44 protein-coding genes, 3 tRNA genes and 3 pseudogenes (1 of these 50 running past the window's edge) are annotated in these 57,671 nt (G+C 72.8%); 34 read left to right on the forward strand and 16 right to left on the reverse strand.

The window, feature by feature from the left end; translation table 11 throughout:
- From ACIBIW_RS30285 to ACIBIW_RS30300, 4 genes and pseudogenes are all read right to left on the reverse strand, one after another.
- Positions 1-131, reverse strand: a pseudogene (locus ACIBIW_RS30285) (ATP-binding protein); the annotation flags it as partial.
- A complete protein-coding gene (locus ACIBIW_RS30290; RefSeq protein WP_399340624.1) occupies positions 112-522 on the reverse strand; it encodes a DUF742 domain-containing protein in 411 nt (136 codons plus the stop codon). The gene ACIBIW_RS30290 and the pseudogene ACIBIW_RS30285, both read right to left, overlap by 20 nt.
- A 144-nt stretch (positions 523-666) precedes the next feature.
- On the reverse strand, positions 667-1,080 hold the full coding sequence (locus ACIBIW_RS30295) for a roadblock/LC7 domain-containing protein (RefSeq protein ID WP_399340850.1): 414 nt from the start codon (positions 1,078-1,080) through the stop codon (positions 667-669).
- A gap of 9 nt (positions 1,081-1,089) precedes the next feature.
- Complete coding sequence (locus ACIBIW_RS30300) at positions 1,090-5,154, reverse strand: nitrate- and nitrite sensing domain-containing protein (protein ID WP_399340626.1); 4,065 nt, start codon at positions 5,152-5,154, stop codon at positions 1,090-1,092.
- Positions 5,155-5,722: 568 nt separating this feature from the next.
- On the opposite strand from ACIBIW_RS30300, the gene ACIBIW_RS30305 reads away from it, so the two are divergent.
- The 6 genes from ACIBIW_RS30305 (at position 5,723) to ACIBIW_RS30330 (ending at position 8,981) form a co-directional block, all read left to right on the forward strand.
- On the forward strand, positions 5,723-5,941 hold the full coding sequence (locus tag ACIBIW_RS30305; protein ID WP_399340628.1) for a hypothetical protein: 219 nt from the start codon (positions 5,723-5,725) through the stop codon (positions 5,939-5,941).
- A 240-nt stretch (positions 5,942-6,181) separates the two neighbouring features.
- On the forward strand, positions 6,182-6,967 hold the full coding sequence (locus tag ACIBIW_RS30310) for a fumarylacetoacetate hydrolase family protein (RefSeq protein WP_399340630.1): 786 nt from the start codon (positions 6,182-6,184) through the stop codon (positions 6,965-6,967).
- Positions 6,960-8,441: a glutamate--tRNA ligase gene (gene gltX / locus ACIBIW_RS30315; protein ID WP_399340632.1), complete on the forward strand. Its 1,482-nt coding sequence runs from the start codon at positions 6,960-6,962 to the stop codon at positions 8,439-8,441. The genes ACIBIW_RS30310 and gltX overlap by 8 nt, the downstream gene beginning before the upstream one ends.
- A gap of 217 nt (positions 8,442-8,658) precedes the next feature.
- Positions 8,659-8,730 (forward strand) — tRNA-Gln (locus ACIBIW_RS30320).
- 21 nt (positions 8,731-8,751) lie between these two features.
- A tRNA-Glu gene (locus tag ACIBIW_RS30325) sits at positions 8,752-8,824 on the forward strand.
- A gap of 81 nt (positions 8,825-8,905) precedes the next feature.
- Positions 8,906-8,981 (forward strand) — tRNA-Glu (locus ACIBIW_RS30330).
- A gap of 92 nt (positions 8,982-9,073) precedes the next feature.
- Here ACIBIW_RS30330 and ndgR read toward each other — a convergent pair.
- A complete protein-coding gene (gene ndgR / locus ACIBIW_RS30335; RefSeq protein WP_399340634.1) occupies positions 9,074-9,790 on the reverse strand; it encodes an IclR family transcriptional regulator NdgR in 717 nt (238 codons plus the stop codon).
- A 193-nt stretch (positions 9,791-9,983) separates the two neighbouring features.
- Here ndgR and leuC point away from each other — a divergent pair, with 193 nt between their 5' ends.
- From leuC to ACIBIW_RS30355, 4 genes are all read left to right on the forward strand, one after another.
- On the forward strand, positions 9,984-11,414 hold the full coding sequence (gene leuC / locus ACIBIW_RS30340; protein ID WP_399340636.1) for a 3-isopropylmalate dehydratase large subunit: 1,431 nt from the start codon (positions 9,984-9,986) through the stop codon (positions 11,412-11,414).
- A gap of 7 nt (positions 11,415-11,421) precedes the next feature.
- Positions 11,422-12,015: a 3-isopropylmalate dehydratase small subunit gene (gene leuD / locus ACIBIW_RS30345; RefSeq protein ID WP_399340639.1), complete on the forward strand. Its 594-nt coding sequence runs from the start codon at positions 11,422-11,424 to the stop codon at positions 12,013-12,015.
- A gap of 270 nt (positions 12,016-12,285) precedes the next feature.
- A complete protein-coding gene (locus tag ACIBIW_RS30350) occupies positions 12,286-12,513 on the forward strand; it encodes a hypothetical protein (RefSeq protein ID WP_399340641.1) in 228 nt (75 codons plus the stop codon).
- Between the two features lie 162 nt (positions 12,514-12,675).
- Positions 12,676-13,302 (forward strand): HU family DNA-binding protein, encoded by a 627-nt coding sequence (locus ACIBIW_RS30355; RefSeq protein ID WP_399340643.1) that lies wholly within the window; start codon positions 12,676-12,678, stop codon positions 13,300-13,302.
- A 175-nt stretch (positions 13,303-13,477) separates the two neighbouring features.
- Here ACIBIW_RS30355 and ACIBIW_RS30360 read toward each other — a convergent pair whose 3' ends face one another.
- Both ACIBIW_RS30360 and cofC read right to left on the reverse strand, forming a co-directional pair.
- Entirely contained in the window at positions 13,478-13,750 is a 273-nt protein-coding gene (locus ACIBIW_RS30360) for a hypothetical protein (RefSeq protein ID WP_399340644.1), read from the reverse strand.
- A 291-nt stretch (positions 13,751-14,041) separates the two neighbouring features.
- Entirely contained in the window at positions 14,042-14,677 is a 636-nt protein-coding gene (gene cofC / locus ACIBIW_RS30365) for a 2-phospho-L-lactate guanylyltransferase (RefSeq protein ID WP_399340851.1), read from the reverse strand.
- A gap of 199 nt (positions 14,678-14,876) precedes the next feature.
- On the opposite strand from cofC, the pseudogene ACIBIW_RS30370 reads away from it, so the two are divergent.
- From ACIBIW_RS30370 to ACIBIW_RS30380, 3 genes and pseudogenes are all read left to right on the forward strand, one after another.
- Positions 14,877-15,570, forward strand: a pseudogene (locus ACIBIW_RS30370) (lysophospholipid acyltransferase family protein); the annotation flags it as partial.
- Positions 15,571-16,222: 652 nt separating this feature from the next.
- Positions 16,223-17,215, forward strand: coding sequence for an NAD(P)H-dependent glycerol-3-phosphate dehydrogenase (locus ACIBIW_RS30375; protein WP_399340853.1), 993 nt, complete (start codon positions 16,223-16,225; stop codon positions 17,213-17,215).
- Between the two features lie 111 nt (positions 17,216-17,326).
- On the forward strand, positions 17,327-18,475 hold the full coding sequence (locus ACIBIW_RS30380) for a D-alanine--D-alanine ligase family protein (protein ID WP_399340645.1): 1,149 nt from the start codon (positions 17,327-17,329) through the stop codon (positions 18,473-18,475).
- Positions 18,476-18,742: 267 nt separating this feature from the next.
- Here ACIBIW_RS30380 and ACIBIW_RS30385 read toward each other — a convergent pair whose 3' ends face one another.
- Positions 18,743-19,252 (reverse strand): DUF3515 domain-containing protein, encoded by a 510-nt coding sequence (locus tag ACIBIW_RS30385; protein WP_399340855.1) that lies wholly within the window; start codon positions 19,250-19,252, stop codon positions 18,743-18,745.
- A gap of 22 nt (positions 19,253-19,274) precedes the next feature.
- Positions 19,275-19,508 (reverse strand): Lrp/AsnC family transcriptional regulator, encoded by a 234-nt coding sequence (locus ACIBIW_RS30390; RefSeq protein WP_399340648.1) that lies wholly within the window; start codon positions 19,506-19,508, stop codon positions 19,275-19,277.
- A gap of 149 nt (positions 19,509-19,657) precedes the next feature.
- On the opposite strand from ACIBIW_RS30390, the gene ACIBIW_RS30395 reads away from it, so the two are divergent.
- The gene (locus tag ACIBIW_RS30395; RefSeq protein WP_399340650.1) at positions 19,658-20,623 is read left to right on the forward strand and encodes a thiamine-phosphate kinase; all 966 of its coding nucleotides are present in this window, start codon (positions 19,658-19,660) and stop codon (positions 20,621-20,623) included.
- Between the two features lie 27 nt (positions 20,624-20,650).
- A complete protein-coding gene (gene thiD / locus ACIBIW_RS30400; protein WP_399340857.1) occupies positions 20,651-21,499 on the forward strand; it encodes a bifunctional hydroxymethylpyrimidine kinase/phosphomethylpyrimidine kinase in 849 nt (282 codons plus the stop codon).
- 181 nt (positions 21,500-21,680) lie between these two features.
- Here thiD and rpmB read toward each other — a convergent pair whose 3' ends face one another.
- The gene (rpmB, locus tag ACIBIW_RS30405) at positions 21,681-21,866 is read right to left on the reverse strand and encodes a 50S ribosomal protein L28 (protein ID WP_399340652.1); all 186 of its coding nucleotides are present in this window, start codon (positions 21,864-21,866) and stop codon (positions 21,681-21,683) included.
- Between the two features lie 318 nt (positions 21,867-22,184).
- Here rpmB and ACIBIW_RS30410 point away from each other — a divergent pair, with 318 nt between their 5' ends.
- Positions 22,185-23,909 (forward strand): DAK2 domain-containing protein, encoded by a 1,725-nt coding sequence (locus tag ACIBIW_RS30410; protein WP_399340859.1) that lies wholly within the window; start codon positions 22,185-22,187, stop codon positions 23,907-23,909.
- A gap of 279 nt (positions 23,910-24,188) precedes the next feature.
- Here the strand turns inward: ACIBIW_RS30410 and ACIBIW_RS30415 are convergent, their stop codons facing one another.
- A complete protein-coding gene (locus tag ACIBIW_RS30415; RefSeq protein WP_399340861.1) occupies positions 24,189-27,323 on the reverse strand; it encodes a tetratricopeptide repeat protein in 3,135 nt (1,044 codons plus the stop codon).
- A 5-nt stretch (positions 27,324-27,328) separates the two neighbouring features.
- Positions 27,329-29,251, reverse strand: coding sequence for an HSP90 family protein (locus ACIBIW_RS30420; protein ID WP_399340654.1), 1,923 nt, complete (start codon positions 29,249-29,251; stop codon positions 27,329-27,331).
- Between the two features lie 270 nt (positions 29,252-29,521).
- Between ACIBIW_RS30420 and recG the strand changes: the two genes are divergently transcribed.
- The 8 genes from recG to mutM all read left to right on the forward strand — a co-directional run bounded on the left by recG (position 29,522) and on the right by mutM (position 37,398).
- A complete protein-coding gene (recG, locus tag ACIBIW_RS30425; protein ID WP_399340863.1) occupies positions 29,522-31,675 on the forward strand; it encodes an ATP-dependent DNA helicase RecG in 2,154 nt (717 codons plus the stop codon).
- A gap of 295 nt (positions 31,676-31,970) precedes the next feature.
- Complete coding sequence (gene rsmD, locus ACIBIW_RS30430; protein ID WP_399340656.1) at positions 31,971-32,555, forward strand: 16S rRNA (guanine(966)-N(2))-methyltransferase RsmD; 585 nt, start codon at positions 31,971-31,973, stop codon at positions 32,553-32,555.
- 26 nt (positions 32,556-32,581) lie between these two features.
- Complete coding sequence (gene coaD, locus ACIBIW_RS30435; protein WP_399340866.1) at positions 32,582-33,061, forward strand: pantetheine-phosphate adenylyltransferase; 480 nt, start codon at positions 32,582-32,584, stop codon at positions 33,059-33,061.
- Between the two features lie 240 nt (positions 33,062-33,301).
- Positions 33,302-34,543 (forward strand): cell division initiation protein, encoded by a 1,242-nt coding sequence (locus tag ACIBIW_RS30440; protein ID WP_399340658.1) that lies wholly within the window; start codon positions 33,302-33,304, stop codon positions 34,541-34,543.
- Positions 34,544-34,752: 209 nt separating this feature from the next.
- Positions 34,753-35,406 (forward strand): YceD family protein, encoded by a 654-nt coding sequence (locus ACIBIW_RS30445; protein ID WP_399340868.1) that lies wholly within the window; start codon positions 34,753-34,755, stop codon positions 35,404-35,406.
- Positions 35,407-35,408: 2 nt separating this feature from the next.
- Positions 35,409-35,582, forward strand: coding sequence for a 50S ribosomal protein L32 (gene rpmF / locus ACIBIW_RS30450; protein WP_399340659.1), 174 nt, complete (start codon positions 35,409-35,411; stop codon positions 35,580-35,582).
- 19 nt (positions 35,583-35,601) lie between these two features.
- Positions 35,602-36,405: a ribonuclease III gene (rnc, locus tag ACIBIW_RS30455; protein WP_399340661.1), complete on the forward strand. Its 804-nt coding sequence runs from the start codon at positions 35,602-35,604 to the stop codon at positions 36,403-36,405.
- Positions 36,406-36,531: 126 nt separating this feature from the next.
- A complete protein-coding gene (gene mutM / locus ACIBIW_RS30460; protein WP_399340663.1) occupies positions 36,532-37,398 on the forward strand; it encodes a bifunctional DNA-formamidopyrimidine glycosylase/DNA-(apurinic or apyrimidinic site) lyase in 867 nt (288 codons plus the stop codon).
- On the opposite strand, the gene ACIBIW_RS30465 is transcribed toward mutM, so the two are convergent.
- Together ACIBIW_RS30465 and ACIBIW_RS30470 are read right to left on the reverse strand one after the other, a co-directional pair.
- On the reverse strand, positions 37,365-37,802 hold the full coding sequence (locus ACIBIW_RS30465) for a winged helix-turn-helix transcriptional regulator (protein ID WP_399340665.1): 438 nt from the start codon (positions 37,800-37,802) through the stop codon (positions 37,365-37,367). The genes mutM and ACIBIW_RS30465 overlap by 34 nt on opposite strands.
- Before the next feature lie 211 nt (positions 37,803-38,013).
- Positions 38,014-39,117 carry a CAP domain-containing protein gene (locus ACIBIW_RS30470; protein WP_399340870.1) on the reverse strand — a complete coding sequence of 368 codons (1,104 nt, stop codon included), beginning with the start codon at positions 39,115-39,117 and terminating at the stop codon, positions 38,014-38,016.
- 580 nt (positions 39,118-39,697) lie between these two features.
- Here ACIBIW_RS30470 and ACIBIW_RS30475 point away from each other — a divergent pair.
- The 5 genes and pseudogenes from ACIBIW_RS30475 (at position 39,698) to ftsY (ending at position 47,629) form a co-directional block, all read left to right on the forward strand.
- Positions 39,698-39,979, forward strand: coding sequence for an acylphosphatase (locus ACIBIW_RS30475; protein WP_399340668.1), 282 nt, complete (start codon positions 39,698-39,700; stop codon positions 39,977-39,979).
- 397 nt (positions 39,980-40,376) lie between these two features.
- Entirely contained in the window at positions 40,377-40,586 is a 210-nt protein-coding gene (locus tag ACIBIW_RS30480; protein WP_399340670.1) for a hypothetical protein, read from the forward strand.
- Between the two features lie 307 nt (positions 40,587-40,893).
- The gene (gene smc / locus ACIBIW_RS30485; RefSeq protein WP_399340672.1) at positions 40,894-44,457 is read left to right on the forward strand and encodes a chromosome segregation protein SMC; all 3,564 of its coding nucleotides are present in this window, start codon (positions 40,894-40,896) and stop codon (positions 44,455-44,457) included.
- A gap of 141 nt (positions 44,458-44,598) precedes the next feature.
- Positions 44,599-45,932: pseudogene (locus tag ACIBIW_RS30490) on the forward strand (sugar porter family MFS transporter).
- Positions 45,933-46,414: 482 nt separating this feature from the next.
- Positions 46,415-47,629, forward strand: coding sequence for a signal recognition particle-docking protein FtsY (ftsY, locus tag ACIBIW_RS30495; protein ID WP_399340674.1), 1,215 nt, complete (start codon positions 46,415-46,417; stop codon positions 47,627-47,629).
- A 100-nt stretch (positions 47,630-47,729) separates the two neighbouring features.
- Here ftsY and ACIBIW_RS30500 read toward each other — a convergent pair whose 3' ends face one another.
- Positions 47,730-48,413: a bifunctional DNA primase/polymerase gene (locus ACIBIW_RS30500; protein ID WP_399340675.1), complete on the reverse strand. Its 684-nt coding sequence runs from the start codon at positions 48,411-48,413 to the stop codon at positions 47,730-47,732.
- Positions 48,414-49,168: 755 nt separating this feature from the next.
- Here ACIBIW_RS30500 and ACIBIW_RS30505 point away from each other — a divergent pair.
- The 5 genes from ACIBIW_RS30505 to ffh all read left to right on the forward strand — a co-directional run bounded on the left by ACIBIW_RS30505 (position 49,169) and on the right by ffh (position 57,185).
- On the forward strand, positions 49,169-50,563 hold the full coding sequence (locus ACIBIW_RS30505) for a hypothetical protein (protein ID WP_399340677.1): 1,395 nt from the start codon (positions 49,169-49,171) through the stop codon (positions 50,561-50,563).
- Positions 50,564-50,908: 345 nt separating this feature from the next.
- The gene (locus ACIBIW_RS30510; protein ID WP_399340679.1) at positions 50,909-52,249 is read left to right on the forward strand and encodes an ammonium transporter; all 1,341 of its coding nucleotides are present in this window, start codon (positions 50,909-50,911) and stop codon (positions 52,247-52,249) included.
- Positions 52,246-52,584 (forward strand): P-II family nitrogen regulator, encoded by a 339-nt coding sequence (locus ACIBIW_RS30515; RefSeq protein WP_399340680.1) that lies wholly within the window; start codon positions 52,246-52,248, stop codon positions 52,582-52,584. Before ACIBIW_RS30510 ends, ACIBIW_RS30515 begins: the two co-directional genes overlap by 4 nt.
- Before the next feature lie 37 nt (positions 52,585-52,621).
- The gene (locus tag ACIBIW_RS30520; protein WP_399340682.1) at positions 52,622-55,333 is read left to right on the forward strand and encodes a [protein-PII] uridylyltransferase; all 2,712 of its coding nucleotides are present in this window, start codon (positions 52,622-52,624) and stop codon (positions 55,331-55,333) included.
- A gap of 301 nt (positions 55,334-55,634) precedes the next feature.
- Positions 55,635-57,185, forward strand: a complete 1,551-nt coding sequence (ffh, locus tag ACIBIW_RS30525) for a signal recognition particle protein (protein WP_399340684.1) — start codon at positions 55,635-55,637, stop codon at positions 57,183-57,185.
- 423 nt (positions 57,186-57,608) lie between these two features.
- Here ffh and ACIBIW_RS30530 read toward each other — a convergent pair whose 3' ends face one another.
- Positions 57,609-57,671, reverse strand: partial view of a class I SAM-dependent methyltransferase gene (locus ACIBIW_RS30530; protein ID WP_399340686.1) — the final stretch only. It continues 795 nt past the right edge of the window; the window shows 63 of its 858 coding nt (coding positions 796-858); the start codon falls outside the window, past its right edge — the gene reads right to left on this strand; it ends in the stop codon at positions 57,609-57,611.

The following is a 57,671-nucleotide window of genomic DNA, read 5'->3' on the forward strand; positions in this document are numbered from 1 at the left end:
GCTTCGGTGCGTAGCGGGTTGATCTCCGAGACCGCGCCGACGAACGTGGTCTTGCCCACGCCGAACCCGCCGGCCACCACGATCTTCGCCGAGGTCGTCGAGCGCGCCCCCTCAGAGCTTGCGTAGTCCACTGAGCACCCTTTCCAGCAGTGTCACATCCGGCTGACCGCCGGCGTTCTCGTCGCCGCCGGGCTGATGGATGGCGACGAGCCCGGCCTCCGCCAGGTCGGCGACGAGAATCCGCGCCACGCCCAGCGGCATCGACAGCAGCGCGGAGACCTCCGCCACCGACTTGACCTCGCGGCACAGGTGGCAGATCCGCTGGTGCTCGGGGAGCAGCCCCATGAGCTGTGCGGGGTCGGCGGTCGTGCTCACCAGCGCCTCTATGGCGAGCTGGTACCGCGGCCGGGTCCGGCCGCCGGTCATCGCGTACGGACGGACCAGCGGCTGGTCGCCCTCCGGCCCGTACGGGGCATGGTGGGACGCTCCGTACGGATCGTGAGAGGCGGTGGGCGGGGTCATGAATCCTCCGGGCGGGACAGCAGGTGGTCTGCGTGCCGTCTGACAGAGCCGGTGGGGGAACTGTGTGTGGCGGCCGGACGGTTGGGTGGTTCGTACGGTCGGTGATCGGGACGGTGGCGGTGGGGGCGGTGGTTCACGGTCGCCCTAGTGGAGCAGGCTGCCCTGGAGTTCTGCGCGTAGATCGGGGGTGAGTACCGCCCCCGCGCGGTCGACGAGCAGGGCCATCTCGTAGCCGACCAGGCCGATGTCGCACTCGGGGTGGGCGAGCACGGCCAGCGAGGAGCCGTCGGAGATGGACATGATGAACAGGAATCCCCGCTCCATCTCCACGACGGTCTGTGTGACCGTGCCGCCTTCGAAGATGCGGGACGCGCCCGCGGTCAGTGAGGTCAGTCCCGAGGCGACGGCGGCGAGTTGGTCGGCGCGGTCTCGGGGGAAGCCTTCGGACATCGCCAGAAGGAGTCCGTCGGCGGAGACCACCACGGTGTGGGACACCCCGGGGGTGTTGTCCACGAAGTTGGTGATCAACCAGTTCAGGTTCTGGGCCGCCTGGCTCATCGGGCTCAACTAACGCTCCTGCTGGTGAGTGGGGCTCGGGAAGCTGCCGGTAGCCGAGCCGGTACCGGCCTGGCGTCCCTGCTGGATGCCCCGACGAAGATTGGTCAGCCGACCGCGCACGTCATCAGGCGCACGCGACACCTGCGGACCGGCCTGGTGCTGTTGCTGCTGCGCCGTACCCGCGACGAGATTGGCGCGCGGTACACGGCGCGGCAGTCCCGAGGTGGTGACGCCGCCCGCCGTGGGCTGGCGGACCCGCTCGGCCTGGCGGCCGAGCTCGTCATTGGGCGAACTGCGCCAGGGGGAGGAGCTGTTCGCACCGTTCTGCCCCTGGGAGCCGTTCGCGCCGTTCAGACCGCCGGTACCGACGCCCGCGCCGTCGGGGCGTCCTTCGCCGCCCCCGCCGCGCTGCCCTGGCACCTGCTCGGGGCCCTGGGAGCCGCCGCCGCGGAACCAGTTGGTCTCCAGCGTGTCGTACAGCGGTGTGCGCCCGTCGCCCTGGCCGTTCGACGGCGGCAGCGAACCGCCGCCCGTGGGACGCGTGGGGCGCCGCTGGATGCCGCCCGCGTCGGGCCGCCCGGGAAGCGGCGGCCTGGCCGCGTCGAACATCCCGCGCTGCTGCTGCGGACGCTGCGGCGGCCCGTCGGAGAACCCGGGACGCTCGAACGAGCCGGTGCTCTCCCCGCGCGCGGGCGGCCGCTCCCCGTAGCCAGGGGCCTGGTACTGCCCCGACGGCGACTCGTCGTAGCCCTGCGCCGCGAACTGTCCGGTGGCGGCAGGATCACCGGCCCCCGGACGGCCGTCGTAGCCGCCGGGCATGGGGTACGAGCCGGTGTTCTCGGGTGCTGCGCCGCGTTCGTCGTAGGCGGGCGTGGGGTATTGGCCGCTGGTGCTGGGGTCTTGGGGGTTGTCGTAGCCGGGGGTCTGGTACTGGCCGGAGGGGGTTTCCTCGTAGCCGGGGGTGGCGTACTGGCCCGTTCCCTGGGTGTCGTAGCCGCCGGGCATGGGGTACGAGCCCGTGTTCTCCGGCGCACCGCCGCGCTCGTCGTAACCGGGCGACGCGAACGCGCCCGTGTCCTGCCCGCCGGAGCGGCGCGCGTCGAAGCCCGGCCCCGGGCGCTGCGCCGCGGAGCGCGGCGGCCCGAACACGTCGGGGCGCACGTACTGCCCGCCGGTGCCCGCGCCGGGCGGCGGCGCGTCGTAGTCGGGCACCGGGAACTGCGAGGTGGACCCGGGGCCCTGCTGCTCGTCCGTGATCCGCGGGATCTCCGACGTGGAGCCAGGACCGAACCGCGGCTCCTCGGCGGCGCCACCCGCACCGGGGCGCTCGCCGCCGATCCGCGGCAGCTCCGACGTCGAGCCGGGGCCGCCGCGCTCGCCGCGCCTGGCGAACACCGAGGGCCCTTCCGGCTCCTCGTGGCCGCGCGGCGCGTCGTCGCGCCCGGGACGCGGCATCTGCTGCTGCGCGCCCTCGCCGCCCCAGCTCGTCACCCGGGGAGGCCCGGACTGCTGCGGCTGCGGGTTGCCACCGGGCAGCTCCGCGCGCGGACCGCCGCGCGGCGGAAGCTGCGGCCTGCCCGCGTCGCCCGGCCGCCCACGGCCCTGGCGCTGCGGCGGCGCCTCGCTCCTGTTGCCCGTGGGCACACCGCGGTCGTCGAAAGCCCCCGCGCTCGCGGGCACCGGCCTTCCCGCCGGGAAGCCGCCGGGCTCCTGCGGGCCGCCGTCGCCGCCCCGCGAGGGCAGCGCGGGCCGCGGCGGCGTACCGGCGCCGACCTGGCCGCGCGGCGGCGCTCCCGCGCCGAGCCGTCCCGCCCGCTCCGGGCCCTGCGCGCCCACGCCTCCCGGGCGCCTGGCGGCAGCGGCGCCGACGGCGGCCTGCGCCGCGGCGGGACCGCCTGCCGCCGGTGCGCCGGGCTTGCCGGCCGGGGCCTTCCTGCCGCCCTGCGCGACGTCCACGGGCAGCATGACGAGCGCCGTCGTACCGCCGGAGTCGGAGGGGCGCAGTTGGATACGGATGCCGTGCCGCTGGGAGAGGCGGCCGACCACGAAGAGGCCCATGCGGCGGGAGACCGAGACGTCCACGGTCGGCGGCGACGCCAGCCGCTCGTTGATCGCGGCGAGGTCCTCGGGGGAGAGGCCGATGCCGGTGTCGTGGATCTCGATCAGCACCCGGCCGTCCGGCAGCGCGTGTCCTGTGACCTTCACCTTGGTCTGCGGCGAGGAGAACGACGTGGCGTTCTCCAGCAGCTCGGCGAGCAGGTGCACGAGGTCGTTGACGACGCGTCCCGCGACCTCGGTCGCCGGGATCGCCGCCAGCTCGATCCGCTCGTACTGCTCCACCTCGGACGCCGCGGCGCGCAGCACGTCGACGAGGGGGACGGGGCGCGTCCAGCGCCGTCCCGGCTCCTCGCCCGCGAGGACCAGGAGGTTCTCGCCGTTGCGTCGCATACGGGTCGCGAGGTGGTCCAGCTTGAACAGCGAGGAGAGCTGGTCCGGGTCGGCCTCGCGGGACTCCAGTTCGGAGATCAGCGAGAGCTGGCGCTGGATGAGGCCCTGGCTGCGGCGCGAGAGGTTGGTGAACATCGCGTTGACGTTGCCCCGCAGCAGGGCCTGCTCGGCGGCGAGCCGCACCGCCTCGCGGTGGACGTCGTCGAACGCCGCGGCCACCCGGCCGATCTCGTCACGGGAGTGGACACCGACGGACTCGACGGAGCTGTCGATGTCCTGCGGGTCGGACTCGGAGAGCTGCTTGACCAGCTCGGGCAGCCGGTCCTGGGCGACCTTGGTCGCCGTCTCCTGGAGGCGGCGCAGCGAGCGGATCATGGACCGGGCGACGACGAACGCGCCGACGAGCGAGACACCGAGGACGATCAGGATGAGCGCGCCGGAGATGATCGCGCTCTGCTTGGACTCGTCGCGCAGGTCGCGCGCCTTCTGCTCCATCTCGCTGAGCAGCGTCAGCTCGATCTTGTCCATGGCCTCCAGCTTGGTGGAGTCCGCGTCGAGCCAGTCCTTGTAGGAGCGCTTCTCCTGGCGCTTGATCCCGTCGGGCTGGGTGAGCACCTGCTGGATGTAGTTGCTTGCTTCCTTGACGGTGGGGTTGCCGTCGTCGAGCGGCTGGAGCAGCGTGTCCGAGTTGCCGGTGTAGATGCCGCTGAAGATGGCCAGCTCGGAGCGCTCCTTGTCGGAGGCGGCGAGGGCGTAGCGGCGGTCGGTCTCCGAGAGGTCGCCCGCCTGGGTGCTGTTGCCCGGCAGCGCGGCGGCGATGACGGCGCGCTGTACGGAGGCGTATTCCTTCGCGGAGGAGAACGCGGCGAGCGCGCGGGTGCGCTGGACCATCTCCGGGTTGGACGTGGCCTGGGCCATGTCCTCCGTGAGGGCCAGGAGCTGCTGCACCAACTGGCTGTAGGCGTCGACGGTCTGCGAGGACGACTGCTGGTCGTAGAACGCCTCTTTGCGGATGACCTTGATGTTGTTCAGCTGGCCCGTGATCTGGACGATGCTGGACCTGACGCCTTCGAGACCCTCGCGGCCGTCGGCCTTGTCGATCTCCTCGGTCTCTTCGATGAACGCCTTCTGCGCCCGGTCGGTCGCGGCACGCGGACCCTTGATGTCGAAGTCGGTCTGCTTGGTGCCGTGCGCGAGCGGACCGGCCGACGAGTCGCGCTCCTCCTGGAGCGCGCTGGCGAGCTGGGTCGCCTGCTTCGTCATGTCGGTCAGCAGCTTCATGTTGTCGAGCTGCCTGATGTCGTCCAGCGAGTCGTTGATGCGCAGACCACCCAGGGTGGACGCGGCGACCACGGGAAGCGCGAGCAGGGAGACCACACGGGTGGAAATGCGCCAGTTGCGCATCGCTATTCGCGGTCCCGGACCCAGTTGCTGCTTGGGCGCCGGGGCCGGCTTGGGGGGCTGTGCGCCACCGGGGGCCGACGCGCGGTCGGTGGAATCACCACCGTCGCCGGACGGCTGCGGCCCCGTGTTCTGGGCGTGCTGGGCCTGGGCACCACGCTCGGGCCCGCCCTGCGGCTCCGGCCCGGCCGAAGCGCTGCCATCCCTCTTGAAACGTCCCTGCACTAGCGTCGCAACCTCTGGACCAGGCGTCCCCCCGCGTTACCGGATGGGACGGTGTCGGCGTCATGGGGCACTGAGCACCCCGTTGTGGTCTGAGCGACCGGCGCTGGCCCCCTTCCGTCGCCACCCGGGGCTTGGGTCTCGCCCCTGTGCGCCGGCCCCGTTTCCCGCGGCGGTCCCGGGAATTCCAGCACAGTGCGGGATCTCCAACAAGGGCCGTGTACCAGCCTGTGACCCGCGTGACAGCCCGTGAGGACTACGTCACGTGACGTAGGAAGTGATCTCCTACATAACGGACTTTTGGTAGTGACCCGCCGCTGACCACGGATGATCGGAAGTGTTCGACCCACGGAACCATCCGGGGTGGAATGGTGGGCTCGGGTGGAGAATGTCCGATTCGAAATGATCATTCGCCGCCCTGGTTTGCCCCTTTATGGGATGGGATTCGTGAGCAAACTCACACGCAGATCATGGCCGCTTTCGGCCAACTGCCGGGAATTCGATGTTTAATCTGGCGCTTTACAGAAGCGTGCCAAGTGAAAAGTCCCGACGAAAGGCAGCCAGGACCGCCATGAAGACGACGGTGACGACAGCGACGTCAGCGATGTTCCGCACCATAGCCAACCCCCGGCGCACCACCCTGGCCCACCTCGCCGACGCCGCGGAGCTGACCCCGCAGCCCAGCCACCAGAACACCGAGCGGCTGCCCCTCAGGACCGCCAACCCCCGCCGCACCGTCCTCGTCGACGACCCCGCGGCCGCCGGAATCCCCGAGCAGCCCCTCGCCTAACGCGCGCAACGGGCGCCGCGCCCGCACCGCCCCGCCGTCCCGCGGACTCCGCGTCGCCCCGCACACGCGCCCGCGCGGGGCGGCCGACCGGCCCCGGGAACACCGGCGGAAACGGACGGCCCCGGGAACACCCACTGAACAGGCCCCGCGCGAGCCCTTCGCCGTGCGGGCCCCCACGGCCTTCGCGTTAGCCTGAGGCGTCAGATTCCGGCCGGTTCAGTGAGGGGCACAGGCAATCCCGTGCGCATCGCCAGATTCTCCATCGACGGCAATGTCGCCTTTGGCGCGGTAGAGGGCACCGACCCCGGTGACCTCGTCCTCGACATCATCAAAGGCATCCCGTACACGGACTTCGAACTGTCCGGTACGAAGGTCCCGCTCGGCAAGGTACGGCTGCTGCCGCCCGTGCTCCCCAGCAAGGTCGTCGCCTACGGGCGCAACTACCGCGAGCACGCCGCCGAGCTGGGCAACGAGGTCCCGCCCGTCCCGTTCGCCTTCCTCAAGCCGTCGACCTCCGTGATCGGCACCGGCGACGACATCGTCTACCCGGCAGTCTCCGAGGACGTCCACCACGAGGCCGAACTGGCCGTCGTCATCGGCAGGCTCTGCCGCGAGGTGCCCCACGAGCGCGTCGCCGACGTCGTCTTCGGCTACACCTGCGCCAACGACCTCACCGCCCGCGACCTCCAGCGCAGCGAGAAGCAGTGGGCGCGCGCCAAGGGCTTCGACACCGCCTGCCCCCTCGGCCCCTGGGTGGAGACCGACATCGCGCTCGCCGCGGCGAACGACCTCACCGTGCAGTGCACGGTCAACGGCGACCAGCGCCAGCTCGGCCGCACCAGCGAGATGATCCACCCGATCGAGGACCTGATCGTCAACATCACGGAGGCCATGACCCTCCTGCCGGGTGACGTCGTCCTCACCGGCACCCCCGCGGGGGTCGGCCCCCTGCGCCCCGGCGACGAGGTCGCCGTCTCCATCGAAGGCATCGGCACTCTCACCAACAAGGTGATCAAGCGTGGCTAACGGCACCGTCCGCGTACGTTTCTGTCCCTCCCCGACCGGCAACCCCCATGTGGGCCTGGTCCGCACCGCCCTGTTCAACTGGGCGTACGCGCGCCACCACGGCGGGGCCTTCGTCTTCCGCATCGAGGACACCGACGCGGCAAGGGACTCCGAGGAGTCGTACGAGCAGCTCCTCGACGCCATGCGCTGGCTCGGCTTCGACTGGGACGAGGGCCCCGAGACCGGCGGCCCCCACGCCCCGTACCGCCAGTCGCAGCGCATGGACCGCTACCGCGAGGTCGCCGAGCGCCTGCTGGAGGCCGGCCGCGCCTACCGCTGCTACTGCACCACCGAGGAGCTGGACGCCCGCAGGGAGGCCGCCAGGGCCGCCGGACGCCCCTCCGGCTACGACGGCCACTGCCGCAGCCTCACGCCCGAGCAGGCGGCCGCCTACGAGGCCGAGGGCCGCACCCCCATCGTCCGCTTCCGCATGCCCGACGAGACGATCACCTTCACCGACCTCGTCCGCGGCGAGCTGAGCTTCGCGCCCGAGCACGTCACCGACTACGGCATCGTCCGCGCCAACGGCGCCCCGCTCTACACCCTCGTCAACCCCGTCGACGACGCCGAGATGCGGATCACGCACGTACTGCGCGGCGAGGACCTGCTCTCCTCCACCCCGCGCCAGATCGCCCTCTACCAGGCCCTCATCGACCTCGGCATCGCCGAGCGTGTCCCCGAGTTCGGCCACCTGCCCTACGTCATGGGCGAGGGCAACAAGAAGCTCTCCAAGCGCGACCCGCAGTCCTCGCTCAACCTCTACCGCGAGCGCGGCTTCCTGCCCGCCGGGCTCCTCAACTACCTCTCCCTGCTCGGCTGGTCGCTCTCCGCCGACCGCGACGTCTTCTCCATGGACGAGATGGTCGCGGCCTTCGACATCGCCGACGTGAACGCCAACCCGGCGCGCTTCGACCTCAAGAAGGCAGAGGCGATCAACGCCGACCACATCCGTCTCCTCGACGAGAAGACCTTCGCCGGGCTCTGCGAGCCCTGGCTGCGCGCGCCCCACGCCCCCTGGGCGCCCGAGGACTTCGACCAGGCCGCGTTCGACGCCGTCGCCCCGCTCGCCCAGACCCGCGTCACGGTCCTCTCCGACATCACCCGCAACGTCGACTTCCTCTTCCTGACCGAGCCCGTACGCGACGACGCCTCCTGGGCCAAGGCCATGAAGGAGGGCTCCGACGCCCTGCTGAGGACCGCGCGGGAGCGGCTCGCCGCCCTGGAGCCCGCCGCCTGGCACGCCGAGGCCCTGAAGGGCGCCGTCGTCGCCGCGGGCGAGGAGCACGGCCTCAAGCTCGGCAAGGCCCAGGCGCCGGTACGCGTCGCCGTCACCGGACGCACCGTAGGACTGCCGCTCTTCGAGTCCCTTGAGGTCCTCGGCAGGGAGCGCACCCTGGCCCGCGTCGACGCCGCCCTCGCGCGCCTCGCGGCGTAGCGCACGCGCGCGCGTGGCGCCCGGGTGGGCACCACGCGCGCGTGCCGCCCGCCCGGACGCCCCCGGTGGCGCCGACGGCGCCCGGGCCCCCGCGCCAATACCGTTTTGGAGCGCCGTCGACCTTCGGGTAATGTTCTTCCTGCGCCGCCGGACAGGCCGAAAGGCAGGGCCGGAAGGGCGCACACCAAGGAAACCCCGTCAGGGGATTGTCCGATGGTGGGCTATGGTGTAATTGGCAGCACGACTGATTCTGGTTCAGTTAGTCTAGGTTCGAGTCCTGGTAGCCCAGCTCGCAGAGCATCTCTGCAAGGCCCCCGTTGTGTAGCGGCCTAGCACGCTGCCCTCTCAAGGCAGTAGCGCCGGTTCGAATCCGGTCGGGGGTACGGTCCATCCCGCGGGACGGCTGGGTAGCGCCCACCGATCCCGCGGTGACATCACCCGGCAAGGCCGGGTGGGATCGCCAGGCCCCCGTTGTGTAGCGGCCTAGCACGCCGCCCTCTCAAGGCGGTAGCGCCGGTTCGAATCCGGTCGGGGGTACCAGCTTTGCCCTTCCCACCTGGGGGAGGGCTTTCTTTTTCACCGGCTGGGGTTCGGGATCGTGCCCGGGGCGCCTTCGCGCCCCGGGGCACGGGTCAGTTCGGGCGGCGCAGGGCCTCCGAGAGGCGCCCGGCCGCGTCGATCACGGCCTGCGCGTGCATACGCCCCGGGTGCCGCGTCAGCCGCTCGATCGGACCCGACACCGACACCGCCGCCACCACGCGGTTCGACGGACCGCGCACCGGAGCCGACACCGACGCCACCCCCGGCTCCCGCTCACCGATCGACTGCGCCCAGCCCCTGCGCCGCACCCCCGACAGCGCCGTCGCCGTGAACCGCGCCCCCTGGAGCCCCCGGTGCAGCCGCTCCGGCTCCTCCCACGCCATCAGGATCTGCGCCGAGGAACCGGCCTTCATCGTCAGCGTCGACCCCACGGGCACCGTGTCCCTGAGACCGGAGAGACGCTCGGCGGCGGCCACACAGATACGCATGTCGCCTTGGCGGCGGTAGAGCTGCGCGCTCTCGCCCGTGACATCCCGCAGATGCGTCAGCACCGGGCCCGCCGTCGCCAGCAGGCGGTCCTCGCCCGCCGCCGCGGCCAGCTCCGCAAGACGCGGCCCCAGGATGAAACGGCCCTGTATGTCGCGCGCCACCATGCGGTGGTGCTCCAGGGCCACCGCGAGCCGGTGCGCCGTCGGCCGGGCGAGCCCCGTGGCCCCCACCAGCCCCGCGAGGGTGGCGGGCCCCGACTCCAGCGCGCTCAGCACGAGCGCGGCCTTGTCCAGTACGCCGACGCCACTAGAGTTGTCCATGCAACGATACTCGCGTCTCACTCTGTGAAACGCAAGTTCAATATGGCGTGGAACTTGTCACGCTGTATGTCATAGCGGCCGCGGACCCACGGCCCGTACGACCGCCGACGTACACATGACGCCCGCGTGCACCCCGCGGCGGGGCCATGTCTCTAGTTGGGCCGGGCGACGACGCCGGGCCGGAGGGAAAGCGATGGGTAGGACACTCGCGGAGAAGGTCTGGGACGACCATGTCGTCCGGCGCGCCGAGGGCGAGCCCGACCTCCTCTTCATCGATCTGCATCTGCTGCACGAGGTCACCAGCCCCCAGGCGTTCGACGGGCTCCGGCAGAACGGCCGCAAGGTGCGCCGCCTCGACCTGACCATCGCCACCGAGGACCACAACACCCCCACCCTCGACATCGACAAGCCCATCGCCGACCCGGTCTCCCGCGTCCAGCTCGAGACCCTGCGCGCGAACTGCGCCGAGTTCGGCGTGCGGCTGCACTCGCTCGGCGACGTCGAGCAGGGCGTCGTGCACGTCGTCGGCCCCCAGCTCGGCCTCACCCAGCCCGGCACCACCGTGGTCTGCGGCGACTCCCACACCTCCACCCACGGCGCCTTCGGCGCCCTCGCCTTCGGCATCGGCACCTCCCAGGTGGAGCACGTACTCGCCACCCAGACGCTGCCCATGGCCCGCCCCAGGACCATGGCCGTCACCGTCGAGGGCGAACTGCCCGAGGGCGTCACCGCCAAGGACCTGATCCTCGCCATCATCGCCAGGATCGGCACCGGCGGCGGCCAGGGCTACGTCATCGAGTACCGCGGCCCCGCCATCGAGAAGCTCTCGATGGAGTCCCGCATGACCATCTGCAACATGTCGATCGAGGCGGGCGCCCGCGCGGGCATGATCGCCCCCGACGAGACCACCTTCGCCTATCTCAGGGACCGCCCCCACGCCCCCACCGGGGCCGACTGGGACGACGCCGTCGCCTACTGGCGCACCCTGCGCACCGACGAGGACGCCGTCTTCGACGCCGAGGTCCTCATCGACGCCGCGGAACTGGCCCCCTTCGTCACCTGGGGCACCAACCCGGGCCAGGGCGCGCCGCTGTCCGCGAGCATCCCCGATCCCGCTTCGTACGAAGACGCTTCGGAGCGCCTCGCCGCCGAAAAGGCCCTGGAGTACATGGGGTTGGACGCGGGCCGGCCGCTGCGTGAGATCACCGTGGACACCGTCTTCGTAGGTTCCTGCACCAACGGACGCATCGAGGACCTGCGCGCCGCGGCGGCCGTCGTCGCCGGGCGCAAAGTCGCCGACGGGGTACGGATGCTGGTCGTCCCCGGCTCCGCGCGCGTCGGCCTCCAGGCCGTCGAGGAGGGGCTCGACCAGGTCTTCAAGGAGGCCGGGGCCGAATGGCGGCACGCGGGCTGCTCGATGTGCCTGGGCATGAACCCCGACCAACTCGCCCCTGGCGAGCGCTCCGCGTCCACCTCCAACCGCAACTTCGAGGGTCGGCAGGGCAAGGGCGGCCGCACCCACCTGGTGTCGCCGCAGGTCGCGGCCGCCACCGCGGTCCTCGGCCATCTGGCCTCGCCCGCCGACCTGTCCGACGCCGACGCCCCTGCGCCCGCGGGAGTCTGAGGAGACCATGGAAGCCTTCACCACCCACACCGGCCGGGCCGTACCGCTGCGCCGCGGCAACGTGGACACCGACCAGATCATCCCCGCCCACTGGCTCAAGAAGGTCACCCGCGACGGCTTCGAGGACGGCCTCTTCGAGGCGTGGCGCAAGGACCCCGACTTCGTGCTGAACAAGCCCGAGCGGCAGGGCGCCACCGTGCTGGTGGCGGGCCCCGACTTCGGCACCGGGTCCTCCCGCGAGCACGCCGTGTGGGCTTTGCAGAACTACGGCTTCAAAACCGTCGTCTCCTCCCGCTTCGCCGACATCTTCCGCGGCAACTCGCTGAAGAACGGCCTGCTCACCGTGGTCCTCGACCAGAAGGTCGTGGACGCCCTCTGGGAGCTGACGGAGGACGACCCGGCCGCCGAGATCACCGTGGACCTCCAGGAGCGCGAGGTGCGCGCCGAGGGCGTCACGGCCGCCTTCGAGCTGGACGAGAACTCCCGCTGGCGGCTGCTCAACGGCCTCGACGACATCAGCATCACGCTGCGCGACGAGGCCGACATCGCCGCATACGAGGCCAAGCGGCCCGCGCACAAGCCGAGCACCCTCCCCGCCTGACCCCCCGCCGCGTCGCCGAGCGCACGCCGGACCACCGGATGTACCCCCTGCCGCCCCCGGTTGGGGGTACATCCGTGTACGGGCTTTCCGCCCCGGATTTTCTGCGCGCCACGGCTCGCCGATTGGCCTCAACTCGCCTACGGTGCAGGATGAAACGGTTCTTCACGGAGATCCGTAAGGTGGGGTGTGAAGGCCGCTCGGCGGGACACCCGGGAGGCGCAGTTGCGCCCCGCCCGGGCGACAACTCGCCTCAGATGGCACAATCGGTGCATGGAACGCGACAGCCAACTGGGTCTCTACGGCGTCGTCGCGGACCAGCTCAAGGTCGCGCACGAAAGGGTGCGCGCACTGCAAGTCCCGGAGAGCGTACGGATGGCGCTGACCCGGAAGCTGCTGGTCATTACGGCCGCGGCCAAGCACGACCTCGCCGAAGCCGCAAGGCGCCTGGAACAACTGAACGCAGACCTCGACGAGGGCCGATTCCCCCCGGCCGACTGACCGTCGGGCCGCCGCGGACTCTCCCGGACGTGCACGTGGGCCGAGTCCGTTGCGGCACAAGGGTGATTAGGCCGTTTCGTGTTTGATTTGCGGTATATATCTGCCTAACGTGCGAAAAAGCTTGAACAGATTCGTTCTGGCGATGTCTCCGAAGGGGAAGACGTGAACAAGGCGCAGCTCGTAGAAGCGATTGCCGACAAGATGGGCGGGCGTCAGCAGGCGGCCGACGCGGTCGATGCCGTCCTGGACGCCATCGTCCGCGCTGTTGTCGGCGGGGACCGCGTGTCGGTCACCGGCTTCGGGTCGTTCGAGAAGGTCGACAGGCCCGCCCGCTATGCCCGCAACCCGCAGACCGGGGAGCGCGTCCGGGTCAAGAAGACCTCGGTGCCGCGGTTCCGCGCGGGTCAGGGATTCAAGGACCTGGTGAGCGGTTCCAAGAAGCTCCCGAAGAACGACGTGGCCGTCAAGAAGGCGCCCAAGGGCAGCCTTTCGGGTGGCAGCACCAGGACCACCGCCAAGGCGGCGGCCAAGAAGGCCACGGCGAAGAAGGCGACCACCAAGAAGGCCACGGCGAAGACCACGGCCCGCGCCACCACCGCCAAGAAGGCCGCCACGAAGAAGACCACCGCGGCGAAGAAGTCCACCGCCAAGAAGGCGACCTCGGCGGCCAAGAAGTCCACCGCCAAGAAGTCGGCTCCGGCGAAGAAGGCCACCGCCAAGAAGGCCCCGGCAAGGAAGTCGGCGGCCCGCAAGACCACGGCGAAGAAGGCCACCGCCCGCAAGAGGTGATCACGGGGTGAACCACACGCCGGGCCGGACTCCCACCGGGAGTCCGGCCCGCGGTGTGTCCGGTGGCGGTACGGGACGGGGGCACGGCGCGCGCTGAGGCGGGTGCGCTGCGCCTGCGGCGGCTCTCTTGGGTGTTTACGCGACCCGCGGGTCTCCGGCGGCGCTGATGGGCGCCCTACAGCGTCTGAAGCGTCACGAGCGTGATGCGCCGCCCGGCGGCACCCGCACTGTCCTCGTTGGTCCCGGCATGCGCGCCGTCCTTGGCGTGCGTGGCGTCCTCGGGGGTTTCCCCGTCCGCCAGTTCGATACGCACGCGCTGCCCGGGACGGAGCAGCCGTAGCCCGCCCGCGTCGAAGGCCGCGGCGTCGAACGCCACCGGCGTCCCGTCGTCGAGCAGCACACTCCCGCTGCGGGAGTCGGGGTCGTATGTGTACGCGGTGGCCTGCATGGGGGCCAGGGTAGGCGGTGGGCGGGGAGTTCGCGCGGAGGAGGGATACGTCGCAGCGGCTCGCGAGTACGCGCGCGCGTACGGGTGCGGCCGTGGGGGCGGGCGGGGTCGGTACGTCGCCGTGGGCCACGGGCATGCGCGGGTGGGGCGTGACGGTGCGGAGACGTCGCGGCGGGCTCGCGCGCTACGTCGCCGCGGCTGCTAGCCACGCGCGCGTGCGCTATACGTCGCCGCGGCTTCGCCGCGTGCGCGCGTGTGCTGAGGAAGCGGGGCGCCGCCGCTTCCGCCGCCTCAGTCGGCGATGAGGAGTCCAGCGGCGGCGGCTGCCGTGCGTGGGCCCACACCCAGCGCGAGTGCGGCCCGCAGGTCCATGCCGGTGTCCACGTCCTGGCGCACCGAGTCGACCCCCGTCGTCAGCAGCTCCACCGCGCCGGACGCCGCGTGCCGCGCCCGCGACGCGGTGCCGAAGGCAGGGGCGAGGTCCACCCCGGGCGCCGCCGCCAGCAACGTCGTACCGACGCCCGTGCTGTCCGCCAGGAACGCCCGCGGCCACAGCGCCGCCGCCCCCAGTACCCGGACCAGCTCCCGCGGACGCAGCGCCGGCAGATCCGCGTTGAGCGCCGCCACCGCGGCACCGGGCCTTGCGGAGCGCACCGCAGCCGCGCCGTGGACCAGGGCGGCGTTGAGACCGGCGTCCGGGACGTCGGGCACGATCACCGCGCCGAGCGCCGCAAGCTCCCGCCCCGCGACGTCGTCGTTGGTGACAACCGCCACATCGGCGACCGATTCACACGCCAACCCCGAGGCAACCGTGTCCTGCGCGAACGCCAGCGCAAGGCCCGGACGCACCCCGTCGTCCGCTGTGTCCGACAGTCTGCTCTTCGCCCGCACCAGGGGTTTCAGCGGTATGACCAGGTTCCACTGCACGAACACTCCATCTCCTCGCAACGCGCCCATTGTGGCCCCTGACCAGCATTCGTCCAGGTGCGCCCCGGGGTGTGAGGCGTCTGAAGGCCGGGCCAGGACAGAGGCGACGCGACGGGCCTGGGCGTACCGTGTGCTCGACAGACCGGCGGCCTCGGGCCAAACTTGTGCAGCCCGTCAGGCCCTAGAGGAAGGTGCACGTGTGCCCCGCCGCAGAATCGGCTTCTGGTACCGCCTGGCGGCCGCCATTTGCAAACCTGTGCTGGTGACTGTCATCAAGCGGGACTGGCGTGGAATGGACAACATGCCAGCCGACGGTGGTTTTATCACCGTGCTCAACCACAATTCGTACGTAGATCCGTTCGCGTACGCCCACTACCAGTACAACACCGGTCGCGTTCCGCGTTTCCTGGCCAAGGACAGCCTTTTCAGCAAGGGATTCGCGGGCGCCGTGATGCGGGGCACCCAGCAGATTCCCGTGTACCGGAACTCGCAGGACGCGCTGAGCGCCTTCCGCGCCGCCATCGCCGCGGTGCAGCGCGGCGAATGCGTCGCCTTCTACCCCGAGGGCACTCTCACCCGCGACCCCGGCCAGTGGCCCATGACGGGCAAGACCGGCGCGGCCCGGGTGGCGCTGGAGACGAAGTGCCCGGTCATCCCGGTCGCGCAGTGGGGTGTCAACCACCTGTTGCCGCCGTACGCGAAGAAGCCCGACATGCTGCCCCGCAAGACGCACCATGTGCTCGCGGGGCCCCCGGTCGACCTGTCGCGCTTCTACGACCGGCCCATCACCTCCGCGCTGCTGAAGGAGGTGACGGAGGTCATCATGGCCGCCGTCACACGGCAGCTCGAAGTCATCCGCGGCGAGGACGCCCCCAAGACGCCCTACGACCACAAGCAGGCCCTCAAGGAGCGCCGTCGCAAGGACGCCCCCCAGGAGCGCTCCCAGACCGGGGACGACGCCCCGCAGGGCGGTGCCGGGGCCGCGAAGAGCGGCGACGAGGCACACAAACAGCCCGAAGCTGTCGGCGCCGACGAGGCCGGGGAGGCGAACACCGGCTCCGCCGCGCCCGCAGCCGACGGAGCGGTCGCCGCGCGGGACGTAGCGGCAGATGTGGCGCAGGGCGCCGCCAGCAACGCCGACGTCGCCGACGTCGCGGAGGACGCGACACATGTCGCGAAAGACGCGACACACGTAGCGGCGGACGGCGGCGTGGCGGATGACGCCGGACACGTAGCGCCGGACGGCGACGTCGCGGGCGACGTGGCCGCGGGGAACGTAGCGGGAGACGTAGCCGAGGACGGGAAGGACGCCGCGGAGGACGTAGCGGGCGAGCCGTCCCACGACGCCGCACAGGACGAAGCCCCGTCGGGCACCGCGAAGCCCGGTACCACGGCCGCAGGCCGTATCGCGCCGCAGGGCGGTGCCGGCGACGGCGCCGCCGTGGGCAAGGCGGCGCACAGCGGTGCCGCGCGCGGCGACGACGGTGCGGAGGCCGGTACGTGAGAGGCACCACCTCGCCAGGCCCCACGCCGCCGCCACCCCGGGTGGCGATCTACGGAGCAGGGTCCTGGGGCACCGCCTTCGCGGTGATCCTGGGCGACGCGGGCTGCAAGACCACCCTCTGGGCACGCCGCCAGGACGTCGCCGACGCGATCAACACCACCCGCACCAACCCGGACTACCTCCCGGACGCGACACTGGCCGGGAACGTGCGCGCCACCACCTCCGCGGCCGAGGCCGCCGAGGGCGCGGACTTCACCGTCCTCGCCGTCCCGGCCCAGACGCTGCGCGGCAACCTCGCGCGGTGGGGGCCGCTGCTCGCGCCCGACACCGTGCTCGTGTCACTCATCAAGGGCGTCGAACTCGGCTCCGCGATGCGGATGACGGAAGTCGTCGAGGACGTCACCGGCATCGGAGCCGACCGCGCCGCCGTCGTCACGGGGCCCAACCTGGCCCGTGAGATCGCCGCCAGGATGCCCGCGGCTGCCGTCGTGGCCTGCCGGTCGGAGGACGTCGCCAAACGGCTCCAGGCGGCCTGCCACACCCCGTACTTCCGCCCGTACACCAACACCGACGTCGTCGGCTGCGAACTCGGCGGCGCCGTCAAGAACGTCATCGGCCTCGCCGTGGGCATCGCCGACGGCATGGGGCTCGGCGACAACGCCAAGGGCTCGTTGATCACGCGCGGACTCGCGGAGACCACCAGGCTCGGCCTGGCCATGGGCGCTGACCCGATGACCTTCTCCGGCCTCGCCGGGCTCGGCGACCTGGTGGCGACGTGCTCGTCACCGCTGTCGCGCAACCACACCTTCGGCGCCAACCTCGGCGGCGGCATGAGCCTGGAGGAGGCGGTCGCCGCCACCCGGCAGACCGCGGAGGGCGTCAAGTCCTGCGAGTCGGTCCTCGACCTGGCCCGCAGGCACCGGGTGGACATGCCCATCACCGAGACGGTCGCCGGCATCGTCCACGAGGGCCTTTCGCCGGTCGTCGCCGTCAAGGAGCTGATGGGCCGCAGCGCCAAGCCCGAACGGCACTGACCCCGCGGCGCCGCCCACCAGGCGGCGCCGTGCCGCGCCGTCGTCGCGCCGCCACGTCCCCTGGCACGTCGCGCGCTGACGCCGCGGAGGGCAGCGGGTACCCTCAACGCGATGAGCGCCGAGAACTCCCCCCAGAAGCACGAGAACCGCAAGCCGTGCGTCGCCGTCGTCTTCGGCGGACGCAGCTCCGAGCACGGCATCTCGACCGTCACCGCGGGTGCCGTACTGCGGGCGATCGACCGCTCGAAGTACGACGTCCTGCCCATCGGCATCACCGCCGAGGGCCGCTGGGTGCTGACCGCGGACGCGCCCGAGCGCATGGCCATCGCCGACCGGCGGGTGCCGACGGTGACGGAGCTGGCCGACGCCGAAAGCGGCGGCGTGCTGCTGCCCGTGGACCCGGCGAGCCGCGAGGCCGTCTACACGGAGCCCGGCGCGGTGCCCAAGGTGCTCGGCGAGGTCGACGTCGTCTTCCCCGTCCTGCACGGGCCCTACGGCGAGGACGGCACCCTCCAGGGCATGCTGGAGCTGTCCGGCATCCCCTACGTCGGCTCCGGCGTCCTCGCCTCCGCGGTCGGCCAGGACAAGGAGTTCATGAAGCGGGTGTTCGAGTCCGCCGGGCTCCCCGTCGGCCCGTACCTGGTGATCAGGCCGCGCGAGTGGCAGCGCGACGAGCAGGGCGCACGCCGCAGGATCGCCGACTTCGCCGCCGAGCACGGCTGGCCGCTGTTCGTGAAGCCCGCCCGCGCCGGCTCCTCCATGGGCATCACCAAGGTCGACTCCTTCGCGGGGCTCGACGAGGCCCTGGAGGAGGCGCGCAGGCACGACCCGAAGATCCTCGTCGAGTCGCTGCTGCGGGGCCGTGAGATCGAGTGCGGCGTCCTGGAGTTCGAGGAAGGCCCGCGCGCGAGCGTGCCCGCGGAGATCCCGCCCGTCACGGCCCACGACTTCTACGACTTCGAGGCCAAGTACATCGACTCCGCCTCCGGCATCGTGCCAGCGCCGCTCACCGACGAGGAGACCACGGAGGTCCAGCGGCTCGCCGTCGCCGCCTTCGAGACCGCGTCCTGCGAGGGCCTGGTGCGCGCCGACTTCTTCCTCACCGACGACGGCTTCGTCATCAACGAGATCAACACCATGCCCGGCTTCACACCGATCTCGATGTACCCACGCATGTGGCAGGCCGCGGGCCTGGACTACCCGCAGCTCGTCGACCGCCTGATCCAGGCGGCCCTGGACCGCCCGACGGGGCTGCGTTAGCCGCCCACGCGCGCGAGAGACCCCGCGAACGCCCGCCGGACGGCGGCTCGCGGGAGGGGAGAAGCGCCCCCGGGTCGCCCCCGGGTGCGGTCGACGACGGGGTGAGACGGGCCGATGACGTAGCGGACCTGCCGCGGACACGTAGCGGCCCGTTGCCCACCACGCGCGCGTGTCACGCGACGCCCGCTTGATTCACGCGGCGCCCGCCCGACGGCGAACGGCGCGTACACGCGCGCGAGGTGTGCGCGACTCCCGCGCGTGCGCGCGTCAGGCGATTCCCTCGGGCACCGACTTCTTGACCGGCCCCGCGAGGTCGGTGAGCGGTGCCAGGCCGTCGTCCTTGCGCTGCTTCGGCAACGTCACCTCGACGTACGCCTTGCGCAGCGTGCTGGTGAACCGGTACGAGCCGTCCGACTGCTGCTCCACCAGCCAGCCCACCCCGTTGACGTCCACCCCGTCCGCGTTCTCGTCGCCCATGGCGGCGGGCCGCACCACGCCGCAGCGCAGTATGATCGCCGGATCACCCCACCCCGCGGTCAGAGCCGACGCGGGAGAGGGATCGTCCCGGTCAAGACCGTCGACCCGCTGTGGCAGCCGGTGGTCGAGGCTGCGACAGTAGGCGGCGGCCTTCGTGTCCGGAGACGGGACCACCGCCTCCGTCCCACCCGACGCCGTGCACCCCGCGGCGGCGAACACCGCGGCCGCCACCACGGCAACGGCGGGCGCAGCCCGGCGGAGCACCGGGACGGCAACAGGGCGCCAGTGGTGGAAGGACATCACCGGCCAAGAGTAGACGGGGCTACAGATGCACGACCGGGCAGGTCAGGGTGCGGGTGATGCCCTCAACCCGCTGCACCTTGGCGACCACGATCCGGCCCAGGTCGTCCACCGCGTCCGCCTGGGCCCGCGCGATCACGTCGTAGGGGCCCGTCACGTCCTCGGCCTGGATCACACCGGGGATCTTGCTGACCGTCTCCGCGACGGCCGACGCTTTGCCGACCTCCGTCTGGATCAGGATGTACGCCTGTACCACGGAACCTCCAGGGCGGCCACGAGGATCATGGGAGAGAAGGGACGCCACGGTATCGCGTCGTCACTCGCCGGGGGGAGACCCGGGGCGGCTGTGGCGCAGCCCGGTGGCGGCCACGGCGGGCCACACGGCGCGGAAGGGACACAGGCACGATGAAGGGAAGCGTGGGCGAGGCGGGGGAGTTCGGGCTCATCAGAGAGCTGACGTCCCGCCTCACCACCACCCCGGCGGTCAGGCTCGGCCCGGGCGACGACGCCGCGGTGGTGTCGGCGCCCGACCGCAGGGTGGTGGCGAGCACCGATCTCCTCGTCGAGGGGCGGCACTTCCGGCGCGACTGGTCCACGGCGTACGACGTGGGCCGCAAGGCGGCGGCGCAGAACCTCGCCGACATCGCCGCCATGGGCGCCGTGCCCACCGCGCTGCTGCTGGGCCTCGTAGTGCCGTCGGAGCTGCCTGTGGCATGGCCGAGTGAGCTGATGGACGGCCTGCGGGACGAGTGCCAGGTCGCGGGCGCGGCGGTGGTCGGCGGCGACGTCGTCCGCGGCGACACCATCACCGTGGCCATCACCGCCCTCGGCGACCTCCGCGGTCTCGAACCGGTCACCCGCTCCGGCGCCCGCGCGGGCGACGTCGTCGCGGTCACCGGCTGGCTCGGCTGGTCGGCCGCGGGCTACGCGGTGCTCTCGCGCGGGTTCCGCTCCCCGCGCGCGTTCGTCGAGGCGCACCGCAGACCGGAGCCCCCGTATCACGCGGGCCCCGCGGCGGCCGGGCTCGGCGCCACCGCCATGGTCGACGTCAGCGACGGCCTCGTCGCCGACCTCGGGCACATCGCGCGCGCGAGTGACGTCCGTATCGACATCAGGTCGCGCGCGATCGACGTGCCGTCGCAGATGAACGACATCGGGCAGGCCGTCGGCGTCGACCCGCTGCGCTGGGTGCTCACCGGGGGAGAGGACCACGCGATCGTCGCGACGTTCCCGCGCGGCACCAAGCTGCCCGCCCGCTGGAAGACCATCGGCGAGGTGCACGCGCCGTCGTCCCTGCCTTCCGTGACCGTCGACGGCGCCCCGTGGACCGACCAGAGCGGCTGGGACCACTTCTCCGACATCGAGGGCTGACCGGTGGCCACACCACCCCCCGCGCCCCTGCCGGGCGCCACCCAGGCGCCGCCCACGGTGCTGACCGTCGCGGGCTCCGACTCCTCGGGCGGCGCCGGCATCCAGGCCGACCTGAAGACGATGCTCGCGCTCGGGGTGCACGGCATGAGCGTCATCTGCGCCGTCACCGCGCAGAACTCCCTCGGGGTGCAGGGTGCCTGGGAACTGCCCGTCGAAGCGGTACGCGCGCAGTACCGCAGCGTCGTGGACGACATCGGCGTCGCCGCGGTGAAGACCGGGATGCTCTCGTCGGCGCCGTTGGTGGAGACCGTCGCGGAACTGGTCGCGGGCACCGAAGCGCCCCTCGTCGTCGATCCCGTCGGCGTCTCCAAGCACGGCGACGCGCTGCTCGCCGACTCCGCACTGGACGCCGTACGGGGCGCCCTGCTGCCCGCGGCGACCGTCGCCACCCCGAACCTGGACGAGGTCGCCACCCTCACCGGCGTACGCGTCGAGTCCGTGGACGACATGCGGCGCGCGGCCGACGCCGTCCTCGCGCACGGCCCGCGCTGGGCGCTGATCAAGGGCGGGCACCTCGCCGCGGAGCGCCACCGGGAGGCCGTCGACCTGCTCACCGACGGCGCGACGGAGCACTGGCTGCGCGCCCCCAGGATGGAGGTGCGGCACACCCACGGAACCGGCTGCACGCTCGCGTCCGCGCTCGCCTCGTGGCTCGCCAGGGGGCTGCCGGTGCCGCGGGCGGCCGAACTCGCCAAGGAGTACGTGACGGGCGCCATCGCCGGAGGCTACGCGCTCGGCGGCGGCATCGGGCCCGTGGACCACGGATGGCGCCTCAGGGCCCCTGGAGGGTCCTCAGACGGCCCCGCGAACACCTGAGCACCTGAGCCTGGGAGCGGCGTGTGCGGTCGTCCGGCGCCCTGAGGTGCCCCTGGGGCGGTCGGGGCTCCCGCTGCCGTGGCGGACGGACCGGTTCCGGCGTCCGGGAACGCCGAAGAGCCGGCCCCACAAGGGGACCGGCTCCAAGAGCAACCAGCGGGTGGCGCGCCAGGACGTTATGTCAGCGCGAGACCTTGCCGGCCTTGATGCACGAGGTGCAGACGTTGAGCCGCTTCGGCGTCCCTCCGACCACGGCACGCACGCGCTGGATGTTCGGGTTCCAGCGGCGCGGGGTGCGGCGGTGCGAGTGGGAAACATTGTTGCCGAAGCCCGGCCCCTTGCCGCAGACATCGCAGTTGGCAGCCACGGGTCACTCCAAAGACTTCAGATGCACTTACGGTGGACGTCCCGGCATGCCCGGGATCAGTGATCTGAGTGGCGGTGCCAGGGAAAGGCCCGAAACGATCGGGCAACCGGAGCAGCATACAACGCCTGCGTCCGGACAGGAAAATTACCATGTCCCGCCGAGCACTCCCGCCCGCGCGTGGCACTCCGCGGCCCACCGGGGACTACCCTGCGTCCCAGTCCTGCACTCGGCAAGGCGAAAGGGGCGCAGGTGCCGCATGAGACGGAGCGGGCCGCGAGCCCCCCGCCGGGGGCCGCGCGCGGCCCCCAGGCCGCCCCGCTGACCGCCGGCACGGTGCGCGCCTGGTGCGCCCTGGCGCTCGACGCCCTCGGGCGCGACCGCGAACGCATCGACGCGATCAACGTCTTCCCCGTCGCCGACGGGGACACCGGCACGAACCTCTTCCTGACCCTGGAGTCCGCCTCCGGCGCCGTAGAGGCAGTCTTCGACGGGCACGAACCGGGCCGCCCGACGCTGGCGCAGGCTTCAAGCGCCATGGCCCACGGCGCCCTCCTCGGCGCCCGCGGCAACTCGGGCACCATCCTCGCGCAGTTGCTGCGCGGCATGGCCCAGGTCTTCGCCGAGGAGCAGCCGCTCCCCACGCCCGCTCCGCCCGCAGACCACGCGGCGCAACGGGGCGGCACGCGCGCGTCATCGGCCGACCGCGGACACGGAGCGGACGGCCGCAGGCTCGCCCTGGCCCTGCGGCGGGCCGCGGAGGCGGCCTACGCGGCCGTCGCGCACCCCGTCGAGGGCACCGTCCTCACCGTGGCCGTCGGCGCCGCCGACGCGGCGGCGCGCTGCGACGCCCCTTACGCCGCGGCGGTGGCCCGCGACGCCCACGACGGCGCCGCCACCGCCCTCGCGGCCACCCCGGGCCAGCTCGCGGAGCTTTCCAGGGCCGGTGTGGTCGACGCGGGCGGGCGCGGCCTGGTCGCGGTCCTCGCGGCCCTCGTCGAGGCCCTGACGGGCGCGAGGCCGCCCCAGGGGCCCGCGGCGGCCGTCGCGGAGTCCGTCGCCGCCGCGGAAGCGTCGAACGCGCGCGTGCCTGTCGACGCCGAGGGCTGTACGGAGGTCTCCGGCGGCCCCGCCTTCGAGGTGATCTACCTCCTGGAGGCGGACGACGCCCCGGTGCGGCGGCTCCGCGGCAGGCTGGACGAACTGGGCGACTCCCTGGTGATCGTCGGCGGCGACGGCCTGTGGCATGTCCACGTCCACACCGACGACGCGGGCGCCGCCGTCGAGGCGGGCATCGAGGCGGGCCGCCCGCACCGCATCCGCATCACCCACTTCGGACCGCCCCAGGACGTCGCCCAGGGCTTCCCGGCGGCGGGTGAGCGGGCGCAGCGCGCCGTCATCGCGGTCGTGCCGGGGGAGGGGCTGGCGGAGCTGTGCGCCGGGGCCGGTGCGACCACCGTGCTGGGACGCCCAGGAGAGCTGCCCGCGGGCGCCGAACTCGTCGAGGCCATCAGGCGCGCGGGCGCGCGCGACGTGGTGCTGCTGCCCAACGCCGACGAACTGCGGCAATCCGCCGCAGCCGCGGTGACGCAGGCGCGCGCCGAGGGACGGCGCGTGGCGCTCATCCCGACCCGCTCCCCGGTCCAGGGCATCGCGGCACTCGCCGTGCACGAACCCGGGCGGCGCTTCGACGAGGACGTCGTCGCCATGACCGCCGCGGCCGGTTCCACCAGGCACGCGGAACTGACCGTCGCCGAGCGCCAGTCCTGGACCACCGTGGGCGTCTGCCAGGCGGGCGACGTCCTCGGCCACATCGACGGCGACGTCGCCGTCATCGGCGCCGACGCCGCCGACACCGCCGTCACGGTGCTCGACCGCATGCTGTCCGCGGGCGGCGAGATGGTGACCCTGGTCGTCTCCGACGACCTCCCCGACGCCGTCACTCGCCAACTGGAGGACCACGTACGGGAGACACACCTCGCCGTCGACACCGTGGTCTACCGGGGAGGGTGCCAGGCGGCGCTGATCCTCATCGGCGTGGAGTGAACCTGTCGCGCCGTCGGCGTCGAGTACCCCCGTTTCGGCGCGACGTGTACCCGGAATGGGCACCACGCGCGCGAGACGCAGCACACGGAGCGGCGCCGGGGCACTCCGCGCGCGAGGCGCAGCCCTACGGGGCAATGCCGGGGCACTACGCGGCACTACGCGCGCGAGGCGCGACGTACGTAGCGGCAGCGGGGCGCTAGCCGCGTGAGGCGCCCCAGCACTGCCCGCCCCGCGCGAGGCGACCCGCGCCGAGTCGCCTCGGCAGCCGCCCCCGGCCGCTCACGCGCCCTCCAGCGCCTCCCCGCCCTCGGCGGCAGCGTCCTCGGACGTCGCAAGCGACAGCAGGCGCCGTGCCGTCTCGCGGCGCTGCTGGACGACCGGGTCGTCCTCCGGGGCCGGGGCGTCCTCGTCCGCCGCCCCGTCGGCGCCCGTGGGCTCGTACGCCGCCAGGACCCACCTCGCCCGGGCCCGTGCCGCCTCCGGGCGGCCGAGGTCAAGCTCCAGGTCGCCGGCGGTGAGTTCGGCGTCGGTGCGGTAGTGCAGCGCGTCCTCGCCCGCCTCGGTGTAGGCGGCGATCGCGAGGCCGAGGTGCGCGAGGGCGTCCTCGAAGGCCCGGGTGGCCGCCGGGTCGTCGGGCCCCGGCAGCCCGGCGCTGAACCGCGCGATCAGACGCCCGAACTGCTCATGGGTGTTCCCCAGCTCGGTCAGTGTCTCGGTGCGCCGGTCGCCCTCCTGGTCGGGGACCGCGGCCAGCGCCTCGTCGCAGACAGCCACCGCCGCCGCCATGAGCGCCTTGCCGCCGTCCTCGCCCTTGTCCGCGGCGGCCGGTGCGGCCGTCCCGTCGTCGTCGGGCTCCACGCGTGCCACCAGCCACGCCCTGGCCCGCAGCGTCCTGACGTAGCCCGCCGTCTCGCCGAGCGACTGCCACAGCTCGCCCGCGCGCTCGAAGGCACGCGCCGCCTGCTCCGGCTCGCCCGCGCGCTCAAGCGCCGACGCGCTGAGATGCGCGAGCTGGGCGTGATCCTGCTGCACGGGCCACTCCTCGGCCAGCTCGACGGCGCGCAGCCACTGCTCCGCCGCCGCCCGGTGCTCCCCGAGCCGCGTCAGGCAGTCACCGAGCCACCACCTGGCCTGCACCACGGGGCTGTCCCCGTGCTCGTCGACCGTCAGGTCGCGCAGCGCGGACTCCAGCACCTCGGCGGCCTCCTCGGCCCGCCCCTGGCGCAGCAGCAGCCCGCCGAGCCGGTAGCGCGCCCAGCAGCCGAACCCGGCCGCGTCGCCCGCCTCGTCGGCCCAGTGCGCCGCCTCCAGGGCGTGCCGCGACGCCTCCTCGAAGCCGCCCCGGGACCCGACGACCTCGGCGAGCTGGAGGTGCATGTGCGCCTGCGCCGCCGGGGTGACGTACCCGGTGCCGTGCTCCAGCGCGCCGCGCGCGGCGCGCTCCGCGGTCTCCACGTCGCCGAGGCGGCGCGCCAGCCCCGCGACGCGGTCCTCGTACTCGGCCGCGAACCACGGCGCCCCCGCCGTCACGACCAGCTCCGCCGCGGCGTCGTACTCCGCGATCGCCGCCGCCGCGTCGCCACGGCGCAGGGCGACGCCTGCCAGCGCAGCGTGGCCCTCCGCCGCGCGCACCGCCAGGCGCCGTACGGAGCCGTGCGGACCGGCGAAGCTGAGCAGTTCACGCGCGGCGTCCTCGACGGCCGTACACGCAGCGCGCAGCGCCCCCGCGGCGCCCTCAGCGCCGGGACCGTCGTCGTCCGGCGTCGCGTCCAGCCGCTCCATCTGAATCCGCATACGGCTCGCGAGCGCGGCGGCGGGCGGCCTGGGCCCCGTCTCCCCCCGCCCGTGGAGGGCGAGTACGGCCCGCAGCGGCTCCCCGACGCGTTCCAGGGCGGCGTCGACGTCCCCCGCCAGGGCGCACGCGAGCGCGGCACGCGCGCGTGCCGCCAGCGCCTCCGCGACGTCGCCCGCCTCCTCGTACAGCGCCGCGGCCCGTTCGAACTGCCCGACAGCATCCTGTGGCGCGGTCCCCGGAGCCATGCCCGCGTAGTCGGCGAGCGTGGCGCGGTCGGCGGGCGTCAGCGCCTCACGGGCCGCCTCGTCGTCCCGCAGCGCGTCCCGTACCGCGGTCCACGCCGTGATGGTGCCCGGCCGCACCTCCTCGTCCAGCCGTCGCGCCTCGGAGAGCAGCGCCGCGACGTCGCGCGGCGCCACGTCGCCCGACGGCGCGGCGGCCTCCACGGCGGCGGGCTGCGGCGCCACGGGCCGCACCGTGCGCACACCGAGCGGCAGCCGGTCGCGCAGCGGCGCGGCGTCCATACGCCGCCGCAGCTCCGTGCTGACACGCGTGGTGCCGTTGCGCTCGTCGAAGCGCTGTGCCAGCGACAGCGCCGTCTCACGCGCGTGTACGGCCAGCTCCGCGGCGGTCCACTCACGCCCCGCGGGCCCGGGCACCCGCTGCCCGCCGAGGCCGAGTGCGGTCAGCCGGTCCATCAGCAGCGACGTCACCCCGAGATGGTTCATCAGGCCCCGCGGGTTCCCGGTGTCCGTGAAGTACGCCGGGCGCTCCGCGAGGAGTTCCAGGGCACGCGCCTCGTTGCCCGTCAGCGTGCAGAACTCCACGTGCTCGGCGAACGCGCCCCGCATGCTCTCCATCGCCCGCACCAGGCGCAGCCCGCGCAGATGGTGCGCACGCGCCTCGTCGACGCGGCCGAGGCGCACCAGCGGCAGCAGGGACGACGCCAGGACCGCGTGCGGCTCGTGGGCGCAAGTGTGCTCCCCGCGCAGCACCGGGGCCCACAGGTCGAGCGCCCGCTCGTCCTCGCCGCGCTCGACCTGCCAACTGCCCTGCTCGTTCAGCTCGCAGGCGTGGCAGTCCGCCATGCTGTCACGGTCCGCGGCAAGCCAGGCGGCGTACGCGCGCTCCGCACGCGGCACGTCGCCGACGTGCCGCGCCACGCTGAACTCGCTGGAGCGCACCGCCCGCTCCGAGTGCCCCGCGAGCCGGTAACGGCGCTCCATCTCGCCCAGCCACTTCTCTATCGCCGAGAGGGCGATGTGCGGCTGGCCCAGCATGCCCGACGACATCCACTTGAAGACCCAGTGGAGGGTGTGCGCCTCCTGCTCGTCGAAGTCCTCGGGGCGCTCGTCCCACATGCGCAGCAGCCGCGCGAAGGGGACGAACATCCTGTCCTTCTCGGAGCTGAAGTTGTACATCTGCACCTGGTGGCCGAGCGCCTCGATCACCGCGAGCGGTATCCCCAGCCGCTCCGCCTCCCCGACCAACTCCTCCGCGCGCGCGTTACGCGCGGGACCCTCCGGCTGCGACGCGTTGTCCGCGATCGCCTGCCGCAGGAGCTGGAAACCCCGCTGCCCCCCGACGTCGCCCGGCGCACCGTCCGCGCCGTACTCCATGCCGCTCACCGTCCGTCTCCCCCCTGTTCCCGCCGGTCTCCCGCGCCGCGGTGCTCCGCGTGCGTCGCCCACTCCAACAGCCCCATGAACGCGCGATTGAGCAGCGCCGAGTCGGTCGGCCGCAGCGGCCGCTGCGCCATCAGCAGCGCCTGCCCGTACAGCGACTCCACCGCCGTGCCCACCAGCGCGGGGTCGGGCAGCGAACCTATGCGCCGTACCAGCGGATTGAGATGGTTCAGCACCAGCTTGGCGCGCGGCGCGGAGCCGCGCAGCGACCCCAGGATGCCCGCCCACAGGTCGTCGGAGCCGGCTTCCGCCTCGGCACGCGCGCGCTCGTGCCGCGCCGCCCGGTCGTCGAGGTGCAGCGCGGGCACCGACAGCGGATGGAAGGCCCGCAGCGCCACGTCGCAGCCCAGCGGGTCGAGCGCAGCCCGCGCCGCCGCGAGGAACCCCCCGAGCGCCAGCTCCTCCGCCGCGTCGACGGCGTCCAGGTGCGCCGTCACGGTGTCCGAGTCCAGCTCCTCCACCACGGTGCCGGGACGCACCCCCGGCAGCGCCTCCACCAAGTCGCAGTCGTAGGTGTAGCCGCCGTTGACCACGCCGACGCCCTGCGCCGACGCGATCGGCGCGACCTGCCGGAACTCCTCCACGCTGCGCGTGAAGTGCACCACCGGGTGCCGCTGCGCGAACTCCTCAAGCGACACCTGCCCGTCCGTCGTCTCGAACGGCAGCCACGGCAGCATCGTGCGCAGCATCTCCCGGTCGTGCCTCGCCAGGGACTTCACACCCAGGTGGTGCACGGCGAGGAACGCCGCCAGCCGCTCGGGGTCGCCCGCGGCGAGCCCCGTCAGCCACGCCCTGATGCGCTCGCCCAGCGCCTCACGCACCGCGGCCAGCGTCTCGTCCTCGTACAGCGACTCGCGCGACGCCGTCGGCCGCAGGCTGTCCGTGTCGAGGACGCAGCGCACGAAGAACGCCCAGTCGGGCAGCAGTTGCCCGGCCTGCTCGGTGAGGAGCATGCCGCGCAGATGCACCCGGTGACGGGCCCGCTGCGCGGGGCTGACCGCTGTCGGTAGCACGTACGCCACGCCCCGTACCCCGGCGAGCGGCACGTCCAGGTCGATGGAGTCCAGCGGCGAGAACCCGAACAGCTCCCGGCAGTGCCCCGCGAGCGCCACCCGGCGGCCCGCCGGGCTCGGGTACGCGCGGTCCCACGGCGCCGGCAGCTCGGTGACGGCCACCCCGTCGACCCGGATGTCGTACGGCAGCAGCGCCCCGACGTCGCGCGCGAGCGACAGCACACGCGTGCCGTCGAGCCACTCCTCGCAGCCGCGTCGCGCCGTCAGCCGCACCGTGGTGCCCGGCTCGGCGCGCGCGTCGTCGGGCAGCGTCCGCACCGTGTACGAGCCGTCGCCCGCCGCCGTCCACTCCACCGGGGGCGCCCACGGCGTACGCGCGCTGCGGCTGACGACCTGAATGCGGTCGGCCACCACGAAGCACGCGAGCAGCCCGATCCCGAACTGCCCGAGGAAGCCCGAGCGCGCGGACTCGATCCCCTCGCCCCGCTTGGAGCTGCGGCCGATCGTCGCCAGCAGTTGGTGCACGTCCGCCTCGGTCAGCCCGACGCCGGAGTCCTCGATCCGCAGCGCACCGTCGCCGCAGAACAGCTCCACGCGCGCGGGCGCGCCGGAGTCCTCGGTGCGGCGCGCCGTGATGGCGTCGACGGCGTTCTGCAACAGCTCCCGCAGATAGACCCGCGGGCTCGAATAGAGATGGTGCGACAGCAGGTCCACCAGGCCGCGCAGATCGACCTGGAAGGTGTGGGACGTCGCGGGCTCGCGCGGCACGGCGGCCCCGTCGGCGTACGGAGCTTGCCCGTGACGCGGTGGTTCGGACGGCTGGGGTGTCTCTGGTGTCTGAGAAGTCATCGTCGCTGCGCCGGTGGGGGGACGGGCGACGGCGCGGGTCGGGCGGCGCCCCGCGAAGGGCGGCCGCGAAGGTCGGCTGGCGCGCCATCCTAGGGGCGCCTGCCGCGCACATGCCAGGGCGTTTCGCACCCCCGGCAGCCCTGACCTGCGCGGCGGCGCGGGAAAACGCGGGGGCTCACCAGCATTGTCGGTGCGGTGGTGTGCAATGGAGGCGTGCCAGCGCTCCAGGAACCCCTCCAGAAGGTGATCGGCCCCACCACCGCGAAGGTGATGGCCGAGCACCTCGGCCTGCACACCGTCGGCGACCTCCTGCACCACTACCCGCGGCGCTACGCCGAGCGCGGCGAGCTGACCCGCCTCGCCGACCTGCCGCTCGACGAGCACGTCACGGTCGTCGCCCAGGTCGAGACGGCACGCGTGCTCACCTTTGGCTCCGGCAGCGGCCGCCGCCTCGAAGTCGTCATCACCGACGGCAGCGGCCGCCTCCAGCTCGTCTTCTTCGGCCGCGGCGTGCACAAGCCCCACAAGGACCTCCTGCCCGGCACGCGCGCGATGTTCGCCGGCAAGGTGTCCGTCTTCAACCACAAGTTGCAGCTCGCCCACCCCGCTTACCAGCTCCTGCGCGGGGACGACGCCGTCGAGGATGTCGACTCCTGGGCGGGCGCGCTCATCCCGATCTACCCCGCCACCGCCAAGCTGGAGTCCTGGAAGGTCGCCAAGGCCGTCGACGCCGTCCTGCCCGCCGCGGACGAGGCCGTCGATCCGCTGCCCGAGACCCTCCGCGCGGGCCGCGGCCTGCTGGCGCTGCCCGAGGCCCTCAGGAAGATCCACCGGCCCGCCACCAAGGCCGACATCGAGGGCGCGCGCGCCCGCCTCAAGTGGGACGAGGCGTTCGTCCTCCAGGTCGCCCTGGCCCGCCGCCGCCTCGCCGACAGCCAGTTGACCGCCGTGCCCCGCAAGCCCGCGCCCGACGGGCTGCTGGCCGCCTTCGACGCCCGGCTGCCGTTCACCCTCACGGACGGCCAGCAGCGCGTCTGCCGCGACGTCTTCGACGACCTCGCCACCGACCATCCCATGCACCGCCTCCTCCAGGGCGAGGTCGGCTCGGGCAAGACCCTCGTCGCGCTGCGCGCCATGCTCGCCGTCGTCGACGCCGGGGGCCAGGCCGCCCTCCTCGCGCCCACCGAGGTGCTGGCGCAGCAGCACCACCGCTCCATCACCGAGATGATGGGCGACCTCGCCCAGGGCGGCATGCTCGGCGGCGCGGAGCACGCGACCAAGGTCGTGCTGCTCACCGGCTCCATGGGCGCCGCCGCGCGCCGCCAGGCGATGCTCGACGCCGCCACCGCGGAGGCGGGCCTCGTCATCGGCACCCACGCCCTCATCGAGGACAAGGTCCGCTTCCACGACCTCGGGCTCGTCGTCGTCGACGAACAGCACCGCTTCGGTGTCGAGCAGCGCGACGCCCTGCGCGGCAAGGGCAGCCGCCCCCCGCACCTGCTGGTGATGACGGCCACCCCCATCCCCCGCACCGTCGCCATGACCGTCTTCGGCGACCTGGAGACCTCGGTCCTCGACCAGCTCCCGGCGGGCCGCTCGCCCATCGCGAGCCATGTCGTGCCCGCGCAGGACAAGCCGCACTTCCTGGAGCGCGCGTGGGAGCGCGTACGCGAGGAGGTCGCGGGCGGCCACCAGGCGTACGTGGTCTGCCCCCGCATCGGCGACGAGGAGGACGAGCCCCCCGCTGGCAAGGCGCGTGCGCGCGCCAAGGGCAAGTCGGCCGCGCCGACCGAGGACGACGACGCGAAGCGGCCCCCGCTCGCCGTCCTCGACGTCGCCGCGGCGCTCTCCTCGGGCCCGCTGAGCGATCTGCGCGTGGAGGTCCTGCACGGCCGCATGCCGCCCGACGACAAGGACGCGGTGATGCGCCGCTTCGCCGCGGGCGAGACCGACGTACTCGTCGCCACGACCGTCATCGAGGTCGGCGTCAACGTCCCCAACGCCACCGCCATGGTCATCATGGACGCCGACCGCTTCGGCGTCTCCCAACTGCACCAGTTGCGCGGCAGGGTCGGCCGTGGCTCCGCACCCGGCCTGTGCCTGCTGGTCACCGACATGCCGGAGGCCAGCGCCGCACGCGCACGGCTCGGCGCCGTCGCCGCCACGCTCGACGGCTTCGAGCTGTCCCGTATCGACCTCGAACAGCGCCGCGAGGGCGACGTACTCGGCCAGGCCCAGTCGGGCGCCCGCTCCTCCCTGCGCGTCCTCGCCGTGATGGACGACGAGGAGATCATCGCCGAGGCCAGGGACGAGGCCACCGCCGTCGTCGCCGCCGACCCCGCCCTTGACGCCCTCCCCGGCCTGCGCACCGCCCTGGAGGCCCTCCTCGACGAGGACCGGGAGCAGTACCTCGACAAGGGCTGAGCACACGCGTGGGTCCACGCCGACCGCCGCACGGCTCCGGAGCGCGTGACCCGCGCGCGAGCACCGGCTTCGGGAAGCACCCCCACGGTGCACGGCGTTCGCCCCGCACGCGCGCGTGCGGGGCGCTCAGCACCCCCGCGGCCACCTACCCTCGACGAGAAGCCGACCGTGCGCTGCGCCTATCGTGGAACCGACAGGAGCGTGCTTCCGCGTCCCGTCCGCGGCGCTCCGCGCACCGTCCGCGGCCACGGAGCCGGGCACACACCAGCCCACGGCCCGAAGGACCCGACCCCCGATGACCCGAGTGATCGCCGGTACGGCCGGCGGACGCCGCCTCGCCGTCCCACCGGGCCACGCCACCCGCCCCACGTCCGACCGGGCCCGCGAGGGCCTGTTCTCCACCTGGCAGGCCCTCCTCGGCACCATGGACGGCGTCCGCGTCGCGGACCTCTACGCGGGCTCAGGCGCCGTCGGCCTCGAAGCGCTCTCCCGGGGCGCCGCCCACGCCCTCCTCGTCGAGGCCGACGCCCGCGCGGTGCGCACCGTACGCGCCAACGCCGCCGCGCTCGGCCTGCCCGGAGCCGACGTACGCGCGGGAAAGGCCCGCCAGGTCGTCGCCGCGGGCCCGCCCGCGCAGCCGTACGACATCGTCTTCCTCGACCCGCCCTACGCCGTCACCGACGACGATCTTCGCGAGATCCTGCTCACACTCCGCACGGATCACTGGCTCGCGGGGGACGCCCTCGTCACCGTTGAGCGCAGTACCAGGGGCGGAGAATTCCGGTGGCCCGACGGCTTCGAGGCCGTCAGGTCCCGCCGCTACGGCGAAGCGACGATTTGGTACGGTCGCGCCGCCTCACCCAGGGACACCGCAGCATGACCGGACCGGAGAGCGAGGAACCACAAGTGCGTCGCGCCGTCTGTCCGGGGTCCTTCGACCCCGTTACCAACGGACACCTCGACATCATCGCCAGAGCCTCGAAGCTGTACGACGAGGTGTACGTCGCGGTGATGATCAACAAGTCGAAACAGGGCCTCTTCACCGTCGAGGAGCGGATCGACCTGATCCGCCAGGTCACCACCGAGTTCGGCAACGTACACGTCGAGGCGTTCCACGGCCTCCTCGTCGACTTCTGCAAGGAACGCGACATCCCCGCCATCGTCAAGGGACTGCGCGCCGTCAGCGACTTCGACTACGAACTCCAGATGGCCCAGATGAACAACGGCCTCTCCGGAGTCGAAACCCTCTTCGTCCCCACGAACCCCACCTACAGCTTCCTCTCCTCGTCCCTGGTCAAGGAAGTCGCCAACTGGGGCGGCGACGTCTCCCACCTGCTGCCCCCCGCCGTCCACGACGCCCTCACCCGCCGCCTCGCGGAACGCTGACGGCGGCACCGGTCCGCCGGGCCGCCTCACCCGGTGTCGTGAGGGCCCCCGCGCCCCGTACAGTCATCCCCGTACGCCGCCCCGGGCCGCCGCTCCGGGGTGTGGCACCCGACGGACCGAGCCGCGGCCGCCACGCGACACACGCGCCCACGCGCGGGCGCGTGCAGACCTGGCGGACATGACCGCGACACAAGGCGACACCAGGCACCTTCGAAGCACAGAGAGTGGCGAGCACACACGGTGGACGTGCAGAAGAAGCTCGACGAGATCGTCGCTGCGGTCGGCAGCGCCCGGTCCATGCCCATGTCGGCCTCGTGCGTGATGAACCGCGCCGAACTGCTGGCCATGCTCGAAGAGGTACGCGAGGCCCTGCCCGGCTCCCTCGCCCAGGCGGAGGAGCTGATCGGCGACCGCGCACAGGTCGTCGCGGAGGCCCGCCACGAGGCGGACCGCATCATCGAGTCCGCGCGCGCGGAACGCGGCTCCCTCGTCTCCGGCACCGAGGTCGCCCGCCAGTCCCAGGCCGAGAGCGACCGCATCCTGAACGAGGCGCGCCGCGAGGCCGAGGAGGTGCGCGCCGAGGCCGACGACTACGTCGACTCCAAGCTCGCCAACTTCGAGGTCGTCCTCACCAAGACCCTCGGCTCCGTCGGCCGCGGCCGCGAGAAGCTCCTCGGCACCGGCGACGGCATCGGCGCCGACGGCTACGAGGACCCCGACTATGCCGACGCCCCCGAGCGCAGCCAGGACCCCGAGACGCTGCGCCAGCGCGCCGACGCCTACGTCGACGTCAAGCTCGGCGCCTTCGAGGCCGTCCTCGCCAAGACCCTGGAGGCCGTCGGCCGCGGCCGGCAGAAGCTCCACGGCCGCGTCGCCAGCGACGAACTGGCCGCACTCGCCGACGGCGGCCCCTCCGGCGGCCACACCACCGACGAGGAGTTCCTCGCCGACCTCGCCGAGACCTCCACCGCCCGCCCGCCCAGGCAGCCCCAGGAGGCCCCTGCCCCGTACGGCGCCGACGACGCGGAGCCGCAGCCCGCCTACGCCCCCCAGGACGCCGGTACGCCGCCCCCCTACGCCCCAGGCGCCCCCCAGCCCGCCTACGCCGCCGCCCAGGGCCCGCAGGACCCCTACGGCGCCCAGGACGGCGCACAGCAGCCCTACGGCGCCCAGGACCCCTACGCGGCGTACCAGGCGGCCGCCTACGGCACGGACGGCGCCGGGTACGCGTACCAGGAGCAGGACCCGTACGGCTACCAGACCGGGCAGCAGCCGGCCTATGGCGGCCAGGACGCCTACGGCTACCCCCAGCAGCAGGACCCGTACGCGACGTACCCCCAGCAGCAGGGCTACGACGCCGCGGGCGAGCAGCAGTACGCGCGCGGCGACCAGCAGGGCGCCGGGGCCCTGGACGAGACCAGCCTCTTCGACACGAGCATGATCAGCAGGGAGCAGTTGCGCCAGTACGAACAGGGCCGCTGACCCGCGCGGATCTCCGGATTGGGCTGATCGCCCGCGTTCAAGTACCCTGTTCATTCGGCCGTGTCAGGCGATGCGCCATGCGCGCCTGCCGAGCCCGTCGGCGGGGCCGGACGGCCACGGGCAGCAGGACATGCCCGTCGGACCCGTACGTCACCCTCTCCCCACCGACCGCACCCACAGCCCACCGAGCGAAGAAAGCAGGACGAGCCCTGAACGCCCGCCTCGACCACCGTGACCCACTCGTGTTCGACACACACGAGCTGGGGCGGCGTCCCGGTGCCATGCAGCGGCTGTCCCGCACCGTCGACGCCCCCGCCAAGGACAGCCCCCGGGGCCCCCTCGGCATCAAGGACGTCATCGGAATCCCGCCCGGCGCCCCGGTCGTGCTCGACCTCAGGCTCGAGTCGGTCATGGAGGGCGTGCTCGTCACCGGCACCGCCCACGCCACCGCCGAGGGGGAGTGCGTAAGGTGTCTCGAGCCCATGGAGTTCGCGGTCGACGCGGACTTCCAGGAGATGTTCTCGTACCATGACGCCGACGACCGGGGCCGCGAGATCGTGGACGCCGTCGACGACGCCGAGGATGAGGACCGGCTCTTCGTCGAGGACGGCCTGATCGCCCTCGAACCCGTACTGCGCGACGCGGTGCTGCTCGCACTGCCGATGCAGCCGGTGTGCCGGGAGGACTGCCCAGGACTGTGCTCCGAATGCGGGGCACGGCTGGCGGACGACCCCGACCACCACCACGACGCCGTCGACATCCGTTGGGCGGCACTGAAGGGACTCGCCGAAACCATTCAGGACGGCGAGAACGACGAGAATGGCGGCGCCGCACCGGGCGCCGACGAGAAGCAGGAGAAGTAGCCGTGGCTGTTCCGAAGCGGAAGATGTCGCGCAGCAACACGCGCCACCGCCGGTCGCAGTGGAAGGCTGCGGTCCCCACCCTGGTCGCGTGCGAGCGCTGCCACGAGCCCAAGCAGCAGCACCGCGCGTGCCCCGCTTGCGGCACCTACAACAAGCGCCAGGTCCTAGAAGTCTGAGCGGCTGGTGAGAGGCACGATGACAGACGCCAAGAAGAAGGCGGCGGACCATACGGCCTCGTCCCACACGCTGCTGGAAGGGCGGCTCGGCTACCAGCTTGAGTCCGCCCTTCTGGTGCGTGCGCTGACCCACCGCTCCTACGCGTACGAGAACGGCGGCCTGCCCACCAACGAGCGCCTGGAGTTCCTCGGGGACTCCGTGCTCGGCCTCGTGGTCACGGACACGCTGTACCGCATCCACCCCGACCTGCCCGAAGGCCAGTTGGCCAAGCTGCGGGCCGCGGTGGTCAACTCGCGCGCACTTGCGGAGGTGGGCCGCGGGCTCGACCTCGGCGCCTTCATCCGGCTCGGCCGGGGCGAGGAAGGCACCGGCGGCCGGGACAAGGCATCGATCCTCGCCGACACCCTCGAAGCCGTGATCGGCGCGGTCTACCTGGACCAGGGCCTCGACGCGGCGGGCGAGCTTGTGCACCGGCTGTTCGACCCCCTCATCGAGAAGTCGTCCAACCTGGGCGCCGGCCTCGACTGGAAGACCAGCCTCCAGGAGCTGACCGCGACCGAAGGGCTCGGCGTCCCCGAGTACCTGGTCACGGAGACCGGACCCGACCACGAGAAGACCTTCACTGCTGCCGCCCGCGTCGGAGGCGTCTCGTACGGCACCGGCACCGGCCGCAGCAAGAAGGAAGCGGAGCAGCAGGCCGCCGAGTCCGCGTGGCGCGGCATCCGCGCCGCCGCCGACCAGCGCGCCGCCCAGGCGGCGTCTGCCGACGGACAGGGCCCCGCCGCCCCGCTCAGCCCGCCCCCGGACCCCACCGCCGCATAGCCGGACCGCCGTCAGCCCCCGCCGCCCGACACGGCACGCGGGGGCCGTACGGCGGCCGCCGAGGGCGGCACCGCCCCGCACCGTCCCCCGGGGACGTCGCGGGGCGCCCAGCGCTCAGAAGGACCCGTGCCGGAACTACCCGAAGTAGAAGTCGTACGCCGCGGCCTCGCCCGCTGGCTCACCGGCCGCACCGTCGCCGAGGCGGAGGTCCTGCACCCCCGCGCCGTACGCCGCCACATCGGCGGCGCCGACGACTTCGCGCACCGCCTCAGGGACCGCACCGTCCAGACCCCCGTGCGGCGCGGCAAGTACCTCTGGCTGCCCCTCGACGACGGCGCGGTCGCCGCGCTCGCCCACCTCGGCATGAGCGGGCAGCTCCTCGTCAAGGGCCCCGAGGCGCCCGACGAGAAGCACCTGCGTGTACGCGTGCGCTTCGCCGACACCCAGGGCACCGAACTGCGCTTCGTCGACCAGCGCACCTTCGGCGGCCTCTCCCTCCACGACACGACGCCCGACGGCCTGCCCGACGTCATCGCGCACATCGCGCGCGACCCCCTCGACCCGCTCTTCGACGACGACGCGTTCCACCGCGCCCTGCGCCGCAAGCGCAGCACCGTCAAACGCGCCCTGCTCGACCAGTCCCTCATCAGCGGCATCGGCAACATCTACGCCGACGAAGCCCTGTGGCGCTCCCGGCTCCACTACGAGCGCCCCACCGCCACCCTCACCGCACCCGCCACCGCCACGCTCCTCGGCCACGTGCGCGACGTCCTGACCGCGGCGCTTGGCGAGGGCGGCACCAGCTTCGACAGCCTCTACGTCAACGTGAACGGCGAGTCGGGCTACTTCGACCGCTCCCTCGACGCCTACGGCCGCGAAGGGCTCCCCTGCCGCCGCTGCGCCACCCCGATGCGCCGCAGCGCCTGGATGAACCGGTCCAGCTACCACTGCCCCCGCTGTCAGCGCCCGCCGCGCCCCACGCGCGCGTCATAGGCATCCCGGCTGGCGAGGACCGTGCCCATGTTGTCCTCCAGGCACTGGATCAGGGCGATCAGCCGCTCCGTCACCTGCCGCCCGAGCGGGGTCAGCCCGTAGTCCACCCGTGGCGGGTTCACGAGCTGCGCCTCACGGTGCACCAGGCCGTCCCGCTCCAGCGCGTGCAGTGTCTGCGACAGCATTTTCTCGCTGACCCCGTCCACCCGGCGGCGCAGCTCGTTGAACCGGAACGTGCCCTCCCACAGAGCGCCCAGCGTGAGGGCACCCCAGCGGCCCGTGGCGTTCTCCAGGGCGCGGCGTGAGGGACAGCTCCGTGAGAAGACGTCGTACGCCACGCCCGGGTCCGCGTCGCCCGTGCGCGGGTCCTTCGCGTCCGCTCCCTGCTGCGGGATGGAGTCCATATCGTGAGCGTACGGCAGCACAGCGCACACCCATGGAGCGCGCTAACCCAGGGAAAGCTGATCGTCCGGCACCTGCGGGACGCTCAGCCTGGGACGCCCGCACACGCGCGCGGGACGCCCGACGCCCGCCCACGCGTGCGTTGTGCGGTCGGCCGTCAGGGCGTCCGGCGGCCGACCGCACGGCGCGGGTCGGAGGGGGCGGGGACGGCGGTCAGAAGCCGAAGTCCTGGGTCCACCACGGGCCGCCCTCGCCCAAGTACACGCCGACGCCGAGGGTCTTGTAGTCGCAGTTGAGGATGTTCGCGCGGTGCCCAGGGCTGTTCATCCAGGACTCCATCACCGCCTGCGCGTCGGCCTGGCCGCGTGCGATGTTCTCGCCGCCCAGGTTGCTTATGCCGGCGGCCTTGGCGCGGTCCCAGGGGTCGTCGCCGTCCGGGTCCGTGTGGTCGAAGAAGCCGCGGGCGGCCATGTCGCGGCTGAACGCGGTCGCCAGGTCCGCCAGCCCGGAGTCGGCCGTCACCGGAGAGCAGCCCGCCTTCCCGCGCTCCTGGTTCACCAGACCGAGCACCTGCGCCGCCGCGGCGGCCGCCGCCGACTGGGACTGCGTCACTGTCGGGGTCCCGGGCTCCGCGGGCGGCTTCTCGGCCGGGGGCTTCGACACCGGCGCCTTCTCGGGCGTCGCGGTCTTGGCGGGGGCGGTCTTCTTGGCGGTGGGCTTCTTGCTCGGCGCCGCCGACCTGCTGGGCGACGAGTGCTTCGCGGACGGCGACGAGGGAGTGCCCGAGCCGTCGCCCGGCGTCCCGGTCTCCCCGGGCCCCTCCGTGCCGCCCTGCGTCTCGAAGCCGTACGGGGAGTCCGCCGGGTGCACCGTGTCGGGGCCGCCGCCCACCGTGTAGTGGCTCCCGCCCGGCAGCATGCCCGACGTCACGGCAATGGCACCGAGCGCCACCGCAGCGGAGGCGCCGAGCAGGCCCGTCCTGACCGGTGCGGCGCTGCGTCTGCGGTGCTTACGTGCGCCCGCCCGCCTTTCGCCCGACAGTGGCTCCTGCGGCGACGTGGCGCCGTCGTCGCCCGCACCGTCGTCCGGGTCCTCGTCGAACAGGGCGACGTCGCGGCTCTCCACCGGACCGACGCCGCTCACGCGCGCGGGCGCGGGCGGGCGCGGCGTGAAGGCAGGGGGGACGTGGGAGCCGCCGGTGCGCGGCGCCGCGACGTACGGGGCGGCGGCGGTGGGCCGCGCGGCGTACGGCGCGGTGGGCGGGGCATCCGCGGCGGGGCGCCCCGGGGCTCCGTACGGTGCGGGCGGCGGCCGCATCGGCGCCGTGGCCCCCGTCGCGGGTCCGGGTGCGCCCTGGCGCCCGGGGCCGCCGACGGTCGGCCAGGGCGAGCCGGCGCCCTGCGGCGCGACGGGCCCGCCGCCAGGCGCGTAGCCGCGGCGCGACCCGTTCCCGCGGCTGCCGTCCGGGTACGCCGCCCCCCGCTGCACGGGCACCCCGTACGGCGGCGTGTCCGCGACGTAGCTGGCCCACGCGGGGCGCACAGGCGCCTCGGGCCGCACCGGCGCCATAGGACGCGTCTGCGGGCCGCGGGGCCGCTGCGGCAGCGACGCGCGCGGCCCAGGGGGCGGCGGCGCGGCGCCCTCCGTCCAGGTCTCCCGGCCCCCGGGCCCCGAGGCGGGCCCGGCGTGGGCGTCGGGGGAGGCGGTGGTCTCGGCGGCGCGGCTCGTGGCGGCGCGCCCGGCGGCGGAGCGTCGGTGGCGTCCCAATGACTGGCCTTCCTCGTCCCAGCGATCCGAAGCTTCACCCGAACGAGTGAAGCTCAGTGGGTGGGGACGCTACCCCATGAGGAACCGGCCGCCGATGCTCCGAGCGGAAAACGGCGGTTAGCGTTCAGACATGAACGACGATGTACGACTTACCGCCTGGGTGCGCGGCCGGGTGCAGGGGGTCGGTTTCCGCTGGTACACCCGGGCGAAGGCGCTGGAGATCGGCGGCCTGAGTGGCTTTGCTCTCAATCTCGGCGACGGGCGTGTACAGGTGGTTGCGGAAGGGGACAGCGCCGCCTGCCGGACCCTGCTCGACTGGCTGCGCACCGGCGACACGCCCGGACGCGTCGACGGGGTCACCGAGATATGGGACACACCACGCGGCGGCTACGACGGCTTCGCCACCCGCTGAGCCCGCCGCCCGGCGCCGGCACACCCCCGCGCGCCTTGCCCCGAGGCCACCCGAGAAGTGGCCGGGGTGGCACAGAACCCCCAGGTGGTTGCCACGAGACGGCCAAACGTGGCACGCTCCCGGACCAAGGATGATCTCCGCGCCCGAGACGTACCGCGGCCGGGGCGACGCCGTGACGACACCGGCGGCACGCACCCCCGCCGCCCTCCGGTGCGGGCTTGATCGTGTTGACCGTCAAACTTTTTGGTGAGACTCTGGAAGCCCCGCGCACCTTAGCTGTTTGGCATGGAGGACCGCAGTCACAAAGGAAAGTGCCCAGCAGACGCGGGGTCTGAAATCGAATCCCTCACGACCCATACCGATACGGTCGGTCACTCATTGTGGAGGACCATCCATCATGGCAAAGGCGCTTCTCGGTTACGTCGGTGGCTCCGACCCTCGACTCCTCGCCGAGATGCGACGGCTCCAGCAGCGCGTCCAGGACCTGGAATCCGAGCTCGTACGCATCCAGGCGGAGAACGACGCGCTGGCGGCTGCCGCTTCTCACGACGGCGACACGCTTCTGGAGGGCATCGACGTATCCAAGGCAGAGCCCGCGCTCACCTGACACGCTCTGCTCGCATGCTGAACTAAAATGGCCGGGCTGTGTGCGCTACGTGCCACAGCCCACCATCGCAAGGGACGCTCCGGCGTCCCTTCTTTTTGGCCTGCCTGCCCTCCGAGCCTCCCCTAAAGCCCCCCTCGGCCCCTAACAAGATCCGTACACCGCGTCCCCGACCGCCACGCCGCCGCGTCCGCAAACGGCCGACTCCGCGAATTCTCCTTCCTTCAACGTCTGATGTGCCCTGCACGTTCCTGGGTGAAACCGCGAGTTCACCGAGCGGCACGGAAGCCGGAAGGTAGAGTGCGGCGGCGTGCACCTCAAGGCCCTGACCCTGCGTGGTTTCAAATCGTTCGCGTCGGCGACGACGCTGCGGTTCGAGCCGGGCATCACCTGCGTCGTAGGCCCGAACGGCTCCGGCAAGTCCAACGTCGTCGACGCGCTCTCCTGGGTCATGGGCGAACAGGGCGCCAAGTCCCTGCGCGGCGGAAAGATGGAAGACGTCATCTTCGCCGGCACGACGGGCCGCCCGCCCCTCGGCCGCGCCGAAGTGTCCCTGACCATCGACAACAGCGACGGCGCACTCCCCATCGAGTACGCCGAGGTCACCATCACGCGGATCATGTTCCGCAACGGCGGCAGCGAATACCAGATCAACGGCGACACCTGCCGCCTCCTCGACATCCAGGACCTGCTCTCCGACTCCGGCATCGGCCGCGAGATGCACGTCATCGTCGGCCAGGGCCAACTCGACTCCGTCCTGCACGCCGACCCCACCGGCCGCCGCGCCTTCATCGAGGAGGCCGCAGGCGTCCTCAAGCACCGCAAACGCAAAGAGAAGGCCCTGCGCAAGCTCGACGCCATGCAGGCCAACCTCGCGCGCGTACAGGACCTCACCGACGAACTGCGCCGCCAGCTCAAGCCGCTGGGCCGCCAGGCCGCCGTCGCACGCAGGGCCGCCGTCATCCAGGCCGACCTGCGCGACGCCCGCCTCAGGCTCCTCGCCGACGACCTGGTGCGGCTCACCACCGCGCTGGAGGCCGAGGTCGCCGACGAGGCCGCGCTCAAACAGCGCAAGGAAGCCGCGGAAGCCGAACTCAAGGCCGCCACCGGACGCGAGAACGCCCTGGAGGACGAAGTACGCGGCCTCACCCCACGCCTCCAGCGCGCCCAGCAGACCTGGTACGAACTCTCCCAACTCGCCGAACGCGTCCGCGGCACCGTCTCCCTCGCGGACGCGCGCGTGAAGAGCGCCACCTCCGCACCGCCCGAGGAACGTCGCGGCCGCGACCCCGAGGACATGGAGCGCGAGGCCGCCCGCGTCAGGGAACAGGAAGCCGAACTCACCGCCGCACTCGAAGCCGCCGAGAGCGCCCTCGACGACACCGTCGGCCACCGCGCCGAACTCGAACGCGCCCTCTCCGTGGAGGAACGCCGCCTCAAGGACGTCGCACGCGCCATCGCCGACCGCCGCGAAGGGCTCGCCCGCCTCCACGGCCAGGCCAACGCCGCGCGCTCCCGCGCCGCCTCGGCCCAGGCCGAGATCGGCCGCCTCGCCGACGCGCGCGACGAGGCGCAGGAACGTGCCGTCAGCGCCCAGGAGGAGTACGAGCAACTGAAGGCCGAGGTCGACGGGCTCGACGCCGACGACGAGGAACTCGGCGCCCGGCACGACGCCGCCCGCGAAGCCCTCCGCGAGGCCGAACGCGACGCCACCGCCGCCCGCGACGCCCTCACCGCCGCCGAACGCGAACACGCCGCCCTCGCCGCCCGCCGCGACGCCCTCGCCCTCGGGCTGCGCCGCAAGGACGGCACCGGCGCCCTCCTTGGCGCCCAGGACGGGCCCGGCGGCCTCCTCGGACCCGCCGCGGAACTCCTCACCGTCACCCCCGGCTACGAGGTCCCCCTCGCCGCGGCCTTCGGCGCCGCGGCCGACGCCGTCGCCGCCACGACACCGTCCTCCGCCGCCGAGGCCATCAGGCACCTGCGCAAGCACGACGCGGGCCGCGCCGCGCTGCTCCTCTCCGGGGCCCCCGACGGCGCCCCCGCGGCGCCCCGCCCCGCTGGCGCCCCGCCGCGCGCCGCCGACCTCGTACGCGGCCCCGACGAGCTGATGCCCGCCGTACGGCGCCTGCTGCGCGGCATCGTCGTCGTCAGCACCCTCGAAGACGCCGAGGACCACGTCTACGCCCACCCCGACGAGACCGCCGTCACCGCCGAGGGCGACCTCCTGGGCGCCCACTTCGCGCACGGCGGCTCCGCGGGTGCCCCCAGCCTCCTGGAGGTCCAGGCGTCCGTCGACGAGGCCACCGCCGAACTCGCCACCCTCGCCGGACGCTGCGAAGAGCTGACGCAGCGGAGAGAGGCGGCCTCCCGACGCCGGGCCGAGTGCGCCGCCCTCGTGGAAGAACTCGCCGAACGCCGCCGCGCCGCCGACCGCCAGAAGTCCTCCGTCGCCCAGCAGCTCGGCCGCCTCGCCGGCCAGGCCAGGGGCGCCGCGGGGGAGGCGGAGCGCACCACCGCCGCGGCCGCCCGCGCCCAGGAAGCCCTCGACCGCGCCACCCAGGAGGCCGAGGAACTTGCCGAACGCCTCGCGGTCGCCGAAGAGAGCGCCGCGGACAGCGACGAGGAACCCGACACCTCCGTACGCGACCGGCTCGCCGCCGACGGCGCCAACGCCCGCCAGACCGAGATGGAGGCGCGCCTCCAGGTCCGTACCCACGAGGAACGGGTCAAGGGGCTCGCGGGCCGCGCCGACTCCCTCGACCGCGCCGCCCGCACCGAACGCGAGGCACGTGCGCGTGCCGAACGGCGCCGTGCCCGGCTGCGCCACGAGGCGGACATCGCGGCGGCTGTCGCGAACGGAGCCCGGCAACTCCTCGCACACATCGAGGTCTCTGTCGTACGGGCGGACACGGAGCGCACCCTCGCCGAGCGGGCCAAGGCGGAACGCGAACGCGAGCTGACCGTTGCACGCAACAAGGGCCGCGACCTGAAGGCCGAACTCGACAAGTTGACGGACTCGGTGCACCGCGGCGAGGTCCTGGGCGCCGAGAAGCGCCTGCGCATCGAGCAACTGGAGGCCAAGGCGCTGGAAGAGCTGGGCGTGGAGCCCGCCGGCCTCGTCGCCGAGTACGGACCAGAGCAGCCCGTGCCACCGTCGCCGCCCGCGGAGGGCGAGGAACTCCCCGAGGACCCCGAGCACCCCCGCAACCTGCCACGCCCCTTCGTCCGCAGCGAACAGGAGAAGCGCCTCAAGGCCGCGGAGCGCGCCTACCAGCAGCTCGGCAAGGTCAACCCGCTGGCTCTTGAGGAGTTCGCCGCCCTCGAAGAACGCCACCAGTTCCTCTCCGAGCAGCTTGAGGACCTGAAGAAGACCCGCGCCGACCTGCTCCAGGTCGTCAAGGAGGTCGACGAGCGGGTGGAGCAGGTGTTCACGGAGGCGTACCGCGACACCGCGCGCGAGTTCGAGGGTGTGTTCTCCCGGCTGTTCCCCGGCGGCGACGGCAGGCTCATCCTTACCGACCCCGAGAACATGCTCACCACCGGCGTGGACGTGGAGGCACGCCCGCCCGGCAAGAAGGTCAAGCGGCTCTCCCTGCTGTCGGGCGGCGAGCGGTCCCTGACCGCCGTGGCCCTGCTGGTGTCGATCTTCAAGGCCAGGCCGAGCCCGTTCTACGTCATGGACGAGGTCGAGGCGGCCCTCGACGACACCAACCTCCAGCGCCTCATCCGCATCATGCAGGAGTTGCAAGAGGCGTCGCAGCTCATCGTCATCACCCACCAGAAGCGCACGATGGAGGTCGCCGACGCCCTCTACGGCGTTTCCATGCAGGGCGACGGCGTCTCCAAGGTAATCAGCCAGCGCCTCCACTGAAGCGGCCGCGTACCGTCACGTCAGCTCTCCGACTCTTCAAGAGTCCACGGGGAAAGTCCCGCCCTGAGCTGCGTATCTCACACTTAAGTCTTATCGACTTCAAACATTGAAGACATAACCTTCATTGCCGCGGCCACCGCCATGGGCGGCTTCCTCTTCGGCTACGACAGCTCCGTCATCAACGGCGCCGTCGAAGCCATCCGCGACCGCTACGACATCGGCTCCGCGGCCCTCGCCCAGGTCATCGCCATCGCCCTCGTCGGCTGCGCGATCGGCACCGCCACCGCGGGCCGCCTCGCCGACCGCATTGGCCGCATCCGCTGCATGCAGATCGCGGCCGCCCTGTTCACCGTCAGCGCCGTTGGCTCCGCGCTGCGGTTCGCCCTCTGGGACCTCGCCCTATGGCGCGTCGTCGGTGGCTTCGCCATCGGCATGGCGTCCGTCATCGGCCCCGCCTACATCGCCGAGGTCACCCCACCGCCTACCGGGGCAGGCTCGCGTCGTTCCAGCAGGCCGCTCTCGTCATCGGCGTCGCCCTGTCCCAACTCGTCAACTGGGCCCTCCTCAACGCTGCGGGCGGCGACCAGCGCGGCAGCCTCATGGGGCTTGAGGTCTGGCAGGTCATGCTCGGCGTCATGGTCGTGCCCGCCGTTGTCTACGGGCTGCTCTCCCTCGCCATCCCCGAGTCCCCCCGCTACCTGCTGTCCATCGGCGACCGCGCGCGTGCCCGCGACGTCCTGGCCGAAGTGGAGAGCGGCGGCAGCGACCTCGACACCCGCATCGCCGACATCGAGACGGCCATGCGCAGCGAGCACCGCTCCACCTTCCGGGACCTCCTCGGCGGGCGCGCGCTGCTGCGCCCCGTCGTCTGGATCGGCATCGGACTCTCCGTCTTACAGCAGTTCGTCGGGGTCAACGTCGCCTTCTCCTGCTCGTCGACGCTGTGGCAGTCCGTCGGCGTGGACCCGTCGGACTCGTTCTTCTACTCGTTCACGACGTCGATCATCAACATCGTCGGCACCGTCATCGCCGTCGTCCTCGTCGTCCTCGTCGACCGGGTGGGCCGCAAGCCGCTCGCGCTCATCGGCTCCGTCGGCATGGTCGTCGGCCTCGCCCTCGAAGCCTGGGCGTTCACTTTCCACCTCGTCGACGGGCGGCTGCCCGCCGCGCAGGGCTGGGTGGCACTGGTGGCGGCCCATGTGTTCGTGCTGTTCTTCGCGATGTCCTGGGGCGTCGTCGTCTGGGTCTTCCTCGGCGAGATGTTCCCCAACAAGATCCGCGCCGCCGCCCTCGGCGTCGCCGCCGCGGCGCAGTGGATCGCCAACTGGGCCATCACCGCGAGCTTCCCGTCACTCTCCGACTGGAACCTCTCCGGCACCTACGTGATCTACACGGTCTTCGCCGCGCTCTCCATCCCGTTCGTCCTCCGGTTCGTCAAGGAGACGAAGGGAAAGGCGCTGGAGGAGATGGGGTGATCCTGGGGCGACTCGGAGGGCTTCGGCCATCCCGGGTCGGGGGCGGCGGCTCCGGTCCTTGGCCTGGCGCCGTGGCGCGGGCGCTACGCGCCACGCCGCTACGTGCCCCGTGGCGGGGTCGCGTTATGTCGCCTTACCGCGCTCCGTACGATGCGGCGACGTAGCGACGCGATGTAGCGACGTAGCGGTCGACACTCGCGACATAGCGCGACGCTGCCCCCGGCGCACCGTCCCGCTCCGTCGTCGCCCCCGTTCCCCCCCCACGTCGTTACCCCTCCGTGCTCCGTCACGCCCCGCCACGTCGCCTACGGTGCGGAGGCACGCGTGCCTCACGTTCGTGGGCGCCGTGCCGTGCGCCCACGTCGCGACGGCACGGGCGCACAGGTGAACGGCGCGCCCGGCCAGACAGGTGAACGGCGCCGTGCAAGCCGCGACCGGTGTCCGGGCCGGGGCGCAGGGCCATACCCGATACTGGGGGCGTTATGGAAATCGTCATCCTTGTAGTAGTCATCGCCGTCGTCGTGATCGCCGCGCTCGGGCTCGTGGCGGGCACCCGCAGAAAAAAGCGGCGCGAGACCCCCGAGGCCCCGAGCACCACGCCGGATATCACGGCGCCGCCCAAGGAGCCGCGCGTCGGCGACGAAACGGCGGAGCCGGGCGCCGAGGGGCGCCGCACCGTCGACGACGCCGGGCTGCCCGGCGCGACGGAGGAGTCCGCCGCCCCCGTGGTGACGGAGCCCGCGCCCACCGCCCCCGAGATCGAGATCCCCGAGCCCACCGCGGGCCGCCTGGTGCGCCTGCGCGCCCGCCTGTCGCGCTCTCAGAACGCCCTCGGCAAGGGCCTGCTGACCCTGCTGTCGCGCGAGCACCTGGACGAGGACACGTGGGAGGAGATCGAGGACACCCTCCTCACCGCCGACGTCGGCGTCGCGCCCACCCAGGAACTCGTCGAACGGCTCCGTGAGCGCGTCCGGGTTCTCGGTACCCGTACCCCGGCCGAGTTGCGCACCCTGCTGCGCGAGGAGCTGCTGACCCTGGTCGGCACCGACCTCGATCGCACCGTGCACACCGAGTCCGGGCTCGACACGCCCGGCATCGTGATGGTCGTCGGCGTCAACGGCACCGGCAAGACCACCACCACGGGCAAGCTCGCGCGCGTGCTCGTCGCCGACGGGCGCTCCGTCGTCCTCGGCGCCGCCGACACGTTCCGCGCCGCCGCCGCCGACCAGCTCCAGACCTGGGGTGAGCGGGTCGGCGCGCGGACCGTGCGTGGGCCGGAGGCCGGCGATCCCGCGTCCGTCGCCTTCGACGCCGTCAAGCAGGGCGTCGAGGCGGGCGCCGACGCCGTCCTGATCGACACGGCGGGCCGGCTGCACACCAAGACCGGCCTGATGGACGAGCTGGGCAAGGTCAAGCGCGTCGTGGAGAAGCAGGCGCCGCTCGACGAGGTCCTGCTGGTCCTCGACGCCACGACCGGGCAGAACGGCCTCGTCCAGGCGCGGGTGTTCGCGGAGGTCGTCGACATCACCGGCATCGTGCTCACGAAGCTGGACGGCACCGCCAAGGGCGGCATCGTCGTCGCCGTCCAGCGGGAACTGGGCGTGCCGGTCAAGCTGGTCGGGCTCGGCGAGGGCCCCGACGACCTGGCCCCCTTCGAGCCGGAGGCATTCGTGGACGCCCTCATCGGCGACGAGTGACCCGACCGCTCGGACGCACCCCCCGCGGGCGCCCCATGTCCCTCCACGGGCCCGCCACGGCACCACGCCGCGGCGGGCCCGTTCACGCGGGCGTCGCGCCCTACACGGCCGCCGCGGGCGTCTGCTCGGCCGCCAGCGGCATCCGGTGCGCCACGTACGCGAGCGTGCCCAGCAGCAGCCGGGCCTCGGGCGGTCGCAGCGTGCAGGCCACGGCGGGGGAGCGCAGCCAGCGCACGGGCCCGCGCCCGCCGCGGTCGTACGGCGGCGCCGTGATGTGCTCGCCGAGCCCGAGGCCGCGCAGGTCCAGCCGAGTGCCGTCCCACCCCGTGCGGTACAGAAGATCGGGCAGCCGTGCCGCCGCGCCGGGCGCGACGAAGAACTGCGCGCGCCCCCCGGGCGTCACCGCGACCGGCCCCAGCGGCAGCCCCATCCGCTCCAGACGCGTGAGCGCGCGTCTCCCGGCGGCCTCGCCGACCTCAAGGACGTCGAACGCCCCGCCCGAGGGCAGCATGGCGACCGCGCCGGGGAAGTCCTCCCAGATGTCCGCCACTTCGTCCAGCGAGGCGCCCGCGTGCACCACAGGGGCGGCGTCCAGCGGATGCGCGCCCGGCTCCGGGCAGGAGGCACTGCCACAGGAGCACACCCCGTCCAGCATCCGCGCCCCCGGCGCCACGTCCCAGCCCCACAGCCCGCTGAACTCGGCCACCAGCATGCACCCGGCCGTCCGCCCGCGCCGCCGCGGTCCGCCGCGCAGCTCCCTGATGCCGCCGATCGTGAATCCCATACCCCCTCCAACAAAAATCCGCGCCGCCAGTGGTCACTCGACGAGAACGACTCGTCACCCACAGTTCTCTCCGCCGGGCCGTGGGGTCATGACGGCCACGGGGGAGAGCGTGAAGCGTCCGGGGTTGTCCGACGGGATTCCGCGCGCCCCGGTGCGCATCCTTCCGCCGTCGATCCGACTGCCGGTGTCAAGTGAATCGCGCGGGAGAACGGCCGGGTTCCCTCGAAGGGGTGGCGAATGGTGGCGATTGGGTGATGCGGTCGCGCGATGGGTGATCGTAGGGTTACTGTCGGTACGCAAAGTGAGGGGCATGCCAGTTGTGACTATGCCGGAGGCACGTCGCATTCCCGTTCGACGGGTGGCGAATGCCGGACGGACAGGTGTGCGGCACGGCATTCTGGTAGGGCTTGACGCGCACCGCGGCAAGTGGCTTCAGGGATGGGGGCGTTCCAGTGGGCGGCAACGGCGAATCCGGTGCGACCGGTACGTCCGGACCTGCCGGAGCGACCACCTCCGCTAGCACCACAGACACCCCTCTGACGACGTCCGTCACCCCCGCCCCCCTCGCCACGCCGAGCAGCCCCCAGGACACTGCGTCGACGGCCGCCACCGCCCCCCGCGACCCGGCCGACGACGCCTCCACGCGCGCGTACCCGGCATCCTCGGAGGCCGCCGCGCAGCCACTCCCGCGCGCGGAAGGCACCTACACGCCCCTCTCGCCCGCGGGCGACGCGGACGACAAGCACCCCAACCGCATGCTGGAGACATGGTTCCAGCGCACCGGCTGGTCCAAGGGCGAACTGGCCCGCCAGGTCAACCGCAAGGCGCGCCAGATGGGCGCCAACCACATCTCCACCGACACCTCGCGCGTACGCCGCTGGCTCGACGGCGAGAGCCCCAGGGAACCCATCCCCGGCATCCTCTCCGAGCTGTTCTCCGAGCGCTTCGGCTGCGTCGTCGCCGTCGAGGACCTGGGACTGCGCGTCGCCCACCGCCCCCCGTCCGCCGCGGGCGTCGACCTGCCCTGGACGGCGCCCCAGACGGTCGCCCTCATCAACGAGTTCTCCCGCAGCGACCTGATGCTGGCCCGCCGCGGCTTCCTCGGCACCTCGCTCGGCCTCGCCGCCGGCCCCTCCCTCGTCGAGCCCATGCAGCGCTGGCTCGTACCCACCCCGTACGCCGCGCCGCTGGCCCCCATGGGCAAGCCCGCGGTGCGCCGCGGCCCGCGCCTCTCCGGCGCCGAGGTGGACCTCCTGGGGTCCACCACCGTCATGTTCCGCAACTGGGACGCGCGCTGCGGCGGCGGCCTGCGCCGCAAGGCCGTCGTCGGACAGCTCCACGAGGTCACCGACCTCCTCCAGGAACCCCACCAGGAGGACATCACCCGCCGCCTCTTCCAGGTCGCCGCCGAACTCGCCGAACTCGCCGGCTGGATGAGCTACGACGTCGGGCTCCAGCCGACCGCGCAGAAGTACTTCGTCCTCGGGCTGCACGCCGCCAAGGAGGCCGGGGACAAGCCCCTGGGCTCGTACATCCTCTCCAATATGAGCCGCCAGATGATCCACCTCGGCCGCCCCGACGACGCACTCGAACTCATCCACCTCGCCCAGTACGGCAGCCGCGACTGCGCCACCCCCCGCACCCAGGCCATGCTGTACGCGATGGAAGCACGCGCGTACGCCAACATGGCTCAGGCCGGCAAGTGCGAGCGCGCCGTCGGTATGGCCCGCGACACCTTCGCCGACGTCGCCGCCAGGGACCGCAGGGACCCCGACTGGATTCGCTTCTTCACCCAGGCCGAGCTGGACAGCGAGACCGGCCACTCCTACCGCGACCTCGCCTACGTCACCGACCGTGGCCGCCCCTACGCCACCCTCGCGCACCCCGCCCTCGCCAGCGCCGTCAGCCTCTTCGGCAAGGACAAGGACCACCCCAGGTCGTACGCGCTGAACCTCGTCGGCATGGCCACCGTGCACCTGCTGTGCCACGAACCGGAACAGGGCGCGGAGGCCGCGCGCACCGCCCTCGCCATCGCCGCCAAGGTGCGCTCCGAGCGCCTCAACACGCGTATCCGCAAAACCGTCGACGCCGCGGTGCGCGACTACGGCGACGTACCGGCGCTCGCCGAGGTCGCCGAACTCTGCGCCTGACGCCGCCGCCGCCCCGCCAGGCGCCTTCGTACCACCAGGGGCCCGCACGGCCCACGAGGCGGCCCGGCACGCTCCACGGCCACCCCGGGCTTCGTATGCGACCGCGAAGCGCTCACAGGCGCCCCCAGCGGCCCTGGAAGGTCGCGTCACGACACCGGCCCGCCGCCGCGCCACCCGGCGGTTCATGAGCACGTAACACGCGCGCCTCCTTCGTCATCCCACGGAAACACCAGGCGGCATCGACCGAAACGGCGCTGCGCCAACCTCTGGCGCATAACGGTCCCACCCCTTCACGCACGCACCGGCCTCGCCCGCACGGGCCGCACAGACGACGAGGAGACGCCGATGCCCCCAGGCACCACGCTTGCCGCGGACGCACCCACCCTGTCCGCCGCAAACACCGGATTCATGCTCATCTGCTCCGCACTGGTGATGATCATGACGCCCGGCCTCGCCTTCTTCTACGGAGGCATGGTCCGCGTCAAGTCCGCACTCAACATGTTGATGATGAGCTTCATCAGCCTCGGCATCGTCACCATCCTGTGGGTGCTGTACGGCTTCTCCGTCGCCTTCGGCAGCGACCACGGCGGCGTCCTCGGCTGGAACGGCGACTTCGTCGGCCTCAGCGGCATCGGACTCACCCAGCTCTGGGACGGCTACACCATCCCGATCTACGTGTTCGCCGTCTTCCAGCTCATGTTTGCGATCATCACCCCCGCGCTCATCAGCGGCGCCCTCGCCGACCGCGTCAAATTCACCGCCTGGGCGCTGTTCATCGCCCTGTGGGCCACCCTCGTGTACTTCCCCGTCGCCCACTGGGTCTGGGGCGCCGGCGGCTGGGCCTACGACCTCGGCGTCATCGACTTCGCCGGCGGCACCGCCGTCCACATCAACGCGGGCGCGGCGGCCCTCGGCGTCATCCTCGTCATCGGCAAACGCGTCGGCTTCAAGAAAGACCCCATGCGGCCCCACAGCCTGCCCCTGGTGATGCTCGGCGCGGGGCTCCTGTGGTTCGGCTGGTTCGGCTTCAACGCAGGCTCCTGGCTCGGCAACGACGACGGCGTCGGCGCCGTCATGTTCGTCAACACCCAGGTCGCCACCGCCGCCGCCATGCTCGCCTGGCTCGTCTACGAGAAGATCAGGCACGGCGCCTTCACCACCCTCGGGGCCGCCTCGGGCGCCGTCGCGGGCCTCGTCGCCATCACCCCGTCGGGCGGCGCCATCAGCCCCCTCGGCGCCATCGCCGTCGGCGCCATCGCCGGTCTGGTGTGCGCCATGGCCGTCGGCCTCAAGTACCGCCTCGGCTACGACGACTCGCTCGACGTCGTCGGGGTCCACCTCGTCGGCGGCGTCGTCGGCTCCCTCCTCATCGGCCTTTTCGCCACCGGCGGGGTACAGTCCGACGCCAAGGGGCTCTTCTACGGCGGCGGCCTCGACCAACTCGGCAAGCAGGCCGCGGGCGTCTTCGGAGTCCTCGCCTACTCGCTCGCCGCGTCCGCCGTACTCGCCTTCCTCATCGACAAGGCCATGGGCATGCGCGTACCCGAGGACGACGAGGTCTCCGGCATCGACCAGGTCCAGCACGCCGAGACGGCGTACGACTTCAGCGGCGCAGGCGGCGGCACGGTCAGGCCCACGTCACCCGCCCCCGCCCACGAGACCGCGCCCCGGAAGGTCGACGCATGAAACTCATCACCGCCGTCGTGAAGCCCCACCGCCTCGACGAGATCAAGGAAGCCCTCCAGGCGTTCGGCGTCAACGGGCTCACCGTCACCGAGGCCAGCGGCTACGGCCGCCAGCGCGGCCACACCGAGGTCTACCGCGGCGCCGAGTACACCGTCGACCTCGTCCCCAAGATCCGCGTCGAGGTACTCGTCGAGGACGATGACGCCGACCAACTCGTCGACGTCATCGTCAAAGCCGCCAGAACAGGCAAGATCGGCGACGGGAAGGTCTGGACCCTCCCCGTCGACACGGCGGTACGCGTACGCACCGGCGAACGCGGACCCGACGCCCTCTGAACGGCGAACCACACAGCCGACGACAGGAGCCGACCGGGTGACCAGCGTGAACGAACACCACCCACGTGACCCGCGCCCCACGGCGCCCACCCGGCACGACGCCCCGGCAGAAGACGGCTACGCGGCGGCCCGGCTGCGCCTCCTCCACCAGGAGGAGCCCACCGGGCCGCCCCGCCGCACCGCCCTCGCCGAACTCACCGACGACTGGCTCGGCCGCCTCTTCGACGGCGCCGTCGGCGACACCCCCGGCATCAGCCTCGTCGCCGTGGGCGGCTACGGACGCCGCGAACTCTCCCCGCGCAGCGACCTCGACCTCCTGCTGCTCCACGACGGCGCCGCGACGTCCCACGTGGCCAAGACCGCCGACCGCCTCTGGTACCCCGTCTGGGACCTCGGCCTCGCCCTCGACCACTCCGTACGCACCCCCGCCGAGGCCCGCAAGACCGCCGTGGGCGACCTGAAAGTCCACCTCGGCCTCCTCGACGCCCGCCACCTCGCCGGCGACCGCGACCTCACGGCACGGCTGCGCACCACCGTCCTCGCCGACTGGCGCAACCATGCCCCCCGACGCCTCCCCGAACTCCAGGAACTCTGCGCCGAACGCGCCCGCCGCCACGGCGAACTCGCCCACCTCCTCGAACCCGACCTCAAGGAAGCCCGCGGCGGCCTGCGCGACGCCACCGCCCTGCGCGCCGTAGCCGCCTCCTGGCTCGCCGACGCCCCACGGGACGGCCTCGACGAAGCCCGCCGACGCCTCCTCGACGTCCGCGACGCCCTCCACCTCACCACCGGCCGTGCCACCGACCGCCTCGGCCTCCAGGACCAGGACCAGGTCGCCACCGCGCTCGGCCTCCTCGACGCCGACGCCCTGCTCCGCCAGGTCTACGAGGCCGCCCGCACCCTCTCCTACGCCGGCGACGTCACCTGGCGCGAGGTACGCCGCGTCCTGCGCGCCCGCTCCGCACGCGGCCCCCTACGCGGCCTCCTCGGCGGCGGCAGGGCCCAGCCGCGCCGTACCCCACTCGCCGAAGGCGTCGTCGAACAGGACGGCGAGGCCGTACTCGCCCGCACCGCGCGCCCCGAGCGCGACCCCGTCCTGCCGCTGCGCGCCGCCGCGGCAGCCGCCCAGGCAGGACTCCCGCTGTCCCCCCACGCCGTACGCCGCCTGGCCGCCGCGTGCCGCCCATTGCCCACGCCCTGGCCCGCCGAGGCCCGCGAACAGCTCGTCACCCTCCTCGGCGCCGGACGGCCCGCAGCGGACGTCTGGGAGGCGCTTGAGGCGGAAGGGCTCATCAGCCGCCTCCTGCCCGACTGGGAGCGCGTACGGTGCCGCCCGCAGCGCAACCCCGTCCACACCTGGACCGTCGACCGCCACCTCGTCGAGACCGCCGTACGCGCGTGCGCGATGACCCGTCGCGTCAAACGCCCCGACCTCCTCCTCGTCGCCGCCCTCCTGCACGACATCGGCAAGGGCTGGCCCGGCGACCACGCGCGGACCGGCGCGACCATCGCCCGCGACGTCGCCCACCGCATCGGCTTCGACCGCGCCGACGCGGACACCCTCGCCACCCTCGTCAGCCACCACCTGCTGCTCGTCACCACCGCCACCCGCCGCGACCTCGACGACCCCGCCACCGTCCGCTCCGTCGCCGACGCCGTCCGCACCACCGACACCCTCGAACTCCTCCACGCCCTCACCGAGGCCGACGCCCTCGCCACAGGACCCGCCGCCTGGTCCGCCTGGCGCGCCTCCCTCGTCGCCGACCTCACCCGCCGCGTCGCCGCCGCCCTCGCGGGCGAGCCGCCCGCACGGCCCGAACCCGCCGCGCCCACCGCCGAACAAGAACGCCTCGCCATCGAGGCATACCGCACCCGGGGCCCCGTCCTGCGCCTGCGTACCCAGGCCCCGCCGGAATCCGACGCACCCGAGGACGGCGCCGACGCCGAGCCGGAACCACTCGGCGTGGAACTCCTCATCGCCGTCCCCGACCAGCCCGGCGTCCTGCCCGCCGCCGCCGGCATCCTCGCCATGCACCGCCTCACCGTCCGCACCGCGGAACTGCGCGCCGTCGAACTGCCGGGGGAACTGGCACGCCCGGCGGACGTAGCTGAGGGCGGGGGAGCGGAGGGGGCGGCCGTGGTACGTGGGGGCGTTGCCGGGGGCTACGTAGCGACGGGGGACGTAGCGGAAGGCGGCGACGTAGCGGGGCGGGTCGGGGACGTAGCGGCGGGGCACGTCGCGGGGCGGCGGGGCTCCCGCGCGCGGGACGTAGCGGCCGCCGACGGCGCCGTCGCCACGTCGCACAGCGCCCCGTCGCCCTGCACCGTGCTCCTCCTCGACTGGCGCGTCGCCGCTGAGTACGGCTCGCTGCCCCAGGCCGACAGGCTACGAGCCGATCTCGTACGCGCCCTGGAGGGCTCCCTGGACATCGGCTCGCGCCTTGCCGAGCGTGACGCCGCGCAGCCACGGCGCCGCGGACTCACCGCCCCGCCGCCCCGCGTCACCGTCGCGGCCGACGCGTCCCGCCTCGCCACCGTGATCGAGGTACGTGCCCAGGACGCCCCCGGCCTGCTGCACCGCGTCGGCCGCGCCCTGGAAGACGCGCGCGTGCGCGTCCGCAGCGCACATGTCTCCACTCTCGGGGCCAACGCCGTCGACACCGTCTACGTCACCGCGGCCGACGGCAGCACGCTGCCCGAGGACGTCGCGAAGGAACTGGCGGGGGTGCTGGAGGAGACGTTGCGGTGATGATGCTACGTGGGCCGTGGCGGCGGGGGAGTGTGGCCGGGACGTAGCGCAGGGACGTAGCCACGTAGCGGAGCGGTGGCGCAGTGACGTAGCCATGCGGCCACGTGGTCATGCCGCGACGTAGCGTCACGATGTATCGCGTGACACGTAGCGCCGCGGCCGCGGCGGCGTGGCCCCGTCGCGCCCCGCGCACCGCCGCCGCGGTGCCCCGATTCGCGCGGGCATGGGTGACCCGTCGCCGCGTGCGGATACCCTTGAGGGCGATCCATCCCGCCCCCGACCCTGAGGACCAGCGAGCGCCGTGTTCGATACTCTCTCCGACCGCCTTGCAGAGACGTTCAAGAATCTCCGGGGCAAGGGCAGGCTCTCCGAGGCGGACATCGACGCCACCGCGCGCGAGATCCGCATCGCGCTGCTGGAGGCGGACGTCGCCCTGCCGGTCGTGCGCGCCTTCATCGCCGCCGTCAAGGAACGCGCGCGAGGCGCCGAGGTCTCGCGGGCGCTGAACCCGAGCCAGCAGGTCATCAAGATCGTCAATGAGGAACTGATCAAGGTCCTCGGCGGCGAGACCCGCAGGCTGCGGTTCGCCAAGCAGCCACCGACAGTGATCATGCTTGCGGGCCTCCAGGGCGCGGGCAAGACGACCCTCGCGGGCAAGCTCGGCCAGTGGCTCAAGAAGCAGGGCCATTCGCCGCTGCTGGTCGCCTGCGACCTCCAGCGGCCGAACGCCGTGAACCAGCTCTCCGTCGTCGCGGAGCGGGCCGGTGTCGCCGTCTACGCCCCCGAGCCCGGCAACGGCGTCGGCGACCCCGTGAAGGTCGCCAGGGACTCCATCACGCACGCCAAGGACAAGGTCCACGACATCGTCATCGTGGACACCGCCGGCCGCCTCGGCATCGACGAGGAACTGATGCGGCAGGCCGCCGACATCAGGGACGCCGTCAGCCCCGACGAGATCCTCTTCGTCGTCGACGCCATGATCGGCCAGGACGCGGTCAACACCGCCGAGGCGTTCCGCGACGGCGTCGGCTTCGACGGCGTGGTGCTCTCCAAGCTCGACGGCGACGCCCGCGGCGGCGCGGCGCTCTCCGTCGCCCACGTCACCGGCCGCCAGATCATGTTCGCCTCCAACGGCGAGAAGCTGGACGACTTCGACGCGTTCCACCCGGACCGCATGGCGTCCCGCATCCTCGGCATGGGCGACGTCCTCACCCTCATCGAGAAGGCCGAGGAGACCTTCAGTCGCCAAGAGGCCGAGAAGATGGCCTCCAAGCTGGCGAGCAGCAAGGGCGGCAAGGACTTCACCCTCGACGACTTCCTGGCCCAGATGGAGCAGGTCAGGAAGATGGGCAGCATCAGCAAGCTGCTCGGCATGCTCCCCGGTATGGCGCAGGTCAAAGACCAGATCAACAACCTCGACGAGCGCGACGTCGACCGCACCGCCGCCATCATCAAGTCGATGACCCCTGGAGAGCGCCAGGACCCCAACGTCATCAACGGTTCGCGACGCGCCCGTATCGCCCGCGGCTCCGGTGTCGAGGTCGGCGCCGTCAAGAACCTCGTCGAGCGCTTCTTCGAGGCCCGCAAGATGATGTCCCGCATGGCACAGGGCGGCGGCATGCCCGGTATGCCGGGGGTTCCCGGCATGGGTGGCGGCCCCGGGCGCCAGAAGAAGAAGCAGAAGCAGGCCAAGGGCAAGCAGCGCTCCGGCAACCCCATGAAGCGCAAGCAGCAGGAGCAGGAGGCCGCCGCACGCCGCGCGAGCGTCGGCCAGGGCAACGCCTTCGGCCTCCCGGACGGGCAGGACGAGAACTTCGAACTCCCCGACGAGTTCAAGAAGTTCACCCGCTGATCGACGGCACGGCACCCGGATACCCGTCACGAGGCGGGCCGGGTGCGGTCAGGTGCCTTCTGGCGACACGGAGTGGGTACCCGCCTCTTCGTTGCGGGCGCGCCGTATGTAGCCCCGGCGCGCCTGTCGCGCGCACCGTATGTCGCAACTGTGCCGACCGGGCACCGTACAGCGCGCGACAGCGGCGACGTACGGTGCGCGCAGGTGCCCGCGGCCTCGGTCAGATCCTCGCGACGTCGTCGGCCTCTGCAGCCCAAGAAACTGGCTGAAAGAGCGACCTGGGCGACGTAGCGCCGAGGACCGTGCACGCGCGCGTACGCGCCAATGGGACTCGGAACGGAGCCCCCCGCCCGAAGCGAGGCGGTACGCGCATGTGCTCGCTCGCCCACCGAGACGTGGCTCGCTACGCGGCCAGCTCAGTCGCTACACGGTGCGGGATATCAGGTACCGGAACACGTTCGGCATCCACACCGTCCCGTCCCCGCG

Source organism: Streptomyces sp. NPDC050560, assembly GCF_044457285.1.
GTDB lineage: Bacteria > Actinomycetota > Actinomycetes > Streptomycetales > Streptomycetaceae > Streptomyces.

Coding starts and splice junctions, on each gene's coding strand:
- ACIBIW_RS30290 (WP_399340624.1), bottom strand. CDS start 522: ATGACCCCGCCCACCGCCTCTCACGATCCGTACGGAGCGTCCCACCAT.
- ACIBIW_RS30295 (WP_399340850.1), bottom strand. CDS start 1,080: ATGAGCCAGGCGGCCCAGAACCTGAACTGGTTGATCACCAACTTCGTG.
- ACIBIW_RS30305 (WP_399340628.1), top strand. CDS start 5,723: ATGAAGACGACGGTGACGACAGCGACGTCAGCGATGTTCCGCACCATA.
- ndgR (WP_399340634.1), bottom strand. CDS start 9,790: ATGGACAACTCTAGTGGCGTCGGCGTACTGGACAAGGCCGCGCTCGTG.
- leuC (WP_399340636.1), top strand. CDS start 9,984: ATGGGTAGGACACTCGCGGAGAAGGTCTGGGACGACCATGTCGTCCGG.
- leuD (WP_399340639.1), top strand. CDS start 11,422: ATGGAAGCCTTCACCACCCACACCGGCCGGGCCGTACCGCTGCGCCGC.
- ACIBIW_RS30350 (WP_399340641.1), top strand. CDS start 12,286: ATGGAACGCGACAGCCAACTGGGTCTCTACGGCGTCGTCGCGGACCAG.
- ACIBIW_RS30360 (WP_399340644.1), bottom strand. CDS start 13,750: ATGCAGGCCACCGCGTACACATACGACCCCGACTCCCGCAGCGGGAGT.
- ACIBIW_RS30380 (WP_399340645.1), top strand. CDS start 17,327: ATGAGCGCCGAGAACTCCCCCCAGAAGCACGAGAACCGCAAGCCGTGC.
- ACIBIW_RS30385 (WP_399340855.1), bottom strand. CDS start 19,252: ATGTCCTTCCACCACTGGCGCCCTGTTGCCGTCCCGGTGCTCCGCCGG.
- ACIBIW_RS30395 (WP_399340650.1), top strand. CDS start 19,658: ATGAAGGGAAGCGTGGGCGAGGCGGGGGAGTTCGGGCTCATCAGAGAG.
- ACIBIW_RS30415 (WP_399340861.1), bottom strand. CDS start 27,323: ATGGAGTACGGCGCGGACGGTGCGCCGGGCGACGTCGGGGGGCAGCGG.
- ACIBIW_RS30420 (WP_399340654.1), bottom strand. CDS start 29,251: ATGACTTCTCAGACACCAGAGACACCCCAGCCGTCCGAACCACCGCGT.
- recG (WP_399340863.1), top strand. CDS start 29,522: ATGGCCGAGCACCTCGGCCTGCACACCGTCGGCGACCTCCTGCACCAC.
- rsmD (WP_399340656.1), top strand. CDS start 31,971: ATGACCCGAGTGATCGCCGGTACGGCCGGCGGACGCCGCCTCGCCGTC.
- rnc (WP_399340661.1), top strand. CDS start 35,602: ATGACAGACGCCAAGAAGAAGGCGGCGGACCATACGGCCTCGTCCCAC.
- ACIBIW_RS30465 (WP_399340665.1), bottom strand. CDS start 37,802: ATGGACTCCATCCCGCAGCAGGGAGCGGACGCGAAGGACCCGCGCACG.
- ACIBIW_RS30470 (WP_399340870.1), bottom strand. CDS start 39,117: ATGCGGCCGCCGCCCGCACCGTACGGAGCCCCGGGGCGCCCCGCCGCG.
- ACIBIW_RS30475 (WP_399340668.1), top strand. CDS start 39,698: ATGAACGACGATGTACGACTTACCGCCTGGGTGCGCGGCCGGGTGCAG.
- ACIBIW_RS30480 (WP_399340670.1), top strand. CDS start 40,377: ATGGCAAAGGCGCTTCTCGGTTACGTCGGTGGCTCCGACCCTCGACTC.
- ftsY (WP_399340674.1), top strand. CDS start 46,415: ATGGAAATCGTCATCCTTGTAGTAGTCATCGCCGTCGTCGTGATCGCC.
- ACIBIW_RS30500 (WP_399340675.1), bottom strand. CDS start 48,413: ATGGGATTCACGATCGGCGGCATCAGGGAGCTGCGCGGCGGACCGCGG.
- ACIBIW_RS30505 (WP_399340677.1), top strand. CDS start 49,169: ATGCTGGAGACATGGTTCCAGCGCACCGGCTGGTCCAAGGGCGAACTG.
- ACIBIW_RS30510 (WP_399340679.1), top strand. CDS start 50,909: ATGCCCCCAGGCACCACGCTTGCCGCGGACGCACCCACCCTGTCCGCC.
- ACIBIW_RS30515 (WP_399340680.1), top strand. CDS start 52,246: ATGAAACTCATCACCGCCGTCGTGAAGCCCCACCGCCTCGACGAGATC.